This is a genomic window from Sphingobium estronivorans (assembly GCF_008692605.1).
In the GTDB taxonomy this organism is placed as follows: domain Bacteria; phylum Pseudomonadota; class Alphaproteobacteria; order Sphingomonadales; family Sphingomonadaceae; genus Sphingobium; species Sphingobium estronivorans.
The window spans coordinates 57,672-109,162 of sequence record NZ_LFCT01000021.1 but is presented as its reverse complement, the minus strand read 5'-3'; the positions used below and the strand labels follow the sequence as shown (position 1 = coordinate 109,162).

At 63.0% G+C, this 51,491-nt stretch carries 41 protein-coding genes (1 of these 41 only partly in view); 36 read left to right on the top strand and 5 right to left on the bottom strand.

Features of this window, described 5'->3' with window-relative positions; translation table 11 throughout:
• Positions 1-107: 107 nt before the first annotated feature.
• The 17 genes from F7P65_RS15400 (at position 108) to F7P65_RS15320 (ending at position 19,608) form a co-directional block, all read left to right on the top strand.
• Positions 108-890: an enoyl-CoA hydratase/isomerase family protein gene (locus F7P65_RS15400; RefSeq protein WP_162854645.1), complete on the top strand. Its 783-nt coding sequence runs from the start codon at positions 108-110 to the stop codon at positions 888-890.
• Between the two features lie 54 nt (positions 891-944).
• Positions 945-2,738, top strand: a complete 1,794-nt coding sequence (locus F7P65_RS15395) for an acyclic terpene utilization AtuA family protein (RefSeq protein WP_150293259.1) — start codon at positions 945-947, stop codon at positions 2,736-2,738.
• The gene (locus F7P65_RS15390) at positions 2,735-4,357 is read left to right on the top strand and encodes an acyl-CoA carboxylase subunit beta (protein ID WP_240334321.1); all 1,623 of its coding nucleotides are present in this window, start codon (positions 2,735-2,737) and stop codon (positions 4,355-4,357) included. The genes F7P65_RS15395 and F7P65_RS15390 overlap by 4 nt, the downstream gene beginning before the upstream one ends.
• Positions 4,358-4,367: 10 nt before the next feature.
• On the top strand, positions 4,368-5,180 hold the full coding sequence (locus F7P65_RS15385) for an enoyl-CoA hydratase/isomerase family protein (RefSeq protein WP_150293257.1): 813 nt from the start codon (positions 4,368-4,370) through the stop codon (positions 5,178-5,180).
• A 1-nt stretch (position 5,181) separates the two neighbouring features.
• Positions 5,182-7,170: an ATP-binding protein gene (locus F7P65_RS15380; protein WP_150293255.1), complete on the top strand. Its 1,989-nt coding sequence runs from the start codon at positions 5,182-5,184 to the stop codon at positions 7,168-7,170.
• Entirely contained in the window at positions 7,154-8,311 is a 1,158-nt protein-coding gene (locus F7P65_RS15375; RefSeq protein WP_150293253.1) for an acyl-CoA dehydrogenase family protein, read from the top strand. The genes F7P65_RS15380 and F7P65_RS15375 overlap by 17 nt, the downstream gene beginning before the upstream one ends.
• Before the next feature lie 85 nt (positions 8,312-8,396).
• Positions 8,397-9,263 carry an SDR family oxidoreductase gene (locus F7P65_RS15370; protein ID WP_150293251.1) on the top strand — a complete coding sequence of 289 codons (867 nt, stop codon included), beginning with the start codon at positions 8,397-8,399 and terminating at the stop codon, positions 9,261-9,263.
• 163 nt (positions 9,264-9,426) lie between these two features.
• Positions 9,427-10,173, top strand: a complete 747-nt coding sequence (locus F7P65_RS15365) for a class II aldolase/adducin family protein (RefSeq protein ID WP_150293249.1) — start codon at positions 9,427-9,429, stop codon at positions 10,171-10,173.
• A gap of 73 nt (positions 10,174-10,246) precedes the next feature.
• Positions 10,247-11,419 carry an amidohydrolase family protein gene (locus F7P65_RS15360; RefSeq protein ID WP_150293247.1) on the top strand — a complete coding sequence of 391 codons (1,173 nt, stop codon included), beginning with the start codon at positions 10,247-10,249 and terminating at the stop codon, positions 11,417-11,419.
• A 106-nt stretch (positions 11,420-11,525) separates the two neighbouring features.
• Complete coding sequence (locus F7P65_RS15355) at positions 11,526-12,572, top strand: CaiB/BaiF CoA transferase family protein (RefSeq protein WP_150293245.1); 1,047 nt, start codon at positions 11,526-11,528, stop codon at positions 12,570-12,572.
• A gap of 176 nt (positions 12,573-12,748) precedes the next feature.
• Positions 12,749-13,927: a lipid-transfer protein gene (locus F7P65_RS15350; protein ID WP_150293243.1), complete on the top strand. Its 1,179-nt coding sequence runs from the start codon at positions 12,749-12,751 to the stop codon at positions 13,925-13,927.
• 18 nt (positions 13,928-13,945) lie between these two features.
• Complete coding sequence (locus tag F7P65_RS15345) at positions 13,946-14,335, top strand: MaoC family dehydratase N-terminal domain-containing protein (RefSeq protein ID WP_205452100.1); 390 nt, start codon at positions 13,946-13,948, stop codon at positions 14,333-14,335.
• 11 nt (positions 14,336-14,346) lie between these two features.
• Entirely contained in the window at positions 14,347-14,778 is a 432-nt protein-coding gene (locus tag F7P65_RS15340) for a MaoC/PaaZ C-terminal domain-containing protein (RefSeq protein ID WP_150293239.1), read from the top strand.
• A complete protein-coding gene (locus tag F7P65_RS15335) occupies positions 14,765-15,592 on the top strand; it encodes an SDR family NAD(P)-dependent oxidoreductase (protein WP_150293237.1) in 828 nt (275 codons plus the stop codon). The genes F7P65_RS15340 and F7P65_RS15335 overlap by 14 nt, the downstream gene beginning before the upstream one ends.
• 159 nt (positions 15,593-15,751) lie before the next feature.
• On the top strand, positions 15,752-16,234 hold the full coding sequence (locus F7P65_RS15330) for a nuclear transport factor 2 family protein (RefSeq protein WP_162854644.1): 483 nt from the start codon (positions 15,752-15,754) through the stop codon (positions 16,232-16,234).
• 71 nt (positions 16,235-16,305) lie between these two features.
• Positions 16,306-17,817 (top strand): AMP-binding protein, encoded by a 1,512-nt coding sequence (locus tag F7P65_RS15325; protein ID WP_150293233.1) that lies wholly within the window; start codon positions 16,306-16,308, stop codon positions 17,815-17,817.
• Positions 17,818-17,907: 90 nt separating this feature from the next.
• Positions 17,908-19,608, top strand: a complete 1,701-nt coding sequence (locus tag F7P65_RS15320) for a flavin-containing monooxygenase (RefSeq protein ID WP_150293231.1) — start codon at positions 17,908-17,910, stop codon at positions 19,606-19,608.
• A 159-nt stretch (positions 19,609-19,767) separates the two neighbouring features.
• On the opposite strand, the gene F7P65_RS15315 is transcribed toward F7P65_RS15320, so the two are convergent.
• Positions 19,768-21,981: a TonB-dependent receptor gene (locus F7P65_RS15315; RefSeq protein WP_150293229.1), complete on the bottom strand. Its 2,214-nt coding sequence runs from the start codon at positions 21,979-21,981 to the stop codon at positions 19,768-19,770.
• Positions 21,982-22,354: 373 nt separating this feature from the next.
• Between F7P65_RS15315 and F7P65_RS15310 the strand changes: the two genes are divergently transcribed.
• From F7P65_RS15310 to F7P65_RS15270, 9 genes are all read left to right on the top strand, one after another.
• Positions 22,355-23,857 carry an aldehyde dehydrogenase family protein gene (locus F7P65_RS15310; RefSeq protein ID WP_150293227.1) on the top strand — a complete coding sequence of 501 codons (1,503 nt, stop codon included), beginning with the start codon at positions 22,355-22,357 and terminating at the stop codon, positions 23,855-23,857.
• Between the two features lie 3 nt (positions 23,858-23,860).
• Complete coding sequence (locus tag F7P65_RS15305; RefSeq protein WP_150293225.1) at positions 23,861-25,957, top strand: PQQ-dependent dehydrogenase, methanol/ethanol family; 2,097 nt, start codon at positions 23,861-23,863, stop codon at positions 25,955-25,957.
• Positions 25,947-26,882: an alpha/beta hydrolase gene (locus F7P65_RS15300; protein ID WP_162854643.1), complete on the top strand. Its 936-nt coding sequence runs from the start codon at positions 25,947-25,949 to the stop codon at positions 26,880-26,882. Before F7P65_RS15305 ends, F7P65_RS15300 begins: the two co-directional genes overlap by 11 nt.
• A gap of 94 nt (positions 26,883-26,976) precedes the next feature.
• Positions 26,977-29,376 carry a TonB-dependent receptor gene (locus F7P65_RS15295; RefSeq protein ID WP_205452098.1) on the top strand — a complete coding sequence of 800 codons (2,400 nt, stop codon included), beginning with the start codon at positions 26,977-26,979 and terminating at the stop codon, positions 29,374-29,376.
• A 77-nt stretch (positions 29,377-29,453) separates the two neighbouring features.
• Positions 29,454-30,956 (top strand): acetyl-CoA acetyltransferase, encoded by a 1,503-nt coding sequence (locus F7P65_RS15290; RefSeq protein WP_150293219.1) that lies wholly within the window; start codon positions 29,454-29,456, stop codon positions 30,954-30,956.
• On the top strand, positions 30,953-33,115 hold the full coding sequence (locus F7P65_RS15285; protein WP_162854641.1) for an acyl-CoA dehydrogenase family protein: 2,163 nt from the start codon (positions 30,953-30,955) through the stop codon (positions 33,113-33,115). The genes F7P65_RS15290 and F7P65_RS15285 overlap by 4 nt, the downstream gene beginning before the upstream one ends.
• A gap of 31 nt (positions 33,116-33,146) precedes the next feature.
• Entirely contained in the window at positions 33,147-34,271 is a 1,125-nt protein-coding gene (locus F7P65_RS15280; RefSeq protein ID WP_150293215.1) for an NAD(P)H-dependent flavin oxidoreductase, read from the top strand.
• Positions 34,272-34,279: 8 nt separating this feature from the next.
• On the top strand, positions 34,280-36,403 hold the full coding sequence (locus F7P65_RS15275; protein ID WP_162854640.1) for an acetate--CoA ligase family protein: 2,124 nt from the start codon (positions 34,280-34,282) through the stop codon (positions 36,401-36,403).
• 3 nt (positions 36,404-36,406) lie between these two features.
• Positions 36,407-37,201, top strand: a complete 795-nt coding sequence (locus F7P65_RS15270; RefSeq protein ID WP_150293211.1) for an enoyl-CoA hydratase-related protein — start codon at positions 36,407-36,409, stop codon at positions 37,199-37,201.
• 24 nt (positions 37,202-37,225) lie between these two features.
• On the opposite strand, the gene F7P65_RS15265 is transcribed toward F7P65_RS15270, so the two are convergent.
• The 4 genes from F7P65_RS15265 to F7P65_RS15250 form a co-directional block, all read right to left on the bottom strand.
• Complete coding sequence (locus tag F7P65_RS15265) at positions 37,226-38,086, bottom strand: SDR family NAD(P)-dependent oxidoreductase (RefSeq protein WP_338053908.1); 861 nt, start codon at positions 38,084-38,086, stop codon at positions 37,226-37,228.
• 13 nt (positions 38,087-38,099) lie between these two features.
• Positions 38,100-39,737, bottom strand: a complete 1,638-nt coding sequence (locus F7P65_RS15260) for a flavin-containing monooxygenase (protein ID WP_150293209.1) — start codon at positions 39,735-39,737, stop codon at positions 38,100-38,102.
• A gap of 351 nt (positions 39,738-40,088) precedes the next feature.
• Entirely contained in the window at positions 40,089-41,090 is a 1,002-nt protein-coding gene (locus F7P65_RS15255; RefSeq protein WP_150293207.1) for a zinc-dependent alcohol dehydrogenase family protein, read from the bottom strand.
• Positions 41,091-41,187: 97 nt separating this feature from the next.
• Positions 41,188-42,057, bottom strand: coding sequence for an SDR family oxidoreductase (locus tag F7P65_RS15250; RefSeq protein WP_150293205.1), 870 nt, complete (start codon positions 42,055-42,057; stop codon positions 41,188-41,190).
• A 158-nt stretch (positions 42,058-42,215) separates the two neighbouring features.
• Between F7P65_RS15250 and F7P65_RS15245 the strand changes: the two genes are divergently transcribed.
• The 10 genes from F7P65_RS15245 to chrA form a co-directional block, all read left to right on the top strand.
• On the top strand, positions 42,216-42,920 hold the full coding sequence (locus F7P65_RS15245) for a TetR/AcrR family transcriptional regulator (RefSeq protein ID WP_150293203.1): 705 nt from the start codon (positions 42,216-42,218) through the stop codon (positions 42,918-42,920).
• 243 nt (positions 42,921-43,163) lie between these two features.
• Entirely contained in the window at positions 43,164-44,429 is a 1,266-nt protein-coding gene (locus F7P65_RS15240) for a sulfotransferase family protein (RefSeq protein ID WP_150293201.1), read from the top strand.
• A complete protein-coding gene (locus F7P65_RS15235) occupies positions 44,426-45,703 on the top strand; it encodes a DUF1214 domain-containing protein (protein WP_150293199.1) in 1,278 nt (425 codons plus the stop codon). The genes F7P65_RS15240 and F7P65_RS15235 overlap by 4 nt, the downstream gene beginning before the upstream one ends.
• Before the next feature lie 15 nt (positions 45,704-45,718).
• Positions 45,719-46,120, top strand: a complete 402-nt coding sequence (locus tag F7P65_RS15230) for a pyridoxamine 5'-phosphate oxidase family protein (protein WP_150293197.1) — start codon at positions 45,719-45,721, stop codon at positions 46,118-46,120.
• A 55-nt stretch (positions 46,121-46,175) separates the two neighbouring features.
• The gene (locus F7P65_RS15225) at positions 46,176-47,012 is read left to right on the top strand and encodes an SDR family NAD(P)-dependent oxidoreductase (protein ID WP_150293195.1); all 837 of its coding nucleotides are present in this window, start codon (positions 46,176-46,178) and stop codon (positions 47,010-47,012) included.
• A 345-nt stretch (positions 47,013-47,357) separates the two neighbouring features.
• Positions 47,358-47,837 (top strand): pyridoxamine 5'-phosphate oxidase family protein, encoded by a 480-nt coding sequence (locus tag F7P65_RS15220; protein ID WP_150293193.1) that lies wholly within the window; start codon positions 47,358-47,360, stop codon positions 47,835-47,837.
• Positions 47,838-48,023: 186 nt separating this feature from the next.
• Positions 48,024-48,173 carry a lmo0937 family membrane protein gene (locus tag F7P65_RS15215; RefSeq protein ID WP_150293191.1) on the top strand — a complete coding sequence of 50 codons (150 nt, stop codon included), beginning with the start codon at positions 48,024-48,026 and terminating at the stop codon, positions 48,171-48,173.
• A 352-nt stretch (positions 48,174-48,525) separates the two neighbouring features.
• Positions 48,526-49,299, top strand: a complete 774-nt coding sequence (locus tag F7P65_RS15210; protein ID WP_150293189.1) for an SDR family NAD(P)-dependent oxidoreductase — start codon at positions 48,526-48,528, stop codon at positions 49,297-49,299.
• Positions 49,300-49,367: 68 nt separating this feature from the next.
• The gene (locus F7P65_RS15205; protein ID WP_205452096.1) at positions 49,368-50,987 is read left to right on the top strand and encodes a flavin-containing monooxygenase; all 1,620 of its coding nucleotides are present in this window, start codon (positions 49,368-49,370) and stop codon (positions 50,985-50,987) included.
• Between the two features lie 140 nt (positions 50,988-51,127).
• A protein-coding gene (gene chrA / locus F7P65_RS15195) for a chromate efflux transporter (RefSeq protein WP_150293187.1) crosses the window boundary here: on the top strand, positions 51,128-51,491 show its start. Its footprint extends 1,037 nt past the window's final position; the window shows 364 of its 1,401 coding nt (coding positions 1-364); its start codon is at positions 51,128-51,130; its stop codon lies off the right edge, out of view.

The window sequence follows — 51,491 nt, the reverse complement described above, 5'->3', positions numbered from 1 at the left end:
TATGGACGGCGGGGTGTTCCAACGCCTCTGCACTGCCGCTTGACAGGGGCATCTCTTCTATATTACCCACGAGTAACATTCGCGATAAAGAGCGTGGGAGAGATGCGGTGACACAGGGCGAACCAGACCAAAGCGTAGCCTTGCTCGCGGTCGAGGGGGAAGTGGCGACCATCACGCTGAACCGGCCCGAGGCGTTCAACGCCATCAACTATGACATGGCCGTTCGGCTCAAGACCCTCGCGGCGGAGGTCGATGCGCAGCCGTCGGTCAAGGTGGTGGTGATCCGCGGCGCGGGCAAGGCCTTTTGCGGCGGCGGCGACATCCGCCATTTCATCGACCATCTCGACGACATCGGCACCTGCATCCGCGATCTGCTGGTCCCCTATCATGAATTTCTGGTTCGCATTCATGCCATGCCCAAGCTGGTTCTCGCCAGCGTGCACGGATCGGCGGCTGGGGCTGGCCTTTCGCTGGTGTCGATGTGCGATTTCTGTATCGTGGCGGACGATGCGAAATTCGTGCCGGCCTATGCGAAAATCGGCGTCTCGCCCGATGGCGGCGGAACCTATGGATTGGCGCGGGCAATCGGGCAACGGCGGGCGTTGCAGGTTCAGCTGGACGGCAGCGCATTTTCCGCAGGGCAGGCGGAAGCCTGGGGGCTTGCCTCGAAACGGGTGCCTCCTGCGGAGTTGGCCCGGGCAACGGCGGACTATGCCGCGCAGCTTGCCCGCACGAGCGCGGAGGCCATCGCGAACACGAAGCGCTTGCTGCGCGCCGGGGAACGGGCGACACTCGAAGATCATCTGGTCGATGAGATGGAAAGCCTGATCCGTTGCATGGGAAAGCCTGACTTTGCGTCCGCCATCGGCCGCTTTGTCGACAAGGGTTAGGGGAATGTCATGCCACGGTTCGCGTGGCGGTCTTCATATTGAAGAATGGATGCTATGAGCGACAAGATAATCCGTATCGGGGGCGCAAGCGGTTACTGGGGCGAAGCGGCCTTTCCTACCGAACAACTGCTGAATGCGGGACCGATCGACTATCTCATCTACGATTATCTGGCCGAGATCACCATGGCGATCATGGCGCGCGCGCGCGCGGCCGACCCCGGGAAGGGATATGCCGAGGATTTCCTGACGCGCGCGATGTTCCCCAATCTCGCCCGGATCGCGGAAAAGCAGGTCAAGATCCTCTCCAACGCCGGGGGCATCAATCCGCGAGTCTGCGCGGAGCGCCTGCGCGCGGAAATCGCGCGCCAGGGTCTGTCGCTGCGCGTGGCGGTTGTGGAGGGCGACGATCTGATCGGCGCTCCGGCGACGGCGCATGCGCAGCAGGGCTTGCGGGACATGTTCTCGGGCGCGGCCTTTCCCCCGGTCGAGCAGATGCTCAGCGCCAACGCCTATCTGGGCGCCTGGCCCATTGCGAACGCGCTGCGGGCGGGCGCGGACATCGTCGTGACCGGCCGCTGCGTCGACAGCGCGCTGGCACTGGCCGCCGCCATCGCCAGTTTCGGCTGGACCGACCAGGACTTCGACAGGATGGCGCAGGCCAGCCTGGCGGGCCACCTGATCGAATGCGGCCCGCAGGCGACCGGCGGGAATTTCACCGACTGGCGCGACGCTGGCGACATTGCCGGGATCGGCTATCCGATCGTTGAAATGACCGAGGATGGACATTTCACGATCGGCAAGCCCGCCGGCACGGGCGGCGTCGTCAATCGCGGCACGGTCGCGGAGCAGCTGATCTACGAGATCGGCGATCCGCAATCCTATCTGCTGCCGGACGTCGCCTGCGACTTCAGCCAGGTCGTCATCGACGACCATGGCGACGGCCGCGTGTCGGTCAGCGGCGCGCGCGGGCGGGCGCCGGGCGAAAGCTACAAGGTCTGCGCCACGTGGAGCGACGGCTTCAAGGCAGGCATGTTGATCAACTTCATCGGCATCGAGGGACGGGCGAAGGCGGCGAGCTTTGCGGAGGCGGTGTTTGCGCGGGCGCGGCGGGCGCTGGCCGAACTCGACCTGCCGGCCTTCACCCAGGAGGAGGTCGAGATTTTCGGGGGGGCGAGCGCCCAATTCGACAATGTCGACGAAATCACGGTCAAGATTGCCGCGAAGCACGGTTCGGGCAGGGGCGCGGGCCTATTGATCCGGGAGCTTCTGGGGGCGGTCCTTGCGACGCCGGCGGGGCTGGTGGTCTATACGGCGGGCCGGGCGAAACCCACCCCGGTGATCCGGCTCTTCTCCTATCTGCTGCCCAAGGCTTCGGTGCCGGTGAGCGTGGACATCGACGATGCGCAGGGCGGCGTCGCCCGGTCCGCCTATGTCCCGGCCCGCTTCGAAGCCGTCGATCCGCCCGTCCCGACCGGCATGCCCGCCGTGCCGCGCAGCGGCGAAGCGATGATCGAGGTCCCGCTCCACCGGCTGGCCTTCGGCCGCAGCGGCGACAAGGGGAACTGGGCCAATATCGGCATCATCGCCCGCGACCCCGCTTTCCTGCCCTGGATCAGCGAAAGCCTGAGCTGCGAACGCGTCCGCACCCTGTTCGGCTCTTTCGGCGTCGGATCGGTCGAGAGATTCTACCTGCCCGGTCCCGGCGCCATCAATTTCCTGCTGCGCGACGTGCTGGGCGGCGGGGGCATTGCCAGCCTGCGGCTCGACGCCCAGGGCAAGGCCTATGCGCAGATCCTGCTGGGTGCGATGATCGCCCTGCCTCAATCGCTGCTGGAGCAAGCATCGTGACGATATTCCGGAGCAAGGTCGATCCTCGGTCGGCGGACTTTTCGCGCAATCGCGCCTTCATGCTCGGCCGCGTCGAAGCGATGCGCGCGCTGGAAGGACGGGCGATCGCGCTGTCGGACAAGCGGCAGGCGCGATTTGCCGAGCGGGGGCAGATTCTCCCGCGCGAACGCCTCGCCCGTCTGGTCGATCCCGGCCTGCCCTTTCTGGAACTGTACAATCTGGCCAATTATCTGGTCGAGGACGCCAATCCCGAAACGAGCATCCCGGGGGCCAGCACGATCATCGGCATCGGCTATGTTTCGGGCGTGCGCACGCTGATCTGGGTCGACGACAGCGGCATCCGCGCCGGGGCGAACACCGACGGCACGCTGCCCAAGGCGCTGGGCGCGCTCGACATCGCGCTGAAGCAGAAGCTGCCGGTCATCCATATGGTCGAAAGCGCCGGGGCGAACCTGCTGGAATATAAGGTGGAGACTTGGGCGCGCTATGGCGGCGTCTTCTACCGTCTCGCCAAATTGAGCGCCGCCGGCATTCCGACGATCACCGTCCTGCACGGTCCCGCGACAGCGGGCGGCGCCTATATGCCGGGAATGAGCGACCATGTCGTCGCGGTACGCGACAATGCCATGGCCGCGCTCGCGGGCGGGGCGCTGGTGCGCGCCGCCACCGGCGAGGTCGTCGACGAGGCCGAACTGGGCGGCGGCGAGATGCATGCCATGGTTTCCGGCCTGGTCGAGCATCTGGCCGAGGATGACGACCATGCCATCGCGATCACCCGCAATCTGGTCGCCAGCTTCGACTGGCATCACCATTGCCCTTCGCCCCCCGCCATGGCCTTTGCCGAGCCGCTGTCCAGCCCCGAAGAACTGGCCGGCGTGGTGCCCGACGATCCCAAGGTCGCCTATGACGTGCGCGAGGTCCTGTGCCGCATTCTCGACGGGTCGGATTTCGATGAGCACAAGGCGCGCTTCGGTTCCGCCACCGTTTGCGCGACGGGGCGCGTCTTCGGCTTTCCCTGCGGCCTGATCGGCAATAACGGCCCCATCGACCCCGATGGCGCGGCCAAGGCCACCCAGTTCCTCCAGATGTGCGACCAGACGCAGCGGCCGGTCGTCTTCCTCCAGAATACGACCGGCTATATGGTCGGCACCATCTACGAGCAGGCGGGGATGATCAAGCATGGCTCGAAGATGATTCAGGCGGTGTCGAACATCCGCGTGCCGCGCATCACATTCTATATCGGCTCCAGCTACGGCGCGGGCAATTACGGCATGTGCGGCATTTCCTACCAGCCGGACTTCCTCTTTGCCTGGCCCAATGCGCGCACGGGCGTCATGGGCGGCGAACAGGCCGCGCGCACCATGTCGCAGGTCATGGCGCTTTCCGCCGGACGGCGCGGGGCGGCGGCCGACACGGACGATCTGCGGCGTCAGGAAGAGCATCTGACCCAGCATTTCGAACGGCAGGCGGACGCCTTCTACACATCCGGCCGCGTGCTCGACAATGGCGTGATCGATCCCCGCGACACGCGGACGATCCTCGGCTTCCTGCTGCAAACCTGCTGGGAATCGGGCCATCGCACACTCAATCCCAACAGCTTCGGCATCGCCCGCATTTAGGAGAAACAGGATGTCGACCTTGTCCCATAGCCCTGTCATCGAACTTGTCCGATCCGACGGCTGGCTGAAAATCCGGCTCAACCGGCCCGAATCCCGCAATGCCCTGAACGGTGACATGATCCGCGAACTGGTCGCGGCATTTCGGGCGGTTCGCGACGACCGCAGCGTTCGCGGCATTTCGCTGCGCGGCAATGGCGGCTTTTTCTGCGCGGGCGGCGACCTCAAGATGCTGCGCGCCATCGGCGGGATGGAGGCGGGGGAAGCGCGCGCCGCCGCGCTGGCCGTCAGCCGGGACGGTGCCGATCTTTTCCGGCTGGTGCGGGAGGCGCCGCAACCCGTCGTCGCGCTGATCGAAGGGCCTGTCATGGCCGGCGGCGTCGGCCTTGCGAGCGCCGCCGACTTTGCGATCTGCACGAAGGATGCGATATTCTCGCTGTCGGAGGCGGCGGTCGGCCTGGTTCCGGCGCAGATCGCCCCCTATGTCGTCCAGCGTCTGGGTTTCATCCGGGGCCGCCAGATGATGATCTCCGCCGCGCGGATCGACGCGGCCGAGGCCGTCGCCGTCGGGCTGGTCGACCGGATGGTCGAAGACGCCGCCGCGCTGGATGCGGCCGAAGCGGAGATGATGACGCGGCTCCGTCGCGCGGCGCCCGGCGCGGTCGCCAGTACCAAGGCGATGATCGATCTGGTCGGCAGGGAGCCGATGGACGGCTTTATCGACCGGGCGGCGGCCGCCTTTGCCGATGCAGTGACCGGCGAGGAGGGGCGCGAAGGCACCGCCGCGTTCGGCGAAGGGCGCAAGCCCGCATGGGCGCAGGCCTGACATGGTCTCCAACCTCCTCATCGCGAACCGGGGCGAGATCGCCTGCCGCATCATCCGCACCGCGCGCGCCCTGGGCGTGCGGACCGTCGCCGTCTATTCGGATGCCGACGCCGGCGCCCCGCATGTCGCCATGGCCGATCAGGCCGTCTGCATCGGCCCCGGCCCGGCCAGCCAGTCCTATCTCGATCCCGCGCGCCTGCTGGAGGCCGCGCGGCTGACGGGCGCCGATGCGGTGCATCCGGGCTATGGCTTTCTGTCCGAAAATGCCGCCTTTGCCCAAAGCTGCATCGACGCCGGGCTGATCTTCGTCGGCCCGCCCCCGTCCGCGGTCGAGGCGATGGGCAACAAGGCGCAGGCCAAACGCCTGATGATCGAGGCGGGCGTGCCGTGCATCCCGGGCTATGAAGGCGCGGAACAGGGTACGGCCGCGCTCGAACGCGAGGGGCTGGCCATCGGTTTTCCGCTGATGGTCAAGGCGGCGGCGGGCGGCGGCGGGCGCGGCATGCGACTGGTCGACGGTCCGGGCGAACTGGCGCTGTCCATCGACCTCGCTCGCAGCGAGGCGGCATCCTCCTTCGGTTCGGGCGAACTGATCCTGGAGCGCGCCATCGTCCGCCCCCGGCACGTCGAGATTCAGGTGTTCGCGGACATGCACGGCACCATCGTTCACCTTGGCGAGCGCGACTGTTCGGTGCAGCGCCGTCACCAGAAGGTGCTGGAGGAAGCGCCCGCTCCCGGAATTGGCGCCGAACTGCGCCGCGCGATGGGGGAGGCGGCGGTCAGCGCCGCGGCGGCGATCGGCTATGTCGGCGCGGGCACGGTGGAATTCCTGCTGGCGGAAGACGGCGCTTTCTACTTTCTCGAAATGAACACGCGGCTTCAGGTCGAACATCCGGTGACCGAGCAGGTGACGGGGCTGGACCTTGTCGCGTTGCAGATCGAGGTCGCGAGGGGGCGGCCGCTCGGCCTGACCCAGGACGCCGTGACGCTGACCGGTCATGCCATCGAGGCGCGGCTGTGCGCCGAGGACCCGAACCAGGATTTCCGACCGGCCTCCGGCCTGATCGAACGCTGGCGGCCTGTCTCGCGAGAGGGCGTGCGCATCGATGCGGGCATCGTCGAAGGGCAAGAACTGTCGAGTTTCTATGACTCGATGGTCGCCAAGGTCATCGGCTATGGCCCGACCCGCGCCATCGCGCTCGACCGGCTACGCTCGGCGCTCCGCGACATCGTCTTTGTCGGACCGCCCAGCAACGCCGAATTCCTGATCGCCTGCTGTGAAAAGGAGAGCTTCCGTCAGGGCCGGGCAACGACCGCCTTCATCGCCGAGGAATTCGGGCCGCAGGGCTTCCGCAGCGCGCCGCCGACCGACAGCGACTGGGCCGTCGCGGCGGCGGCCCTGACCTTTGGGGAGCATCGGTCGCAGCTGGACCGGGCAGGGTCGGTGCCCGCGCCCCTGATCGGCTGGTCGTCGGGCCGGGATCTGTCCCGCTCGATGATCCTGACGGCCGATGGCGAGGAGAAGACGGTGATCGTCCGGCCGATTGGCCCGGCGCATCTCGCCGCGACGGTCGAAGGCCGCACGATCGACATCCGCATCGGCGAGGAAGGCATGGAGATTGACGGCAGCCGCCTGCCCATCGGCCATGCCTGCACCGGTCACAGGGTCGCCATCACCGACCGGGGCCGCGTCCGACGGTTCGAGCGCCGCTTGCCCAGCGACGGGCTCACCCGGGCGGGACCCGGCGCGATCCTTGCCCCGATGAACGGGGTGGTGACGCAACTGGCCGTCAACCCCGGCGATCAGGTGGCGGAAGGCGACAAGCTGATGATCCTTGAAGCCATGAAGATGCAGCATGTCATCTCCGCGCCCTTTTCGGGTCTGGTGGAAGACATATTCGTGAAATTTGGCGATCAGCTTTCAGCCGATAGCCTGATGATCAAGCTCGTGAAGAACGAAGACGAGGTTCAAGATGCGATTTTACAATGAACAACATCGCGAAATCCAGCGAACAGCGCGACGGATAGTCCAGGACCATATCAACCCCCATGTCGATCAATGGGAAGAGGCGGAGATTTTTCCGGCCAAGGCGCTGTTCAAGACGCTGGGCGATGCCGGTCTGCTGGGCATCAGCAAGCCCGAAAGCGTCGGCGGTCTGGGTCTGGACTATAGCTATCAATGCGCCTTCGTCGAGGTGCTGGGCGAGATCCACTGTCTGGGCGTGCCGACCGCCATCGGCGTCCAGACCGACATGGCCACCCCTGCGCTGGCGAAACATGGATCGGACGAACTGCACCGAAACTATCTGACGCCCGCCATCGCCGGCGATCTCGTCGCGTGCATCGGCGTGTCCGAACCGGGCGCCGGGTCGGATGTCGCGGGCATCAAGACCTATGCCCGTCGCGACGGTGACGATCTGATCATCAACGGCAGCAAGACGTGGATCACCAACGGGATTCAGGCGGATTTCATGACCGCGCTCGTCAACACCGGCGACGGCCCTGTCCACAGCAACAAGAGCCTGGTCGTCATTCCGCTCGACAGCAAAGGGGTGGATCGGTCGAGGAAACTCAAGAAGATGGGCGTTCATTCGTCCGACACGGGCCTGTTGTTCTTTGAAGACGTGCGGGTTCCCGCCCGCAATATCATCGGCGAGGAGGGCAGGGGCTTTGTCTATCAGATGCAGCAGTTCCAGGAAGAGCGGCTTTGGATCGCGACATCGGGCGTGCGCGTTCTGGAACAGATGATCGAGGATACGATCCACTATACCCGGGAGCGCAAGGCGTTCGGGAAACCGTTGCTTCACAATCAGTCGATTTATTTCCGGCTGGCGGAATTGCAGACCGATGTCGCGATGTTCCGCGCTTTTCTCGAACAGGCGATTGAGCGGTATGTCGAGGGCCATGACGTGACCACCGACGTTTCGATGCTCAAGCTGAAGCTTGGCCGGTTGCAGCGGATGGTGTCCGACAGCTGCCTGCAATATTGGGGCGGCATGGGCCTGGTCGACGAAACGCTCATTTCGCGCAGATTCCGGGATCAGCGCTACATCTCCATCGTGGGCGGCGCCGACGAGGTGATGCTGGAAATCATCGCGAAAAATATCGGCATCAGTCCGAAATCGAAATGACAGCGTCTCGCCGCTCGGTACCAATTTTACATATTGATATATTTTCATCGGTTGCGCATGTAGAAAGAAACGAGAGGAGGATTGCGTGGCCGGACGAGTCGATCTGACGGGCCGAACCATTTTCATCTCCGGGGCGAGCCGGGGCATCGGCTTGGCTATCGCGCTGCGAGCCGCGCGGGAAGGCGCCAATATCGCCATCGCGGCGAAAACCGCGGAACCCGGCCCGAAATCGCGGGAGACCGTTTATGACGCTGCGCAGGCGATTGAACGGCTGGGGGGAAAAGCGCTGCCGCTTGTCGTCGACATTCGCGATGGAGAGGCCATCGAAGCGGCGGTGGGCAAAGCGGCGGACCATTTTGGCGGGATCGATATTTGCGTGAACAACGCCTCCGCTATCCACGTCGCCGGGACATTGGGCACGGGTGCGAAACAATATGATCTGATGCACCAGATCAACGGGCGCGGCACCTATCTGCTGTCGCGCGCCTGCATTCCCTATCTCAAATCCGCTGAGAACCCGCATGTGCTGGCCCTGTGTCCGCCCGTGCATCTACGGCCCGAATGGTTCAGCCAGTTCCCCGCCTATACGGTGTCCAAGCTGAATATGAGCCTTTTCATGATGGCGATGGCGGAGGAATTTCGGTCTGCGGGAATCGCGTTCAACGGTCTTTGGCCGCGCACGGCGATTGCCACCGCCGCTTTGTCGATGGGGAATGATGGGGAAAACCCTATCGTCGCTCGCCGCCCCGACATCGTGGCGGAGGCAGCCTGCGCCATCTTCCGGCGCGACGCCCGCGCCTGCACCGGCCGCTTTTTCCTCGACGATGAAATACTCTGGGAGGAAGGCTGGACCGACTTTGCGGGCTTTGAACAGAGGAGGGGCGTGCCGCTGACGCTCGACCTCTTCGTCAGCCGGGATGCGTGGGCGCCCCCCGGCGTCGTCGTCGCCTGAGCGCGGAAATGCGATGTTTCGTCTTGGGCGGGATCGCGAAGGTTGTTGACATAAAATTACCAGTGAGTAACTTATTTCCCAGACGGTCGCGGCTGCCCGTTTAAGAGCGGTAAAGAAAAAAAATCTGCTCGAATGGCCAGCGCAAGCGAGAGGATAGAGTCCAATGACAGTGCAGACTTCGGTGAACCGGTCGAACGCGCTTACCGATCCGAGATTCCTCATCGCCGCCGCCCGGCGGATATTGTACCGCAACGGCATCGACAGCCAGGTTGCCGGGCATATCAGCCTGCGCGTGCCGGGCGAAGACGCGTTTCTGGTCTCGCCATCGGAATATTTCGATGAAACATTGCCCGCCCATATCCTGAAGGTGGGCTTCGATCTTGAGGTGCGGGAGGCCGGGCCGTTTCCGCCTCAGCCAGGCATTAATTTCCACGCGGACATCTATCGCGCGCGGCCGGATGTGAATTGCATCATCCACACCCATGGCAAGAATGTTTCCATCGTCAGCACGCTGGGCAAGCCGCCCGAACCCTTTCACGCTTATGGCGCCTTGTTCCAGGACGATGCCGTCCTTTTCCGAGACGATCCCAATATCACGCCCGACAAGGAAGGGCCGGAACTGGCCGCGGCGCTCGCGGACAAACGTGCCTTGCTGATCGCGAACCATGGCGTGATCCACGCTGGCGGCACGATCGAGGAAACCACGGGCGAGGCGTTGATGCTGGACATAGCGGCCGGCATCCAGATCGAGGCGGCGCGCATCGGAGGAACGCCGATGGAAGTGGAAACGGCCCGCACCTACCGTCGGCTTTATCTGGCGATCAGTTTCCGCAAGGATTTGTGGGACGCCAATCTGCGGCGGCTGGAAAAGTCCGATCCCGATTTATTTGCGGCCGCTTTCGGTATCTGACCGCAGTGGTCGGAGATCATTCGCTTAGCGATGACCCGATCTCAACCGAATAGAATAAATATAGGAGAGTGTGATGACTGAGCCACTTTATGCAATCGATTCCGATGGCCATTTGACTGAGCCGGGCGATCTGTGGGAAAATTATATCGACCCCAAATATCGCGATAGCTGCCCCAAGATCACGATCATGGAAGACGGCGGCGCTCTCTTCCGGGTCGATGACCGGATCAGCATTCGCGACCATGCGGTGCCGTTGAAGCCGGGCGTCAACACCGCGGCGACGTTCGGCGCGCGGACCGGCGAAATTCCGTCCGAAACTTCCTATCTCGATGCCGAGAAGGGCGGTTTCGATCCGCACGAGCGCGTCAAGTGGCTCGACAAGGAGGGCTATGCCGCAACGGTCCTTTATCCGACGATGGCGCTTAATGCCGCCCATGGCATTATCGATCCCGAACGGCAGGTGGCGGTCGCCAACGCCTATAACCGCTATGTCGTCGATTTCTGCAAGCCCTATCCCGACCGCCTCTATGGCGTCGCTATGCTGCCGACCTTGTCGATCGAAGGGTCGCTCAACGAAATGCGTTTGGCGAAGAAGGCGGGCATGAACGCCGTCGTTGTTCGTCCCAATCCGGTCAATGGCCGTCCGCTTCACCATCCCAGCTTCTATCCGATCTGGCAGTTGGCCGAAGAGATCGATATGCCGGTCGCGGTTCACGGCCTCGCCGGGTCGGAAAATCTGGGCATGGACCGTTTCGACGCGCAGATCGCGGACTTTACCGGCAACGGGCCCAAGGAACGCACCGTCGACAGTTTTTCGGTCGAGCATTGCTTCGTCCATGTGGCCGAGATGATGGCCGCCGCCACAAGCTTCATCATGGCCGGCATCTGCGACAAATTTCCCAAGATGCGCGTTGCCTTCGTCGAAGGCGGCGCGACCTGGCTGCCCGGCTATGTCGACCGCATGGATCGGCATTTCGATGATGTCGGCATGAACGACACCGGCCTGAAAACGCGGCCGAGCGAGATTTTCCAGCGCCAGTGCTTCGCGTCCTTCGAACCGATCGAGCGGACCATCGCCGTTCTCGCCGAATTCGTCGGCGCCAACAAGTTCATGGTCGCTTCCGACTATCCGCATGGCGACGGCTTCCCCAACGCGATCCAGGCGGTCAAGGATATGAAGCTGAAGCCGGAAGTGGAAAATGCCCTGTTATCGCAGGGCTTCAAGGAATGGTATGGCCTGAACTGAACAGGCGACGGGCGCGGAGTCGTTCTGCGCCCCTTTCCTGACCGCCGCAGGACGGCGGAGGGGCAGCGCGCCTGTGCGGGCGCTGCCGCATGAAAAGGGAGAATGCATGCCAGGACCTTTGTCGGGAATCCGGATCGTCGAAATGGGAGGCATCGGTCCGGGTCCCTTTGCGTGCATGATGCTGGCCGATCATGGCGCGGAGGTCATCCGGGTGGAACGGCCGGGTGCGTATCTGGACGTGAAAGATCCGTTGCTGCGGTCCCGGACGATCGTGACGATCGACATGAAGTCGGCGGAGGGACTGGCTGCGTTGCGCGAACTCGTGCGCGGCGCGGACGGTCTGGTCGAAGGCTATCGGCCCGGCGTGATGGAACGGCTGGGCGCCGGTCCGGACGTGTTGCTCGCCGACAATCCCAAGCTGGTCTACGGCCGCATGACCGGTTGGGGGCAGACCGGTCCTTATGCGCAGGCGGCGGGCCACGACATCAATTATATCGCGCTGTCCGGCGTGTTGCATGCCATCGGCCGCGCAGGCGAAAGGCCGGTGCCCCCGCTGAATTTGATCGGCGACTTCGGCGGCGGCGGTATGTTGCTCGCCTTCGCGATGGTCAGCGCGCTGCTGGCTGTTCGCGGCGGGGGTGACGGGCAGGTGATCGACTGTGCGATGACGGACGGCGCGCCCCTGCTGAACGCCATGACTTACGGCATGATCGCGGGCGGACAATGGCGGGACGAGCGCGGCGTGAACCTGCTCGACGGCGGCGCCCATTTTTATGATTGTTACGCATGCGCGGATGGGCAGCACATCGCTGTCGGCGCGATAGAGCCGCCCTTCTATGCCGAGCTGCGGCGGCGGATCGGGATCGAGGCGGATGACGATTTCGATGACCAGATGAATCCGGCCTGTTGGCCTCTCCTGCGCGAAAAGCTTGCCGCTTTGTTCAGGCTTCATCCACGCGCTTATTGGTGCGCGTTGCTGGACGGGACGGACGCTTGCGTCACGCCTGTGCTGTCGTTGCTGGATGCGCCGCATCATCCGCACAATGCCGCGCGCGGGACGTTCATCGAAGTCGGTGGCGTGCTGCAACCTGCGCCTGCGCCGCGTTATTCCTCGACGGCCTGCGACCGGCCGTCCGTGCCTGCGCGGCGTTAGCGAGTAGCAGCCACTATACGGCAGGAGCGGATGGCGCCCGCTACGTGCGCCGCCGCATCATTTTTCGCCATGGTTTGTGCCGTTCGAAATGCTCCTGCGCCGGGACAAGGCGGTTGACGCGCGGCGACTGTTATATTACCCATGAGTAAATTGTTGAACGAGGAAGAGGATCGATCATGGGGCCAAGGGCCAGGATTGCGGGCGTCGGCATGACACCCTTCGTAAAGCCGGGACAGGGCATGTATCGCGATCTAGGCGCGACCGCGGTGCGTGATGCCCTGGCCGATGCGGGGCTGGACTATGCCGATGTGCAGCAGGCGTTCGTCGGTTATGTCTATGGCGATTCGACCAGCGGCCAGTCGGCTTTATATGAGGTCGGATGCACCGGCATACCGATCGTCAACGTCAACAATAATTGTTCGACCGGTTCCACCGCGCTCTATCTGGCGCATCAGGCGGTGGCCTCGGGCGCGGCCGATTGCGTGCTTGCGCTGGGTTTCGAGCAGATGACGCCGGGCGCCTTGCAGGAAAATTACCTCGACCGGCCTTCGCCGCTCAGCCGGTTCACCGATATTGCCGACCGGGAATATGACACGGGCAACGCGCCCATGGCGCTCAAATTGTTCGGCGGCGCAGGGGCTGAATATCAACAGCGCTACGGCACCAGCGACGAAATCTTCGCGCGCATTTCGGTCAAGGCGCGCCGCCATGCCCGGCATAATGAACGCGCGATCTTCCGCAACGAAGTGACGGTCGAGGAAGTGCTCGCCTCGCCCCGGATGCTGGGGCCGCTCACGCGCCTGCAATGTTGTCCGCCGACTTGTGGCGGGGGCGCCGCCATTATCGTGTCGGAGGCCTTTGCCCGCCGGAAAGGGCTGAAGGCCGACATCGCCATCACGGGTCAGGCGATGCGGACCGACTTCCCTTCGACCTTCAACGAATCCAGCCTTATCAAGGTCGTCGGCGCGGACCTGTCCGCCGCCGCGGCGCGGACCGCCTATGAGGAAGCGGGCATGGGCCCCGGCGACGTGGACGTGGTCGAGCTGCACGATTGCTTCACCGCGAACGAAATCCTGTCCTATGAAGCCCTGGGGTTCGCGCCGGAGGGCGGGGCGGAGCGGTTCATCCTCGACAATGACAACACTTATGGCGGCAAGGTCGTGGTCAATCCGTCGGGCGGCCTGCTGTCCAAGGGGCATCCGCTGGGGGCGACGGGCCTGGCCCAGTGCGCGGAACTGGTCTGGCAGTTGCGGGGGCAGGCGGGCGTCAGGCAGGTGGAAGGCGCGCGCGTCGCGTTGCAGCACAATATCGGCCTGGGCGGCGCCTGCGTCGTCACCATCTACGAACGGGCCTGAGCCATGCTGTCCAGGGATATGATCGGACATCGCTTCGCGCCGGTGCAGGCCCATGTCGAGGCCGGGCGGCTGCGCAACTTCCGCAAGGTGATCGGTTGCGCTCAACCCGGTGAGCAGACCGCACCGCCCACCTATCTCTTCGCGCTGGAAATGATCGAGTCCGAGAATCCGATGGCGTTCATCGAGGATCTGGGGATCGACATGGCGAAGCTGCTGCACAGCGAGCAGTCCTTCACCTATTTCGCGCCGGTCCGGGCGGGCGACCGGATTCTTCTCGAAACCGTGGTGACGGACATTTTCGAGAAGAAGGGCGGCGCTCTCCTTTTCGTCGTTCAGGATACCAAGGCCACCAACCAGCATGGCGCGCATGTCGCCACTGTGCGGCGGACCCTTGTCATCCGTAACTGAGGATGGCTCATATGCAAGACAGTCTGGCCGCCGAACGGCCGGTCGCTCCGGTTCTTTCGCGCAGCTTCCCGCCGATCTCGCGCCACATGCTGGCGCTGTATTGCGGCGCTTCGGGCGATCATAATCCGATCCATGTCGATCTGGACTTTGCCCGGTCGGCGGGCTTTCCGGACGTGTTCGCCCACGGCATGCTGGTCATGGCCTATCTGGGCCTGATGCTGGAGGAGGCGGGACCGGCCGAGGGCATATTGGAGTTTTCGACGCGGTTCGTGGCGATCACCCAGCTGGGGGCGGCGATCACCTGCGAGGCGTATATTCGCGACATGACGCACGATCGCATCCTGCTCGACCTGACCGCCGCCGACGAATGCGGCGACGTCAAATTGCAGGGCCGTGCGGTGCTGAATCGACAAATATGGGAGACGAGATTTGGGCAAGCTTGAGGGGAAGGTCGCGCTGGTCAGCGGATCGGGACGGGGCATCGGCAAGGCGACGGCGCTGAAGCTGGCCAGTGAGGGCGCGAGCGTCGTCGTCAACGACCTCGATCCCGTCGAGGGCGATGCGGTGGCGGCGGAGATCAACGCGGCCGGCGGCCGGGCGCTGGCGGTCAATGGCAGCGTGTCGGCCGACGATTTCGCCACCCGCTTCGTCGAGGCTGCGATGGATGGTCTGGGCGGGCTCGACATCGTGGTGAACAATGCGGGCTATACCTGGGATGCGACGATCCAGAAAACGTCCGACGAACAGTTCCAGGCAATGATCGACGTCCATCTGGTCGCGCCATTCCGGATCCTTCGGGCGGCGGCAGAGCCGATCCGCATCATGGCCAAGAAGGAAGCGGCCGAAGGGCGCGAGATCTTCCGCAAGGTCGTGAATATCTCGTCCATCGCCGGTCTGAACGGCAATTTCGGGCAGAGCGGCTATTCGTCGGCCAAGGCGGGCATCGTCGGGCTGACGCGGACGCTGGCCAAGGAATGGGGGCGTCACAGGGTCAATGTGAATTGCGTCGCCTTCGGCTTCATCGAAACGCGCCTGACCCGCGCCATCGAGGGCGAGCAGGCGGCGATCGATGTACAGGGCCGCGAAATCAAGGTCGGAATCCAGCCGGAACTGATCAACACGTTCAATTCTCTGATACCGTTCGGCCGAGCCGGGACGCCGGAGGAGGCGGCCGACAGCGTCTATCTGTTGTGTTCGCCCGAATCCAACTACATCAGTGGGCAGGTGCTGCTTTGCAGCGGCGGCCTGAATATCTGATACCAAGATGCGATGAGCTTGACTCATCGCATCTTGGTAAAGCCCGCGCGGCGCCTGAGCGAAACCCACTTGTGGTCGGTCAAAGACCGCGCAGGATGGTATGAGATCGTCACCGCCCTGGAGAGTCGGAACACGCTCCGGGGAGAAGAGGGAAACAGCATGACCGAGTCCGAGAAGCTGCAATATCTGCTCGACATGGAAGAGATCCGGCGGCTCATCGCCCGCTACGACTTCGCTTTCGACGGGCGGGACGAGGACGCCTATGTGGAATGCTGGGTGGAGGACGGCTTTGTCGAGCGCCGCAATTCGAAACCGTCCTGTCGCGGATATGACCAGCTTCGCGCGCTCGTGCGGGACTTCCCGGTTAATGGCCGTCGCGTCACGACCAATATCCTCATCGACATTGACGGGGACGAGGCCCGCATCCGCAACTATCTGCTCTATCTCGACATGGGACCGCCCTGCGAGGTGAGCATGTTCGGCGTGTGGAACGACAAGGTCGTCCGCACGGCATCGGGCTGGAAGTTCAAGGAACGCATTTTCGATCCGCTGTCGATCCGCGACTATGAGGTTTCGCCCGCGTTCATGGCGGCGGTGGAGAAGTTCGAGACGGCCGGGAGCGCCGATGCGCCGTCGCCATAGACGTTCGTGCAGGAGGATGGCGATGAGGTAACAATGGCCCGCGCCGTCCAACAAGGAAATTGGGAGGGTGTATGAAAATCGATTGGGCCGCCTATCATGCGAATGCCCGGCCGGATAGCCTCGCCACGGTGGACCTTTCCACCGGGCGAAGGGCCAATTTCCGGCAATTTTCGGCCAATATCGACGGCTATTGCCAGCTTCTGGCCGACCGCGGCGTCAAGGCCGGAGACCGCGTCGGCATATTGATAATGAATTCGTCGGAATATCTGGCCATCGTTCTGGCGTGCTGGCGGTCGAACTGCGTCGCGTTGACGCTGAATTTCCGCCTGTCGCAAAATGAACTGAGTTATATCGTCGGCGATGCGGACCCGAAGCTGCTGTTCGTCGACAGTGAGCTGATCGAACTATGGGATGCGATCGGCCAGTCGCTGGACAGCGATTTGCAAATATTGGTGCTGGATGTGGCCAGCGCGCAATTCTCTCCGCCCTCGTCCGACAAGAGTTTCGTGGTGGAGGACGATTATTCACCCGACCGCCTTGCGATGCTCATGTACTCTTCCGGCACGACCGGACGGCCGAAGGGGGTTCGGCTGACGCACGGTAACATATTCGCCGGAATGCAGAATTTGCTGATCACTTACGGCATGCCGCGCCATGTCGTCAGCTATGCCATCATGCCGCTGTTCCACATCGGGTCGATGCTGGGCTTTTCGCTGCCGGCCCTGTTCATCGGCGGGACCGCTGTCGTCGATCGCAGCTTCGATCCGGGACGCACTTTGGCGACGATCCACGACCCTGACCTGGCGGTGACGCATTTTCTGGGATTGCCCGCGATCTATAATGCGCTGGGCGCGCATCCCGATGTCGACAGGACTGATTTCTCGCGCATCCAGGTCGCGCTGGCGTCGGCCGAGCCGATCCCCGAAGCGATGCTGATCCGGTGGAAGGAGCGTGGGCTGCTGGTGCATGAGGCCTATGGCCTGACCGAAACGACCGGGATCGTCTGCGCAATGGCCAGCGAGGATGTGAAGCGCACCGTCGGCTATGCGGGGCGCGAGTCGATGTTCTGCACCGTCAGGATCATGGCGGACGCGGGTCGGGAGGCCGATCCGGGCGAGGCTGGCGAAATCTGGGCGAAGGGCAGGAATGTCATGCCCGGCTATTGGAACAGCCCTGAAAATGACGCGGATGCCTTTGTCGACGGTTGGTTCCGGACGGGTGACATCGGATACAAGACGCCCGAAGGCTATATCAAGATCGAAGGGCGCCTGAAGGACATGTATATTTCAGGCGGCGAAAATGTGTATCCCGCCGAGGTCGAGCGGGTATTGTACATGATGCCCGAAATCGCGGAGGTCGCCGTGGTCGGCGTGCCGAGCGAACGATGGGGGGAAAGCGGCTGCGCGGTCATCGTCGCCGCGCCCGGCACGCAAGTGACCATTGAAGCGGTGCGGTCGCATTGCGCGGCCTATCTGGCGAAGTTCAAGCATCCGCAGGAACTGGTGATGGCGCAGGCGCTGCCGCGCAACGCGACGGGCAAGATCCTGAAGTTCAAGGTTCGGGAGATGCTTCAGCTGCGGTGAACCGCTGGGCCGCGGGCCGGATTATCGTTGAACATAAATTACCAGATGGTAATATAAGATCGAAGCAATCCATTGCGAAAAGGAATTGGGATGCTGTTGCGGAAAGACAAGGGTTGGAACGCCGATGATGGACGTTTCGACTATGATGCAATCGTCATCGGAACCGGCGTCGGCGGCATATACCAGCTCTATCGGTTGAAACAGGCGGGCCTGCGCGTCCTGGCGCTGGAAGCGGCCAAGGGCGTGGGCGGGGTCTGGTGGTGGAACCGGTATCCGGGCGCCAGGCTGGATTCGGAAGCGCCTTCCTATGGCTATTCCTTTTCGCCCGAACTGCTGGAGGAATGGGACTGGTCCGAACGGTTCGCCGCGCAGCCGGAATTGCAGCGCTATTTCGACTATGTCGTCGACCGTTTCGACCTGCGTCCGCACATCCAGTTCGACACCCTGGTCACGGCCGCCCATTATCAGTCGGATGAACAGGGCTGGGCGCTGACGACGGAGCGCGGCGATCACTATCGCTGCCGCTATCTGATCGCTGCGGTGGGTCCGCTGACCCTGCCTTCCTATCCGCCCATTCCGGGACGGGAGAGCTTTGCCGGAGAGACCTGTCACACGTCCCGCTGGCCCGACCGTGAGGTGTCGTTCGCGGGCAAGCGGGTCGCCGTCGTGGGCACCGGCGCCACGGGCGTGCAGGTGATCCAGGAAGCGGCCAAGTCAGCCGCCCAACTCTATGTCTTCCAGCGGACACCCAACTATTGCGCGCCACTCAACAATGCGCCGGTCGCGCAAGAGGAGCAGCCGGCGGTCAAGGCCCGCTATCCCGAGATGATCGCGGCCTGCCGTTCGACCAATAGCTGGTTCATCCACGATCCCGACCCGCGCAGCGTCTTCGACCTGTCGGACGAGGAGCGCGAAGCCTTTCTGGAAAAGCTCTATGCCGAGCCGGGCATTGGAATCTGGAAAGCCAATTTCAGCGACATCGCGGTCGACCCGGCGGCGAACGAGGTGGTATCCGACTTCATGCGCCGGAAGATCCGTGAACGGGTCAAGGATACCGAGACCGCCGAGCGGCTGACGCCCCGGAGCTATGGTTTCGGGACTCGGCGCGTGCCGTTGGAAACGCGCTATTACGAGGTGTACAACCAGCCCAATGTCCAACTGATCGACGTCAATGAAACGCCGATCGAGCGCATCACGCCTTCATCCATCGTCACGAGCGAAGCCGAACTGGATGTCGACATCATCGTCTACGCGACGGGGTTCGATGCGGTCACCGGCAGTTTCGACCGGATCGACATTCGCGGCGTCGACGGCGCGAGGCTGAAGGACAAGTGGGAACATGGTCCCCAGACCTTCCTGGGGGTGCATGCCGCAGGTTTCCCGAACTTCTTCATGGTTGGGGGGCCGCTCGCATCGCTCGGCAACTTCACGCCGGCGCTGGAATTCAGCGTGAACTGGATCATGGACCTTCTCGACTTCATGTCGGCGAAGGGCCTGCCATGCGTTGACGCGAAACCCGAAGCCGAGCGCGAATGGACCGATTTCGTGCGGGAAGGGCAGGCGAAACTGCTCATCAGCAGCGTCAAGTCCTGGATCACCGGTTTCAATACCAACAAGGAAGGGAAGGATGAGTTTCGCGTCCTCCTCTATGTCGGCAGCGCCAAGGATTATCGCAAATGGTGCGCCGATGTGAAGGAAGGGGACTATCGGCAATTCTCGTTCGATTGCGGGGGAGCGGCCGGTGAAGGACAGGAACGCGCGTCGGTGGCGATGGACAGCGCGCGCTCCTAGACTGGACGCTCGGGTCGCACTGGGGGCTGGCGGTGATAACCCACCGCCAGCCCCTTTTTCGTGCCCGGTCCGGTTGTGCGACATGCAAGAAAAAGCCCGCCTGCCCGAAGATGATCCGGGCAGGCGGGCTTCCCCCTGTTCAATGGGGCGCTCGATGGTTTAGAACGCTGCGCTCAACCGTACGCCATAGGTTCTCGGGTCACCCGGGAAGATATTCTGTCCCAGGGCGCCAAGAGTCGATCCCCAATAGGCATATTTCTTGTTCAAGAGGTTGCGCGAATAGACAGTGATCGACAGCTTGTCGCTGGTGGTGAACGTCACGCTTGCGTCTGCAAGCGCATAACCCTTCTGGTCGATAGTGGGTGTGTTCGCATCGTTGAAGAAATAATGGCCCGTATAGGCGACGCCGGCGTGAAGATTGATTCGGCCGCCATTAGCGAACTCACTGTCATAATCCATCGAAACCTGTCCGGTATGCTTGGGAACGCGCACGAATTGCAGGTTTGCGAAGTTGGGAAATGTGTCGAACCGATCATATTTCGCGTCGGTATATCCATAGGAACCCGACAAGGTCAGTCCGCGGACCGGGATCGCCGTGACTTCGAGTTCGACCCCCTTGATCTTCGCGTCCGCTGCGTTGAACACGGACTGCACGACGCCCAAAACCGGGTCGGTGCCCAAAACGGTCCGCTGGAGATTGCTGAATGTGTTGATGAAGCCGGTGACATTGATCCGCAGATGGCGGTCGAGGAGGTCCGATTTGAGACCCGCTTCCCAGGCCTTGACGGTTTCCGCCTGATAGGGAGCGCCCAGCGGCGTCCCGCGCAATGAGAAGCCGCCCGAGCGGAAGCCCTTGGTGAAGGATCCGAACAGCATGACATTGTCGGTCGGCTGCACGGAGATGCCGATCTTCGGGGAGAAGTTGTTCCCTTTATACGGCTTCGGCGGCACGGTGTAGTTGCAGGTGGAAAAGTCGAAGGCGCACGCGCCGAAGGCAGCCGACTGCGCATCCTTCTTTTCATGGCTGTACCGGCCGCCTACGGTCACCGTGACGAAGTCGGTCGGCTTGATGTCGAATTCGCTAAAAAAGGCATAGCTGCTGTTGTCGAGCAGCGCCGCCGCCGCGACGCGCGTAGCGCCGCCGCTCAGGACGCGGGCTTCGGTATAATCGACGCTCTGGTCGAAATAATAGAAGCCGGTGGTTCCAGAAAGCCAGGGCGCGTAATCGGCGGCATAGCGCAATTCGGTGCTCCATTGATGCTGGCGGTTTGCCGCAAGTTGCCGGAAGCTGACCGGCGGGAAGCCGTCGGAATCGAAGTCGTTATTGGTTCGTACCCTGCGATAGCCGGAGATCGACGTCAGTGTTCCCGGCCCGATATGAAGATTGGCTTCGAGCATGCCGAAATAGACATCGACATGGTTGAAACCGCGTTCGCCCGGATTGGTCGCCCAGAAATCGGAGGGCGAGACATATCCGGCCTGCTGGGCGGCGGTGGGCGGCGCGCCTGGAATGGTCGTCGGCGAAATGCCTCTGGTTACTGTGGGATCGCCGCGCAGGCCGAAATATTCGCCCAGAAGCGTCACGTCGAAATTCTCCGACGGGGTCAGCTTGATGCTCGGCCGGACGATGAAGGATGTGCTCTTGCCATAGGAGCTGCCGTCGGTGACATTGGTGAACAGGCCGTCATTGCGGCGGACCATGGCCGCGATGCGCCCCGCGACTCCATCGGCCAGCGGACCGTTCGCGACCGCCGAACCCTCGAACATCATGCCGTTGCCGACACCGACGCTCATGCGGGCCGACCGGTCCTCTGTCGGACGCGCGGAGCGAATGGTCACCGCGCCGCCCGTGACGTTGCGGCCGAACAGCGTGCCTTGCGGACCGCGCAGAATTTCGACCCCTTCCAGATCGAAAGTGTCGCCGATCGCACCATAATTTGAACCCCAATAGACACCGTCCTGGAAAATGCCGACGGCCGGTTCGTCCGATACCGTGGTGCCCGATACGCCCATGCCGCGAATCGCGAAATTCTGGACGCCTCTTTGCACCGAGGGCTGGAGCGATGCGTTCGGCGCCAGCGTGCCGATCTCGACCAGCGACTTGAGCGCGGGCGATTGCAGTTGCGCGGCACTCACGGCGGTAATGGCGGTGGGGACTTTCTGGATTTCCTCGGCCCGGGCGCGTTTGCGACCGATCACCACAATGTCCGCCAGGCCCGAATCCCGATTATTTTCCACAGACGCGCCGGGCGCTATGGCGTTCTGAGCGATTACTGGAAAGGGTAAGGCGATCAGGCCGCAAACCCCCAATTGCGCGTACAACTTCATGGTACCGAACTTGCCCTGCATGTCATCCTCCCATGGGTGAATCATGTTGTTATCCTACCCATGGGTAAGATATGCTGAATGCAGCCGCTTAGCAATAACTGTTTGAAAGACGGTATGAGCGCCCATTTTTTGATGTTTAGGCACCGATTGAGAGGAGGGGGTCGCCGACCAGGATGTGAATATAAGATACTGATTTATAATAATTAAATATCAAATCGAGTGAGGACTATGGCCAAATTTTTATCGATCAAATATTGCGCGATGATATACAGTGTTGACTTGATGTCGGATCCGGATTAGTTTTCGTTTCAATAACAAAATGGTGAGAGAGGCCAGAGCCGAACAAGGCGTCAGGCCGGAGCCGCCATGCGGTCAACGTCGGAATCTCCCGATTTCGGCGTGGGACAGGAGTGCGCCGATGGTCGTCGATTCAACTTCAGGTCCTGGTCCGTCGGTATCGCGTTTTCTGGTTCGCGATCCTGCCCTCTGGATAGGCGGCAAATGCGTGGCCGCCGAAAGCGGCGAAGATTTCGAGGTGATCGATCCTGCGAGCGGCCGTCCCATCGCCGTGGCGGCGCGGGGTGGTGCCGCCGACATCGACAAGGCTGTTCGCGCGGCCCGGACGGCGTTTGAAGCGGCCGCCTGGCGCGATCTGTCGGCGGGCAGTCGTGCGCAATTGCTGTGGCGTTATGCCGATGTCATCGAAGCCCATGCGCAAGAGTTGGCCGAACTCGAAGTCTTGAACAACGGGATGCCGATTGGTTTCGCACAATGGAGCATCGCGGCGTCGGCCAATTGGCTGCGCCACTATGCCGGTCTTGCGGGGCGGCTGGCGGGACGGCACAATTCGGCCGCGGTTTCCGGCGATGGCCAGCGGTTCCATGCCTATACGGCGCCCGAGCCGGTCGGCGTGGTCGGCCTTATCACCCCCTGGAACGGGCCGATTGCGGGTTTCATGATCAAGGTTGCGCCGGCACTGGCGGCGGGCTGCACCTGCATCGTCAAGCCGGCGGAGAACACGCCGCTGACTGCCTTGCGCCTCGCCGAGCTGGCGTCGCAGGCGGGTATTCCGGACGGGGTGCTGAATGTCGTGACCGGGTTCGGCGACGCGGGGGCCGCCTTGGTCGATCATCCCGGCGTCGACAAGATTTCCTTCACCGGCTCGACCGAGACCGGAAAATCCGTTCTGCGCGCGGCGGCCAATCACATAAAGCGCACCACGCTGGAGCTTGGCGGCAAGTCCCCGTGCATCGTGTTCGACGATGCCGACATGGACCGGGCCATTCCGGGCGCGGCGCAGGCCATTTTCGCCAATAGCGGCCAGGTCTGTTTCGCCGGATCGCGGCTCTATGTCCAGCGCGCGTCTTTCGACCGCGTGGTGGAGGGCGTGGCGGCCATTGCCGCATCGCTCCGCATCGGCAGCGGCCTCGACACCGGGAACGCGGTCGGCCCGATGATTTCAGACCGGCAGCGCCAGCGCGTCGTCGACTATATTGCGATGGGCAAGGCGGAAGGGGGCGAAGTTGTCGCGGGCGGTCGACCGTTGGATCGCGACGGTTTTTTCATAGAGCCGACCGTCTTCACCAATCTGGCGTCGAGCGCGCGCATCGTTCGGGAGGAGATTTTCGGTCCGGTGGTGGTGGCGACGCCTTTCGACGATCTGGAAGAAGTGGCGGCCTTGGGCAATGACACCAATTATGGGCTGGGCGCAGGCATTTTCACCAGCCATCTCGCAAAGGCGCATAGCCTGGCCGCGCGCCTGCGCGCCGGCAATGTCTGGGTGAATTGCTATGGCGTTACCCATCCGGCGATGCCGTTCGGCGGCTTCAAGGAATCCGGGCTGGGGCGGGAATTCGGCGAAGAGGGTTTCGCGGCCTTCCTCGAAACCAAATCGGTCTTCGTCGATCTGGGGGGGCTATAGGCCATGCGGAAAGCCGGCCTCCTTCTTTCGGCGGCATTGGGTCTGGCGCTCGCGGGCTGCGGAAATGGCCTGTCGGGCGGGAAGGGCGAAGCGCCCGTCGACGATCCCGCCGGCTGGTCTTCCCCCGGGGCTTCGCCGCTGGAACAGCATTATGCGAAGGCCGATCAGATCAACCGCGCGACCGTCGACAAGCTGGGCCTTGCCTGGTCCGTCGACCTCGACACCGACCGGGGACAGGAAGCGACGCCTTTCGTCATCGACGGCATCCTCTATACCACGACTGCCTGGAGCAAGGTCATCGCCGTCGATGCCGCGACGGGCGAGCGCAAATGGCAATATGATCCCCAGGTGCCGGGCGAGGCCGCCGTCAAGGCCTGCTGCGACGTCATCAACCGGGGCGCGGCCTATTATGACGGAAAAATCTATTCGGCGACGCTCGACGGCCGGTTGATCGCGCTCGATGCGAAGACCGGCAAGCTGGCCTGGAGCGTGAAGACGGTCGACGGAAGCTGGTCTTACACCATATCCGGCGCGCCGCGTGCCGCGAAAGGGAAGATCTTCATCGGCAATGGCGGCGCCGAATTCGGCGCGCGCGGCTATGTCTCTGCCTATGATGCCCAAACGGGGAAACTGGTCTGGCGCTTCTATACCGTTCCCGGCGATCCCGCCAAGGGACCGGATGGCGCCGCATCCGATCAGGTCTTGCGGGAAAAGGCGGCGCCGACCTGGTTCGGTTCCTATTGGAAATATGGCGGCGGCGGCACGGTCTGGGATGCGATCGTCTATGATCCGCAACTCGATCAGCTCTATATCGGCGTTGGCAACGGAGCGCCGTGGAACCACCGGATCCGGTCCAACGGCAAAGGCGACAATCTCTTCCTCGCTTCCATCGTCGCGCTCAATCCCGATACGGGCAAATATCTTTGGCATTATCAGCAAAACCCCGGTGAAACCTGGGACTTTACCGCCACCCAGCCGATGATCCTCGCGGATCTGAAGATCGGCGGAAAGACACGACAGGCGTTGATGCAGGCGCCGAAAAACGGTTTTTTCTATGTCATCGACCGCAAGACGGGTCAGTTGATTTCGGCGAAAAACTTCGTGCCGGTCAACTGGGCCACCGGCATCGATATGAAGACCGGGCGGCCGATCGAGACCGCCAACGCCCGCTATTTGAAGCGTGAACTGGGCATTCCAGGCAGCGTCGGGGCACATAGCTGGCATCCGATGGCCTATAGTCCCAACACTGGCCTGGTCTATATTCCCGCCCAGTCGGTTCCGTTTCTCTATGAGGAGGATAAGAATTTCCGGTTCCGCCAGAATCATTTCAATCTGGGCGTCAATCTGGAAGCCGCGCCGCCGCCTGGCACGCCCGCCGAACTGGCTGCGGCACGGAAAGGACTCCACGGCGCGCTGATTGCCTGGAACCCGGTGACCCAGAAACCGGCGTGGCAGGTCGTCCATCCGCGTCCCATCAACGGCGGTGTTCTCGCGACGGGAGGCGGCCTGGTCTTTCAGGGGGATGGAGCCGGCGCGTTCGTGGCCTATGACGACAGGAACGGGCAAGAACTTTGGCGCTTTGACAGTCAATCCGGAATCGTCGCGGCGCCGATGACCTATCGCATCGGGGACACGCAATATGTGGCGGTGATGGCGGGCTATGGCGGGGGGATGCCGCTGGCCTTACCGTATCTGTACGGTCCCCGGCCACGGATGAACGGGCGGCTGTTGGTGTTCAAGCTCGGCGGCGTCGCCAAACTGCCGCCCCGGCCCGATGTCCTTCCTTTCGCCATCACGCAGGAAGCGCTACCGGCGGCGGCGGTGGAGCGCGGCGGGTCGCTCTATGCGCAAAATTGCTCGCGCTGCCATTCGTCGGGCGTCCTGTCCGCGAATGTGACGCCCGACCTGCGCCGCAGCGGGGTCCTGACGGACAAGGCGACGTGGCAGTCGGTTGTCATCGACGGCATCCTTTCCGAGCGGGGGATGGTGAGTTTCAGGAATAGCCTGACCCCTGCGGATGCGGAAAGCATCCGCCTCTATGTCCAGACAGAGGCGCGCGCAGCGGCCGTCCGCGCGAAGGAGGGTGAGGATGGAAACTGATCTCGCGCCGGAAACCGCCGCTTTCCTCGCCGCTCTCGCGCAGGGGCCCGGCCTTTCGTTTCGGGAAATGACCGTCGAACAGGTGCGGCAGGCAGTCAGGGGGATGGGAGGGATCTTCGACGCGCCGCCCGACCTTGGCGTGCTGGCCGAAGACGTCGAGGTGGCGTTGGACCGCCGGGAAATTCCTGTGCGGATGTACAGTCCGCCGGTCTGTCGCGACGAGGGGCCGGTCATCCTGTTCATGCATGGCGGCGGATGGGTTGCTTGCGACATCGAAAGTCATGACAGCTTTTGCCGCTTTCTGGCCCGATATTCGCAATTGCGCGTCGTCAGCGTCGGGTATCGCCTGGCTCCCGAAACGCCTTTTCCCGGAGCGATCGACGATGTGATGGGGGTCGCCCGCTGGCTTTCGGACGGCCGAAGCCCGTTCGGCGCCGTCAACGGCATGATCCTGTCGGGCGACAGCGCCGGAGGCGGGCTGGCGGCCGGGTTGGCCTATCAGGACGATGCCGCCCGGCTGGACATCAAGGCGTTGCTCCTATTCTATCCGGCGCTCGACCTCACGCATCGCGCGCCCTCTCATCGGGAATTCGCGAAAGGCTTCATGCTCGAGGCGGCGGACGTGTCCTATTTCGTCGATCATTATGTGCCTGATATCGAGCGGCGCAGCGACAAGGGATGTTCCCCCCTGGCGGCTTTCGATCCGGCGCGAACGCCGCCCGTGGCGATCCTGACATGCAGCCATGACGTTTTGCGTGACGAGGGGCGGGCGTTCGTCGCCGCCTGTCGGGCGGGCGGCGTGCCTTCGAAGCATGTCGAGGCATCCGGCTATATCCACGGCATCATTACTTTCAGGAAAGCCATGCCATCCGGAGTCGATTACATTAAAAATACTATTGATGGAGTTTTGAGTTTGATTGACTGAAATTATATAAAATATAGGAGAGGAGGGTGTTATGTTTGTTATTAACAGGGTTCCTAAGAATCATCTAAGGCCGCGTCTTCTTTTTTCGGCTTCTTTGGTATCGATTGCGTTGGCGGCGCCCGCCTATGCCCAGAATGCTGATGCTTCTCCATCCAGCTCTGCCGGATACGCGTCGAACGAGATTGTCGTCACCGCGCGTCAACGCAATGAAACGCTCATCGCGGCTCCGGTCGCCGTCACTGCGATCGCGGGCGATGAACTGTTCAAGAAGGCGGTAACCGATACGCGCGACCTGATCAAAATCGCGCCTTCGCTTTCCATCGACAATGGATCGAACGGCGGGGGGGCCGCCGTCACGCTGCGCGGCATCGGCACTTCGCCGTCGAATGCGGGCTTTGACCAGGCGGTTTCCATCTATGTCGACGGCGTGCAGGCAGGGCGTGCGCGCATCATCAAGTTCGGCATGCTCGACCTTGCGCAAGTTCAGGTCATGAAGGGTCCGCAAGCCCTGTTCTTCGGCAAGAACAGCCCGGCTGGCGTCATCAGCATGACCTCGGCCAATCCAACCCGCAAGTTCGAGGGCTATGCCCGCGTCGGCTACGAATTCGTCGCGGACGAAGCCATTGTCGAGGGTGCGGTGTCTGGACCGCTTTCGGACTCGTTTGGCGCGCGTTTGGCGGTGCGCTATCGCAACATGGACGGCTGGCTGCGGAACACCGCGGGCCAGGTGACGTTGGCGCAGTGGCCGTTCGCGGGCGGGAACCCGGCCAATCTGCCGCAGGCCCCCAAGACGACGCGGCCCGGCGAAGAGGAACTGGCGGGCCGCCTGACGCTGTCCTATGAACCTGTTGACAGTCCGTTCAACGCGGTGCTGAAAATCGCCGCCGACAGTTATAGCGACGATGGGCCGTCGGCGGGTCAGCAGCTCTACAATTGCGGGGCTTTCAGTACGCCGGTCAACAGCTATGCGGCGGCTCCCGGGGTTGTGGTTGCAGACCCCTTCGGCAACTGCAAGTTCGACAGAAATTATTCGAACGGTGCCCTTCCGGCAGGGCGGGCGGATAATTGGCCGAACGCCCGGCAAAATCCCTATAGCAAGATCAAGATGTATCTGGGAAGTCTGCAACTAAATTATGAGACGGACGATTTGACGCTAACGTCGATTACCGGATATTATAAAAGCAACGCACGATATTTCGACAACTATGATGCCACCGTATTCATGGGATATGATGCGTCGGAACAGGAAAAATATCGGTCGATCAGCCAGGAGCTTCGTCTCCTTTCGAAATTCGATTCACCGGTCAATTTCCTGATCGGCGCCTTTTATCAGAACACCAAGCTCGACTTTTTCAATACGGCTTATATCGCCCCTTTGCCGGCCGATCCGGCGACCGGAAAATTCCACGACTGGGAGAAGCTGGGCCAGACCAAGGGCGACACCTATTCGGTGTTCGGCCAGTTGATCTGGAATGTCACGCCGCATATCGAGCTCGCGGGCGGCGTGCGGTATACGCATGAAACCAAGGACTCGTTCCTGGTGCACAGCTACGCTCATCCGCTGCTGGTAGCGGCGGGCGTTCTCGCGCCGGTCGGGAAGGTGTTTCCGAACAATTTCTCGGACAATAATTATTCGCCCGAAGTGACATTGACCTATCGGCCGACGACCAATCTCACCGCCTATGTCGCTTATAAGACAGGGTATAAATCCGGCGGCTATTCCGTCAGCACCAACCTGATTCCGGCGACGATCACGCCCGCATCGATTGCCTTCGAATCCGAATCCATCAAAGGGTTCGAAGGCGGCCTGAAGGCGCGCGTGCTGGACGGGCGCGTCACCATCACCTCGGCCATCTACTCCTATAAATATTCGAACCTGCAAGTGAACTCGTACAACGCAGCCACGAACAGCTTCAGCATCACCAATGCCGCCGCCGCGCGGGTCAAGGGGGCCGAAGTCGAAATGAGCGCCCGCGCCAGCGAATGGCTGACGCTGAACGGGGCCGTCGCCTACAACCACGCCCGCTACCTCGATTATATCGCGGGCTGCTGGGGAGGGCAGACCTTTGCGCTGGGCTGCAATGTTCCGAACGCCAACGGCAGCTTTTCCCAGAGCCTGGCCGGCAGGCCGCTTGCCCGCGCACCGGACTGGACCGCAAATGGCGGCTTCGACCTGACGGTGCCGACCGGCCGCGATCTGCAATTCGGCCTGTCCGGAAATGCCCGTTACAGCTCGAAATATTCCGCGATGGATAATGGCAACCCGTTCGGCGTGCAGCCGTCCTTCTGGTTGTTCGATGCCAGCGCGCGGGTCGGAACGGCCAATGGCGCATGGGAACTGGCCCTGATCGGCCGTAATCTCGGCAACAAGATCTATACGGGCTATGTTGCCGAAAAGCCGGGTGGGCCGATTACGCCGGGAACCACCGTACAGTTGATGGGCCTTCCCAACCGGGGACGGCAGGTCATGCTCCAGCTCACGTCCAAATTCTAGGGCAGGCATGGACCGGGGCGGGGGGCGCTTTGCCCTCCGCTCTTCCTTTTCACTCACGCGATTGCCGAGTTTTTTCCATGAATCAGGTCACGCAAATCCCCGTCATCGTTGGCGTTGGCCAGATCAACGATCATGAATCGAAGGCGAGCGTCCTGGATCTCATGGTGGCCGCGCTGGGGCAGGCGGATCGGGATGCGCGGGGTGCGTGGCTGGACCGGCTGGACTTTCTGGGGATCGAAAATCAGATCAGCAGCGATGTGGCGCCATGGCCGGGCAAGGAGCCGATCACGCCTCATCTGCTCGGGCGGCTGGATAATCCGCCGGCAAGGACCCTGTTAACCCCCGAACCGAGCGGCGATGGTCCGCTCTATCTGTTGAACCATGCCGCCAATCTGATCGCCACGGGCGAAGTGAAGGTCGCCGCTATCGTCGGCGCGGAAGCGTTGCGGACCGCCGCGCAGCGGACGGCGCAGGTCGGCGCCGATCCCGCGGCGAAGCGCGGCGCTCTGGATGACGCGCTCGATGGGGCGCGTCCGCTCTTGCGTCAATATGGCCTGCTGACGCCGACTGACGTCTATCCGCTTTATGAATCCGCGACGCGCGCGGCCTGGGGGCTGAGCTTGGCCGAGGCGCAGCGGGAAAGCGCGCTGCTCTGGTCCGCCTATTCCGCTGCCGCGGCGGCCAATCCCCATGCCTGGAGCCGGGAGGCGCTGGACCCCGATGCCATAACCACCGTCACGCCGCAAAACCGGATGATTAGCCATCCCTATAGCAAGCTGATGGTGGCGAACAGCGCGGTCAATCAGGGCGCGGCGCTGATCCTCACCAGCCTTGCCGAGGCGCGGGATCGGGGAGTGCCGGAAGAGCATATCGTCTTCGTCGGCGCGGGAGCCGCCGCCCATGAGGACGATGATGTCCTCGCCCGCGACAGCTATGCGCGCTCCCCCGCGATGATCGCGTCCATCGCCGGGGCAATGGAGCGCAACGGTCTGGAGCGCGACGATCTCGATTGCGTCGAACTCTACAGCTGCTTTCCCTGCATTCCCAAAATGGCGCGCCGCGTGTTGGACTGGCCGCTGGATCGGTCGCCCAGCGTCTATGGCGGGCTGACCTTCGGCGGGGGGCCGATCGGCAATTGCATGATGCATGCGGCGGCGGCGATGACCGACCGGCTGCGCGCGGGCGGCAGGCACGGCCTGATCTTCGCCAATGGCGGTTTCGCGACGCACAACCATTCCATCATCTTGTCCCGCACAGCCCCGCGCGATCCCATCTTTCCCCAGGATTCCGATGTCCAGGCGGAGGCTGACCGGTTGCGGGGCGCCGTCCCGTCGCTGGACGAGCATTATGAGGGACCGGGGCGGATCGAAGCCTTTTCGGTGCCCTATAACCGCGACGGCGCGCCGCGCTTTGGCACCATCGTCGCGCTGTCGCCGGACGGACGGCGGTTCCTCGCCCGCATTGCCGGGGAGGATGTGGGCGGCGTCGCCTTTCTGACCTCGGGCGAAGTCGAACCGGTGGGATGTCGTGGCAGCGTGGTTCGCGCGGCCGATGGCTATGGCTATTGGCGGGCCGCATGACGGTCGCGGACCTGGATGCCGCCCTGCTGGCCGAGTCCGTAAGGCGGGCGCTGGCGGCCCGGCCGGCGGATGAGGAAACAGCATGGCAGGTCGCCGTCGAGCTGGGCCTGCCGCTGCTCTGTTCGGGGCCGGAGGCGGGCAGTTTCGAGGATGCCCTGACGGTGCTGATGGAATTGGGCCGCCGTGCTTCGAGCGCGCCGGTGCTGGAATCGGTCATCGTCAATCGCGCCGCGCCGGGGCTGGTTCCGGCGGGAAGCCGGATCGCGCTGGGGGTCGGCGCTCTGGGGGGCGACGCCTTGGCCGGGACGGTGGCCTTCGCGGAGGGGACAGCATCGGGCGCGCTGCGGCTGGTCGAAGGCGCAGCGCGGGCCGATTATCTGGTGATCGTCGATCCATCGGGAAGGATCGGAGCGGTCGAACGCACCGATCCGGGCCTGAGCGTCGAGGAAACGCCCGCCCTGAGCGCCGGCCTGTGCGACGTGCGTTTCCAGTCGGCCAGGCTGCAATCGACCCGGCCGCTGGCGAACGGGGCCAAGGACCTTCTGACGCTGCTGCGGCTTGGCCTGTGCGCGCGGGCGCTGGGCGCGGCGGTGCAGGGATTCGAACTGATCGTCGACTATGCGAAGGTGCGGCGGCAGTTCGGGCAGGCAATCGGCGCATTTCAGGCGGTGCAGCACAAGCTGGCCGACAGCCAGATCCGGTTGGACGCCTGCCGGTTGCAGTTGCTGGGCGCGGCGCGGGCCTGCGACCGCGCTTCGCCTTCGCGGCTGGCGCGCGCCGCGTCAGCAATCGCCTATTCCAGCGCCGCGCTTCGTCAGGTGGCGCTCGAAACGCAGCATGGCTTCGGCGCCATCGGCTATGCGGAGGAACATGCGGCGCCAGCCCTGTTCCGGCGGGTCCACGCCGATGTCGCGCGTCTGGGCGGCGCGGCATGGGCGCGGCATGCGCTGGGGGAGCATCTGATCGCCGCCGGTGACGGCGCGATGCAGGCGTTGTGCGCGGACGAGGACGATCCGGCGGCTGGTTTCCGCGCACGGCTGCGCGACTGGTTGGATGAGAATTGGACCGCCGCCCATCGCGCCGCGTTGCGCAGCCGGCCGTTCGAGGAGCGCGACTGGGACCTCGACCTTCTGGCCCGGCTGGGCCGGGACGGATGGACGACGCTCAACTGGCCGGCAACGGCGGGGGGCATGGCCGCATCGCCCCTGGAGCAGCTGGCGTTTATCGAGGAGATGTATCGGGCTGACGCGCCTGCACACGCCTTGGTCTGTCCGTGCCGGATCATCGCGCCGGAGATCATCGCCCATGGCAGCCCTGTGCTGAAGGAACAGCTTCTGCCGCGCATCCGGGCGGGCAGCGTGACCGGCTGTCTGGGCTATAGCGAGCCGGAGGCCGGTTCGGACCTCGCCAGCCTGCGCACGAGCGCGCGGCGCGAAGGCGACCATTATGTCATCAGCGGCCAGAAAATCTGGACCACCGACGGGCATCGCGCCAGCCATATGATCCTCGCCGCGCGCACGGGAAGCGAGTCCCGGGCGCGTCAGGCCGGCATCAGCCTGTTTATCCTGCCGATGGATTCGCCGGGCATTTCGGTGCGGACCATGACCGGATTGCATGGGCATGTCTTTTGCAGCATTTTCTTTGACGACGTCCGATTGCCGGCCGACTGGCGGCTGGGCGAGGAGGGGCAGGGCTGGTCGATCCTCGCCAATGCCCTCGCCAATGAGCGGATCGGCATGGGCGGTTTCGTGTCGCGTCTGGCGGTTTTGTTCGACCGCCTGCTGGGCGTTTTGCGCGACCGGCCGGGTCTGGCGGGAGATTCGGCCACGACAGCGCGCATTGGCGAACTCGCCGCCCAGCTGGTGACGGGCCGCGAACTGGCGCTGGCGTCCGTTGCGCCCATGGAAGGTGGCGCGCCTCCGCTCGTCGCGGCCGCCGCCGCCAAAATCTATGCCAGCGAACTTGCCCAGACGCTGTGCGAGGCTGCGTTGGATATGGTCGGCGGAACGGCGCTTCTGGGCCAGGATGCGCCGGACGCCCCGGCCGACGGGCTGATCGAGGAAATCCTTCGCCTGTCGATCATGTATGTCGTGGGCGGCGGCAGCAACGAAATCCAGCGATCGCTGATCGCCATTCGCGGCCTGGGACTGGGCCGGTGAACTGCTTTCGAACCAAAATTGCGGAGAGACGATGATGGAGACCATTCGTAATCTGGTGGGGGCGGATTTCCCGCTGTTCGCCTTCAGCCATTGCCGGGACGTGGTGGCGGCTGTCAGCCGCGCGGGCGGCTTCGGTGTGCTGGGGGGCAGTTCCTTCACCCCGGAATCGCTGGAGGAGGAGCTGAAATGGATCGATGACCATGTCGACGGGAAACCTTATGGCGTCGACATCCTCCTCCCGGAAAACCAGCCCATCGACAATGATACCGATGTCGATGAGCTGGTTGCCCAATTGCCCACCCGGCATGTGGATTTCGCCGTCGACCTGCTCCGCAAGCACGATATGACCGCCAATCGGGAGGATGTCGTCGACCGGCTCTTCCTGCCGACCGTGCCCGAAGCGGGCGAGGCGTTGATGGACGTCGCGTTTCGCCATCCGATCCGCCTGATCGCCAATGCGCTGGGCATCGCGCCGCCCTCGATGATCGAAAGGGGGCGCAAACATGGCGTGCCGGTGGCGGCGCTGGTCGGCGCCAAGGAACATGCCGTGCGACAGGTGCATGCGGGCGTCGACCTGCTGGTCGCGCAGGGCGGCGAAGCCGGCGGCCATTGCGGCGAAGTGTCGACATTGGTGCTGGTTCCGGAAGTCATCAAGGCGATCAAGCCCATCCGGGAGGTGCCCGTCCTTGCCGCTGGCGGCATCATGACCGGCGCGCAGATGGCGGGATGCATGGCGATGGGGGCTGCCGGCGCGTGGACGGGTTCGATCTGGCTGGCGACGACGGAGTCGGAAACGAGCGAGACCTTCAAGCAAAAGATGGTCAAGGCGACGTCGCGCGACACGATCCGGTCGAAGACGCGAACCGGCAAGCCCAGCCGCCAGTTGCGCTCCGCCTGGCATGACGCATGGGACGGTCCTGACAGTCCGGGCGCGCTGCCGATGCCGATGATGGCGTTGATCAGCGTCCCCACTTTCGCCCGCATCGAACGGGCGGCGGATGCGGGGCATGAAGGGGCCAAGGCGCTGTCCAGCTATTGGGTCGGACAGGGCGTGGGCCTGGTGGACGGCATCCGGTCGGCGACCGCCGTGGTGCAGGAGTTCAAGACGGACTTTGCGGACGCCATCGAACATCTGATGGCGGCGGTGCAGGAATGATGCGCGGCATGGCAGAGCAAAGGACCCCCGCCGCCAACGATAGCGGGCATCCGTTGGAAACGCTGTTCGCGCCGCGCAGCATCGCTGTCGTCGGCGCGACGGAGAAATCGCCCTGGACCGGCTTCATCGCGAAGAATTTCCGTGATTTCGCTTATCCGGGCAGGGTCTTCGCGATCAATCGCGGCGGCACCGACGTTCTGGGCATGAAGGGCTTTGCGTCCTGCGGCGACGTGGGGGAGCCGGTCGACGTCGCCTTCATCACCGTGCCGCAAGCCGCCGTCCTGGACGCGCTGGCCGATGCGGCGGCGGCGGGAGTGCGCAACGCCGTCATCCTGACGGCGGGCTATGGCGAGGCGGGCGCCGAAGGCGTCGCCCTGCAAGAGCAATTGCTGGCGCGGACGAGTGAGTGGGGCATGAACATCTGGGGACCCAATTCGCTGGGCTTCAACAATGTCAGCGCGCGCACGCCGATCTCCTCGATACCCGCGCTGCTGCCGATATTGGCCCCGCGCATCGCCATCGTGTCGCAGAGCGGCGCGACCGCGAGCGAACTCAACGAATTCGCCCATAGCCAGAATATCGGCACCAGTTTCGTGGCGGCGACGGGCAATGAGGCGCAGCTCACGCTCGCCGATATCGTCGACTATCTGGTCGATCATGACGAAACCCGCGCCATCGCGATCTTCGCGGAATCGATCCGCGATCCGGCACGCTTCGAACAGGCCGCGACCCGCGCGCGGGCGCGCCGCAAGCCAATCGTCATCCTGAAGATCGGGCGCAGCGACCTCGCGACCGAAGTGGCCAAGGCGCATACGGGGTCGCTCGCGGGGAATGACAAGGTCTTCGACGCGGTTTGCGAGCGGCTGGGCATCATCCGCGTCTTTTCGACCGAGGATCTGATCGTCACGGCAGGGCTGCTCGCGGCGACCGGGCCGCTTCCGGCACAGGGTCTTGAATTCATCTCGATCTCGGGCGGGGCCTGCACACTCGTCGCTGACGGGGCAGAGGCGGCCGGGATCATGGTGCCGCCCCATCCGCCCGAAACGGCGGCGGCATTGGCGGCGGCGATGCCCGGCTTCGGATCGACGCTGAACCCGCTTGACGTCACCGGCGCGGTGGTCCGCGACACCGGCCTGCTGGAAAGGGTGATCCCCATTGCCGCGGCATCGCCGGACGTGGGCCTTGTGGCGATCAACATCAGCGTGCCCGTGGCGGAGGGACAGGCTGTCCTGCCATCGGCGCTGAGTGCTATCGGCCGGGCGGTGAAGGCCATCGACAAGCCCGCCATCATGGTCCTGACCACGGCGCGGTCGCTGACCGACATGACGCGTCAGGCCATGGAGGACCATGGGCTGCCCCATATCCTGTGCGGTATCGACGCCATGTTGCGCGCTGCCGGAAAGGCGGCATGGTGGTCGGGGCAGCTTTCGCAATCGCCGCCGCCTTTTCTGTTCGGGCAGGCGCCGCCGTCGGGCACGGCGCGGCCCGCGCTCGATACCGAACGGGCGGTCCTCGACTATCTGGCGTCGCGGTCGATACCCGTCATTCCCGCGCGCGTGGCGACGAGCCGGGCGGAAGCCGAGGCGGCCGGGATCGAAGGACCGCTGGTCTTGAAGATATTGTCGCCCGACATCGCGCACAAGACGGAGGTCGGCGGGGTGCGCCTCCATGTCGCGCCCGATGCGGCGGGGGAGGCATTTGACGAAATCTGCGCGGCGGTGGCCGCGGCGCGGCCCGATGCGCGAATTGAGGGGGTGATCCTGTCGCCGATGCGGAGCGGCGGCGTCGAACTGCTGGTCGGTATCACGCGCGATCCGATATGGGGTCTGACCATCACGGTGGGCTTTGGCGGCATATTGGTCGAACTGGTCGCCGATGTCGCGATTGCGCCTTTGCCGGTTTCGCCGGGGCAGGTGCGGGACATGCTGGGCCGGTTGCGTGGAGTCCGGCTGCTCCAGGGCTTCCGCAACATTCCGCCTGCCGATCTCGACCGGCTGGCGGCCGTGATCGCGCGCATCGGGGACGAAGCTATCCAGCTCGGGCCCGATCTGGAATCGCTGGAGATCAATCCCATTCTCGTTCGCGGCGCGGACATCGAGGCGCTCGATGGCCTCGTTCACTGGAAGGTATGACACATGACGGAACGATTGGACATCGACACGGGCGAGGAAGTGCTTTTCGAGCGCGTGGGCGATCATATCGCGCTGGTGACGCTGAACCGGCCGGATACGCATAATGCGGTGAACGGCAGCATCACGCGACTGCTCGGCGATTTCGTCCGGCAGATTGAAAGCGATCCGTCCATCCGCGTCGCGATCCTCGCCGGGCGCGGCAAGACCTTCTGCGCAGGCCTCGATCTCAGGGTGCTGGCGGACGGCGCCGTCGATAGCGTAACGCCCCCCGGCGCGGGGTTTGCGGGCTTCGTCTATGCGCCCAAGTCCAAGCCCTGGATTGCCGCCGTGCATGGCGGCGCGTTCGGCGGCGGCATGGAACTCGCGCTCGCCTGCGACATGATCGTCGCGGGCGAGAATGCTGCCTTCGCGCTGCCGGAGGTGAAGCGGGGACTGATCGCGGGCGCGGGCGGATGCCACCGGATCACAAGGGTTCTGCCGCGCGCGCTGGCGATTGAGATGGTGCTTACGGGCGAGCGGATGTCCGCCAGCCGGGCCTATGAGCTTGGCCTGGCGAACCGGCTCGTCCCTGCGGGGCAGGAGGTGGCGGCGGCGCTCGACCTTGCCCGGGCCATTGCGGCGAACGCGCCGACCTCGGTACGCGAGACGCTGCGGCTGACCCGCTATGCCGCCGACCGCGACGAAACCGAGGTTCTGGCCGTGCAGGAACAGGCCATCGCGACCGTGGTGGCTTCCCCCAATATCGCGGAAGGCGCGCGGGCCTTTATCGAAAAACGGGCGCCCCGCTGGGTCGATTGATGCAATGGAATTGGCTGGATGGCGCTATTGCGCCGTCCATCCGCCGTCGATGACGAGTTCGGTTCCGGTCATATAGGCGCTGTCGTCGCTGGCGAGAAAGGCGGCGGCTGCCGCCACATCCTCGGGCCGGCCCAATCGGCCCATCGGCGTTTTGGCGGCCATGGCCTCGACCAGATCGTCCACGCTGGCCGCATATCCCCTTTCCACCCAGTTCTGGAAGCCTGACTCCAGCAGGGCGGTGAATATGCAGCCGGGATGAATGGAATTGGCCCGGATCGCCATCCCGGCCTGCGCCCATTCCATGGCGATGCCCTTGGTGAAGAGGCGCAAGGCGCCCTTGCTGGCATTATAGGCGGATGCCTCCGCATGACCGACGATTCCCATGATGGAACTGATGTTGATCACCGACGCGCCGCCACGGACATCCGCTCCGCCCCGCGCCAGTTGGGGGAGGAGTGTCCGGGCGGCCAGAAAAGGGCCGGTCGCATTGATGTCCATGACATGATGCCAAAGGTCGAGGGAAATGGAATCGATGGCCCCGGTCTGGTCGATGCCCGCATTGTTGACGAGGATGTGGAGCTTGCCGCTGCCTTCGTCCAGCGCGGCCCGTATCGAAAGCCAGTCCTGTTCCGACGTCACGTCGGCCCGGATATAGTCGGCCGCGCCGTCCAACTCGGCCAGCGCCGCGCGCACTGCCGGGGCATCCAGCGGGTCGAGGTCGGACAGAAGCAGGGTCGCGCCCTCGGCGGCGAACCGCTTGGCGCAGGCCAGGCCGATGCCGCGCAGCCCGCCCGTGATAAGGGCCATCCGCCCGGCGAGCCGCCCATGAACGCCGTTGCCCGTCAGGGTCGCCATCGTATCCGCTTCCTGTTCCTGCATCGCCATCGTGACGGCCCGGTCAGGAAAAACGGAAGCCCGGATAGCCCGCGTCGCAGATCGCGTCGCATTCGGCCTTATAGGCCGCATAGCCGCCGACATAGGCCAGGATGACGCGCGGTTTGCCCGGCACATTGGCGCCGACATACCAGCTTTCGGCGGACTCCCACAAATTCCCCTTGACCAGTCCGTTCACCTTTTCGGTCCAGCCCGCCTGCGCATCGGCATCCGCTTCGCAGCGGGCATGACCATGTGCCTCGCAATATCCGATCAGGTCCGAGATCCATTCGACCTGCATCTCGTTGGTCATGACCACATTGGTGAAGACCGACGGGCTGCCGGGTCCCCCGATCATATACATGTTGGGAAATCCCCGGACGCTGATGCCCAGATAGGTTTGCGGTCCGTCGGCCCAAATCTCCTTCAATGACTGGCCGGCATCGCCGCGCACATCGATGGCGGTCAGGGCGCCCGTCAGCGCATCGAAGCCGGACGCCGCGATGAGGAAATCGAGCGGGATCTCGCGCCCGCCGACCATGGCGCCCCTTTCCGTGAAGGATTGGATGGGGTCCGATTTGACGTCGATCAGTTCGACATTCGGGCGATTGAAGGTTTCGGGGAAGGCCGTCCCCACCGTTACCCGCTTGGTGCCATAGGCAAAACCGCGCGGCGTCAGCTTGTCCTTGGCGGCGGGATCGTCGACAACGGCTCGGACCTTTTCACGGAGGAAATTACCCGCCTCTTCATTCACCTCCTTGTCGATCATGGCATCGGCAAAAGCCCATCCCACGACCCCGCCGCCATTGGCGTGACGCGCCTCGTAGATCTGGCGGCGCTGTTCGGCGGAGAATTCCGATGCCTTTTTGTACATGGCATCGTTGATCTCATCGTCCAGCATCAGGTCGCCGCCGCCCCAGCGCTGGCCCTTTTGCAGGCGATCGCGCGTTTTTTCGCGATTTTCCTCCCACCATGCATGATCCGCCGCCGTCAGCGGGCGGTTATGCGCCGGTGAATAGAAATTGGGCGTCCGCATGAAAACCGTCAGTTTTTCGCATTGCTGCGCGACAATGGGGATGACCTGCGTGCCCGACGATCCCGTGCCGATGATGCCGACGCGCTTGCCGGCGAAATCGGGATAGGTTTCGGGCCATCGCGCCGTGTGAATGACCTCGCCCCTGAAATTGTCGAGTCCCGGAATGTCGGGCATGATGGGGGCGGAGAGGGGGCCTGCGGCAGCTAGGAAATGGCGCGCGCGATATGTTTCGCCGCCTTCGGTTTCGAAATGCCAGAGCGCGGCATTCGTGTCGAAATGCGCCTTGGTCAGCCGCGAATTGAACCGGATATCCTTGCGCAGGTCGAGACGATCCGCCACCCATTTCAGATAGGAAACGATTTCGTTCCGCGCCGCATAGCGTTCGCTCCAACGCCATTCCGCATCGATGACCGGCGAAAATGTGTAGCAATAGGCCAGGCTTTCGACGTCGCAGCGCGCCCCGGGGTAGCGGTTCCAATACCATGTGCCGCCGACTTCGGGAGCGGCCTCCAGCGCGATGACGCGGTGCCCGTCCTCGCGAAGCCGATAAAGGCCGTGCAGACCACCGAATCCGCAACCCAACACCAGAACGTCAAGAATTTCGCTGTCTCGGCTGTTTTCGGGCATCCCATCCTCCTTCGCGCGCCACCGGTTATCGCTGTCTGGGGGCGTAAACAAGTATATCATGATATAATTTCTTGGAACGGTCAATGGCGACGAGAACGCCCCATAACGCGCCGGTTGGCCGCGATGGCGTTGGGGGGGCAGGCGCATGATCGCCCGTTCACATGGGATGGGAATCGCCGGTCCCGCGTCCGGCGCTGGTCGGGCTGTGCCGCCTTCTTTGGCAGAGTTGCCGAGGGGCCAGGTACAAGGCGGACGACATCCCGTTGAAGACGGAGGCAAGCCTCCTTCTTCAACGGGATTTTACAATATTCTTCCAGGCAGATGGCATCATCTGCCCGCTCGCAAGACGCCCTAGAATTCGATGCCGATCTTGCCGAAATGACCGCCCGCAGCCTGCATTGCAAACGCCTCCTGCAAGGCTTCGAGCGGGAAGCGATTGCCGATGATCGGCCGTATTCCCGTGGTCTCCAGCGCGCGCACCAGATCGCGCTGATGCTGACGGCTGCCCACCGAAATGCCCGCGATGTTCACCTGCTTGGTGAAGATGCGCGCTGTCGGAACCGGCCCCTGCACGCCTGCCAGAACCCCGATCAGGGAGATGGTTCCGCCATTTCGCGTCGCCTCGATCGACTGCGCCATCGTCGCGGCGCCGCCGACCTCGACTACAATGTCGACGCCACCGCCGGACAGCGCCTTGGCCCGCGATCCCCATTTCGGTTCTTCGCGATAATTGATGATCTCATCGGCGCCGAGTTCCACCATGCGCGCCAGCTTCTCATCGGAAGAGGAGGTCGCGATCACCCGCGCGCCCATGGCCTTGGCGATCTGCAACGCATAGATGGATACGCCGCCGCTGCCCATCACCAGCACGGTGTCGCCAGCCTTGATCTGCCCCGCCGGAACCAGACAGCGCCATGCGGTGACGCCCGCGCAGGTGATGGTCGCGGCTTCAACGTCGCTATAGCCCTGCGGCGCCAGCGTGAAGCCATGCGCCGGAGCGGAGACGAGGTCGCGCGCGAAACCGTCACCATTGTCGCCCGGAATGGTCTTGGGCATCGTCCGGGGGACAGGGCCGTCGGACCAGCCGGGAAAGAATGTCGATACCACGCGATCGCCGGCCTTGAATTCGCTGACGCCTTCGCCGACCGCCACTATGGTTCCCGCCCCGTCCGAAAGCGGCACGATATTGGCGGCGACCGGAATGTGTCCCGCGACCACGGCGAGATCGTGGAAGTTCAGCGAACTTGCGCCGATGCGGACCAGAATTTCGCCCGGTGCGGGCTGCGTCAAATCCGGTTCCTGGGTCAGGCTCAGCTTTTCAATGCCCGGCTCGGGGAGGCGAACTACTCTCATCTTGGCAAGAATCCTTCCTCATCTGCATCGGGCGGCATTCTTGTCACCCGTCCTTTAACATTGCAACGCGATTCATTATTGTTGAACGTCCAACCTATCAGCAGGCTGCGCCGAGGCGGACGGGGATCATGCCGCCGTCGACCCGAATGTCGGTCCCGGTTATGAAGGAGGCATCCTCCGACGCCAGAAAGGCCGCCGTGCGGGCGATGTCCATCGGCGTCCCCCAACGGCGCAGTGGCGTCTGCGCCAGCACGGCTGCCGCCGCCTTGCCATCCTTCATGTCGCGGCGCGCCATTGGCGTATAAATGATGCCGGGCGAGATCGAAAGGATGCGCGCGCCGCGTTCCGCCCAAGCCGCCGACCGCAAGGCCGCGGCGCGGATGGTCGCGCGCTTCGACAGGCCATAGGCGGGCCCCGAAAGATCGGAATAGCCGACCCAATGCCCCGCCTTGTCATTCGCCATCTCGGTCAGTATCGGTTCGATCCGATCCATCAGATCCGGGGCCCAGGGGGCATCGAGCAGAGCATCACCCTCCCGGTTCGCGGGTGCGAGATGTCCCGCCACCGATGCGATCAACAGGCCCACGGTGCCATGGACCAGAAAGGGTTCGACGGTTTCCAGCAAGCGCATCGTGCCAAGCGCATTGGTGCGAATCACCGTCTGCCAGTCGGACACGCCATGGGCGATGCCCGCGGCATGGACGACGACGCCGAGCGGTCCATGGTCCGCAAGAAGCCCGGCGATCGCCGCCTGGGTTTCGGACGCGGCGAGGTCGCCCGCCAGCGTGCCGGCGATCCCATAGCCTTCCTCGCCCAATTGCGCGGAAACCGTCGCTAGCCGCTCTCGCGAAATATCGACCAACAGCAGATCGTGCGACTGCCCGAACTGACGCGCGCACGCAATGCCGATGCCGCCGCATCCGCCCGTGACCAGCGCAAGCCGTCTCTCGATCGCTGGTTTCACCATGATCCCCCCTCCCGTTTTCAATGGATGATTATGTGCAATATGTAGATCATGGTATATTATTGTTCAAAGGCAGGCAATGTTGCTATAGACCGTGCATGGTGCTGTACGAGCCATGACCAGCCGTGCTGCCAGTATAATGATGGATCCATGAGAGGCGCATGCCAAGAACGAAAAACAACCCCGCCCCCGTCGATCCGGCGGCCTCGCTCGGCAAACGCCGCACCTATAATAGCCGCTCGATGACCGAACGCCGGTCTCGCATTATCGCGGCTGCATTGGCGATCATTGAGGAGGGCGGTCCTAACAGCGCCACGATCAGGAGCGTCAGCAAGAGGGCCGGCGTCGCTCTGCGTACATTATATCTCTATTTCGATAATCGCGAGGCGATGATCAGTGTCGCGATCAAGGAATTCTTCCACCAATCCCTCGAACTGGATTCGAGCAAGAACGATCCTGCGACGGTCGCCGATGTCGTTGAGCGGCTTGATCGCCTGTGCGACGTCATCGAAAAATCGCGGAGCTATTCGAAGGCGTTGTCGCCCATATTCTTTTCGCCCAATGTCGATCAGGCGATTTATGACGTTCTGAAGCAGATGGCGCTGTCGCACGTCTTCCCCTTTCTGGACAATGCGCTGGCCGCAACGCGGATGCGGCCGAGCCAGCAGTTGAAAGAACTGATCTGCACCCAGATCTCCAACACGCAATATGCGGTCATCAATGATGTTTTTTCCGGCCGGCTGTCCGAAGAGAATTTCGCTCTCTTTCTGAAAATTTCCGTGCTGTCCTGTATTGCTGGATACCTGCCGAAAATTCCCAAGGATATGAAGGAGACCTTGCGGGAACTACAGGCAGAACTCGGCTAAGCCGATTGCCCACACGACATGGACAACGGCCGTACCCCTTCTTCTTGGAGGCTTGGCGATTAATAGCAAGGTCCGATGAGTTTGACTCATCGGACCTTGGTAAAGCCCGCGCGGCGCCTCGACCTTCGCCCGGATCCGCCGACAGAGCGTTGACAAATGAGGATCGCGACTTCATTCATCCCTATGAATACCATCGGTACCCTATTGAGGATGTGGGCATGGTGGTGGGAGCAGGAGGGGTGATTGGCGGATACAACCGGTTGGCGCGCGCCGAGGCGGCCTGAGTGGGTCGCCCGTGTCAATGCGGAGGCGGATTGCCTGGACCTTCCGGCGCTGGTGCCGCTCGATGCGGACTCCTTGCTTGACTGGGCGCGGCGCAACACCGGCCTCGATGATTTTGGCGGCGACGCCTGGCGGGAACCGTTCAGCGTCCTGCTGCACGGCCTGGAAACGGAGGCGGACCTTCACCTGATGGGCCGGATGGCGGCGCGGACGGAAATTCTCAACTGGCTCCAGAACAGGCTGAAGATCACCGACCTGCTGAAGCGTAATCCCGACATCCACGATGTCGTCATCGACCGGCCGCTGTTCATCATCGGCACCGCGCGTTCGGGAACGACCATCCTGTATGAATTGCTGGCGCAGGATGAACGGTTCCGCGTGCTGCTGGGCTGGGAGGCGGTATTTCCCGTCCCGCCCTCGCAAGCCGCGACCTGTGCCCGCGATCCGCGCATCGAGCAGGCGGATCGCCTGCTCACCCAGATCAATCGCATCGTTCCAGAGCATGAGGCGATGCATGACATTGGCGGTAATATTCCCATCGAATGCGGCCAGATCATGGGCCACAGCTTCATCGCCGATCAGATCGACGCCTTTTACCAGTCGCCCAGTTACAGCCAGTGGATCATGAGCCACGACTGGACACCGGCCTATGAATATCACCGCACGATATTGAAGATCCTGCAATATCGGAATCCGAAGGCGCATTGGCTGCTCAAGGCGCCGAACCACATGACGCACATCCCGGAGCTTCTCAAAATCTATCCGGATGCTCGGTTTATCCAGACGCATCGCGATCCGTTGAAAACCATGGCTTCGGTAACAAGCCTGCTGGGCACGCTCTATTGGGCAAAAAGCGACCAGCAGTTCAATTCGTCCGCCTTCGAGGACCTCATGCTCGCGCCCGGCATGGCAGCACAGTTGGAGGGCGTCATGGCGTTGCGCGACGAGGGCGTGATCCGCGAAGACGCGATAACCGACATAGTGTTCGCGCAACTGGTCGACGATCCACTGGCTGCGCTGGAATTGGTCTATGAACGGCTGGGACTGAGCTTCGATGCGGCGCAGCGCCGCAAGGTCATGGATTATCTGGCGTCCAAGCAGGGCGCATCGCATGGAAGCCATCGCTACGACGATCCCTCGCCCGAACGCGTGGCCCGCGACCGGCCCTATTTCACCCGCTATCAGGCGCGTTACGGCGTGCCCGACGAGATCAAGGGACAGTCATGACGACGGACAAGGACACGCCACAACGGATCGGCGGCGCGAGTGCGGGGGGATCGTCACGCAAACGCTTTGTCAGGGCGGAACCGCGCGACGACGGCGCCAACGCGGCCCGGCTGAAGAACGGGCAGGCCTGGGCGGATTTCTGCGACGCCATCAAGCGGTCGGGCGAGCATATGCTGGCGATGGATATCGACTGGAGCGAACTCGATTATGTCGACGCATTCCACTATCTCGCGGGCGTCGTCAATGGCGGCATCCGCACCGCGATCGATCATGCCGATCCGGCAGTGCCGATGTGGGTGCATAATGGGAACGGCGTGAAACATTCCGGCGACAATGCCGACAATCGTTACCTCGTCGCCCGGCTGGACCCTTCGAAAACCTATCGCCTCTTCGGGGAACGCCGGAACTGTTTCGACATGATGGTCGAAATATCGCAGGGCTATATGCAGCAGGGCGACGCCCGGACCTATGCCACGGTGCGTTTCGACGAAGCATTTTCGGTCGATCCCGATGGACGTTTCGAAATTATTCTGGGCGGCGAACCGCGCGACGGCAACTGGCTGCCGCTCGACCCGGAGGGACGGCAACTCGTCATCCGCTGCTATTTCCTCGACTGGGAAAGCGAAGCGCCGCCCTCCATCGCGATCGAGCAGATCGGGCATGAAGGCCTGCCTCCCACCCCGGTCACCGCCGCCCGCATGGCCGGCCTGCTGGACGACGCGGCGGCGTGGATCGAGAGCAATGCCCTGTTCTGGACGCCGTGGATGGAGGAATATCATCGGCAGCGCAAAGCCGGTCATTTCAATCAGGCGCAATCCTATGTCGGCGGCGCCAAGGATATTCTCTACGGCAACAATGGCTATGAACTGTCCGCAGACGAGATGCTGCTGCTGGAATTCACACCGCCGGACGCGCAATATTGGTCGTTCCAGTTACAGAATAACGCCATGGTCAGCATGGACTATGCCAATCACCAGACCAGCCTGAACTGCCGCCAGATCAGGATAGACGATGACGGCGTGGCACGTATCGTGGTCGCGCATCGGGACCCCGGTATCGCCAATTGGCTGGACACTTGCGGCCGGACGACAGGACTCTTGATCTGGCGCTGGATATGGACGCAGGACAATCCGCACGTGACCATGCGCCGGATCAAGGCGGACGCGCTGGATGCGCTGCTGCCCGCCGAAACCGTCCGCCTGACGCCGCAGGAGCGTCGAGCCGCGATCGCCATCCGCCAGCGCCATGTGGCGTTGCGCGAAAGAAGCTGCTGAACGAAGGAACAGTCCATGGGTCTGGAGAAGGAAATCCCGGCGTCGCATCTCGATCTGTTCGAGAACAGGACGCCCTGCTTTTGCGCCACGACGAAGGCGAACGGGCTGCTTTCCGTGCATCCCGTTTCGGCGCTTCTGGAAGAGGGGCAGGTCCGTTTCAGCACCCTGAAAACGCGCGGCAAATATAAGAATCTGGTGAAGGACGATCGCGTCTCGCTCTGCCTGATCGATCCGCAAAACCCCATGCGCTATCTGGAAATCCGGGGGCGGGCGGTGCTGGCCGACGACCCGGATCGGGTCTTCATCGACAGCATCGCCCGCCATCATATGGGGATGGACCAATATCCCTATGACGCGCCGGACGCGCAGCGGGCGACGGTGACGATCGATGTGGCCGAGGTCTGGGTCCAGCCCTGAGGCGATCCGCCGCCCTGTAATTTTGTCGACAATTTCCGAACGAAGGCTTTCTCCCATGGATCTGCAACTGGCGGGCAAGACCGCGATCATCACCGGCGGCAACAGCGGCATCGGCATCGGCCTCAGCCTGCATTTCGCGGCGGAAGGGTGCAATGTCGTCATCGTCGGCCGCGACATGGACAAGGCGCGCGAAGTCGCCGCGCGCGCCGAAAAGCTCGGCGGCCGCGCCATCGCCCTGCAAGCCGACGTGACGGATCGCGCGGCGGTGGAAGCGATGACCCGCCAGGCCATGGAGCATTTCGGCCCGATTTCCGTCCTCATCAACAATGCGGGCGGGCCGGGGACCATTTCCCCCTTTGAGGAAAAGGACGACGACGCGCTGAACTGGGAGATCGACCTCAACATCCGGGGCGTCATCCATTGCATCCAGGCCGTCGGGAAAACCATGCTGGCGTCGGGCGGCGGCAGCATCATCAACATTTCCTCCGCCTCTTCGGTCGTGCCGAAATCGGGCATGGGGATGGTCAACTATGCCGGGACCAAGGGCTATGTGGACTCCCTGACCCGCGCCCTGGCCTTCGAATGGGCGAGCAAGGGCGTACGCGTCAATGCCATCTCGCCGGGATGGATCATCCCCTATTCGCGCGAGGACGTGTCCAGCGGCAGCAACTGGCGGCGCTTCGCCTTTGATGTCTTCGGCGACCCGGACGATGCGCGGGCACGGATCGCCGCCGGCACCGACAGCTATATTTCGGGCGACGACCTGCCGCTGAGGCGCGCGGGAAGTCCCGACGACATCGCCCGCGCCGCGCTCTTCCTGGCCTCTGATGCGTCGTCCTATTTCACCGGGCAGATGTTGAGCGTCAGCGGCGGCAGTTACATGGCGTCCTGATAAGCCCCGTTCAACGCACGCAAAAGGAGCCCCCGGCCGGGGTGAGCTGTGAATCGCAGTGATCCCGGCCGCGCCCCCCTTTCGACCTGGGCTCTGATCCCAGCATCATCGGAGTATCTTTGGCCTATTGGGCAGGGACATCGGGATCAAGGATGCGGGGCGCAATCTCACAAATAAATCCTATATAACCAATGATTTATCCATCGGCCCGGTGCCGTTCGACTGAAGGGACTCTCGCCCGTTCACCGGGGAAGCTGGTCACGACGGTAGATTCTGCCATGACCGATGCGCGGACCTTTCATGCCCATTGATCGTATATTGGTCTCCAGCAACTGGGAGATGGCCATGACTGACACGCAAAAGCTGAAAGAACATTTTTGGGATCGTATGACGGCCAGTCCATTCATGATGCTGGGCCTCACAGGTGGCAGAAACCATAGCGAGCCTCTTACGGCACAGCTTGACAAGGGTCAGGTCGATACACTTTGGTTTTTCATTGGCAAAGATAACCGCCTCGCCACAGGCGGACCAGCGATGGGCCAGTTCGTCTCAAAGGGCCATGATTTCTTCGCCTGCCTGTCAGGGAAGGTGGGAATCGACAATGATCCGGCGATGATTGACAGGCTTTGGTCCAAGCAGGTGGAGGCCTGGTTTCCCGGCGGTAAGTCTGACCCTAATCTGGCGTTGTTGCGTTTCGACATCGATGAGGCGGAAATGTGGGAGGCGGATGTCTCGCTTTCCGGAAAGCTCAAGATGCTGTTCGGCGGGAAAATCAATCCGAGCGAGGAAGGCAGTCACGCAAAGCTCGACACCACCGCCAAATGATCGGGCGGACAACGACCAATCTTCTGTCGCGGCCAAGCGGACGCGGGGTGTTCGCGCGAATTGCAGGAAGAGCCCGAGAAATGGCAGGCTGTGGAGGCAGAGGTCACCGCTATCGGCTCATCGCGGGGAACTATCGCCGTGCGTAACAATTAAAGATGCACCTTCTCTCTCTTTTGGAGATCGATCATGCTTTGGACTCTCATATTGATTTTGCTTGTGTTGTGGGCCTTGGGTGCCTTTGTGGTCCCGGTCGGCGGCGCGTTGATCCATCTTCTTCTCGTGCTGGCTCTGATTGTCCTGGTGTATAATCTCGTGACGGGACGCCGCGTCGGTTGAATGGAAAGGCGCCGGTGTGATCCGCCCGGCGCCTTTCCAAGGAGTGATCATACGCTTCCTGGCCCAGTAATTATCGGCGTCCGCCCGCGCAGAGGCGGGTCAGCGCTCCGGCCAACCCGACCATATGGGCGTGGGCAGGCTGCATGGGGACCCGTCGCCAATATCTGTGGCGACGGGTCCAATTGCGCCGCTCTGGGCCAATGTAAAATCAAAAGGCTCCGGGCGCGGCTATCCGGTTGCATCGGATCGTCTTCCATGCCAGTGGCAGGCTAGATATGGATACGAACGTTCTCGTTTCCCGCCGGTCGCGGGACGAAAGAATGGCCGGGCTTGTCGAAATAGGAGTGGAAGAATGCGGTTGGACAAGCGGATCGCCATCGTCACGGGGGCGGGATCGGGCATCGGCGCTGCTATTGCCCGTCGATTCGCGGCGGAAGGGGCGAGCGTCATCGCCGCCGACATTAACGCCGATGCCGTCGCCCGGACCGCCGAAGGCCAGGAACGGATCGTCGGGCAGACCTGCGACGTCACCGGGGCGGGAGCAGTCGATTCGCTGGTCGATGATGTCGTCGCGCGGTTCGGCCGGATCGACCTGATGGTCAACAATGTCGGCCAGTCGGTGGCGGGACTGCTCACCGATGCGACGGATGAGGAATGGAACCGCGTTCTCGCCCTCACATTGTCGTCGACCTTCTATGGAACGCGGGCCGCGTTGCGCGCGATGCTGCCCAACCGGTCGGGCAGCATCATCAACATTTCCTCGGGCGCCGGATTTGCCGGGGCGCCGGGTCTCGCCACCTATGGCGCCGCCAAGGCGGGCGTCAACCATCTCACCCAATCGGCGGCGGTGGAGAATGCACGCAGCGGCGTGCGCATCAACGCCATCGCGCCCGGCTCGATCGAGACGCCGGCCATTCTCGCCTGGGCGAACAACCTGCCGGGCGGCGTTCCGGCCTATGAGGCGACCTTGCTGCCCGGAAGGTTCGGCAGGCCGGAGGAAATTGCGGCGGCGGCGCTTTTTCTCGCCACTGACGAGGCGAGTTTCGTGAACGGCGTGATCCTGTCGGTCGATGGCGCGGCATCGGCCCGGATGCCGGCGATCGCGCCTCCCGATTTTGACAAGTGACCGGTGTTGGCGCATCCCGCGTCCGCCGGATTTTGAGACTGAATATTGAGCTTCGCTGGGGTTAAGACGTGCAGGAAAATGCTTTGGTCAAGAATGTCGATATCGTCATCATCGGCGCGGGATTTTCGGGGATGTACGCCGTCCACCGCCTGCGGAAGGATTATGACGTCCTGTGTTTCGAAGCCGGCGACGGCGTAGGAGGCACATGGTACTGGAACCGCTATCCCGGCGCCCGGGTGGATATTCAAAGCGTTGAATATTCCTACAGCTTTGACGAGGATTTGCAGCAGGAGTGGCGCTGGCCGGAATATTTTTCCGCCCAGCCCGATCTGGAGCGCTACGCCAACCATGTCGCGGATCGTTTCCAGCTTCGCGAGCATATCCGGCTCTCCACGATGGTGCAGAAGATGCGGTTCGACGCGGCGACGAACCGCTGGCATGTCCATACCGACAAGGGTGAAGAGGTCATTTGCCGCTATGTGATCGCGGCGACCGGCAGCCTGACCGTGCCCAATGCCCCCAACTGGCCGGGGCGCGAGACGTTCACCGGGGACATCTATCACACCACGCAATGGCCGCGCGAAGGGCTGGACCTGTCGGGCAAGCGCGTCGGCCTGATCGGGACGGGCTCGACCGGCATCCAGGCCGCTCCCCTCATCGCGGAACAGGCCGACCATCTGTTCGTCTTCCAGCGCACGCCGGTGTTCAGCATGCCATCGGGCAACCGGCCGCTGGACGCGGAATATGAAAATGAATGGAAGAGCGACTATGCCGGGCGGCGGAAGGAGATGCTCAAAAATTACGGCGCATCGCTGGTAGAATATACCGATATTTCCGCGCACGACTGCACGCCCGAGCAGCAGGAGGCGATGCTGGAACAGGCGTGGAACTCGAAGAAGGCGATGCAGATGCTCGTGGTCTTCAGGGACGTCATGACCGATATGGCGGTGAACGACATTGTGTGCGAATTCGTGCGCAAGAAGATTCGCGAGACCGTGAAGTCGCCGCAGACGGCTGAGCTGCTCTGCCCCACGACCTATCCGATCGGCGGCAAGCGGCTGTGCGTCGATAACGGCTATTATGAGATCTACAACCGCGACAACGTCACGCTTGTGGACGTGAAATCGGATCCGATCGTCGCCTACACGCCGTCGGGCCTGCGCACGGCCAAGGCGGATTATGATCTCGACGTGATCGTCACGGCCACCGGCTTCGACGCGATCACCGGCGCGATGATGCGGATCGACATCGAGGGCGTCGACGGCGTGAAGCTCGCGGACAAATGGTCCGACGGGCCGACCACCTATCTTGGTTCGATGATTGCGGGCTTCCCCAATCTTTTCATGATCCACGGCCCGACTACTCCGGCGGCCCAGGCCCAGATGATCACCACGGGCGAGTGGCAGGTCAACTGGACCGCGGACGTCATCGACGACATGGAGCGGGAGGGCTATGCGAGGATCGATACCACCCCCGAAGCCGAAAATCAGTGGCACGACCATGTCGACATGATTTCCGAGGGCACCGTGCACAAGCTCGCCGACTCCTGGTATAACGGCAAGAATATCGAAGGAAAGAAGGGCGGGTTCATGATCTACGTCGGTGGCTTCCCGCAATATTCGGCCGCCTGCACCCATGCGGTCCACAATGATTATGAAGGGTTTGTGAGGTCGAGGAGCGATGCCTGAGGGACCGCGCGCCCGTTGCATGCCGTTGATCGCGAGGAGGGCGTTTGCGCGCCCATGCACGACGATCTCCAGCGCATCGCCGTGGCGAGCGATGCGCTCAACCCGTTTCATGCCTATTTCAGCTGTCGGAAATCAGATCGATGATGGCCGGTGCCTCTTCCACCGCCCCGGATGAAACTTCCGGCGGTCACCACGGCATTGCCCTGAGTGAAGCGACCCGCGTCTGGGCGCGTATTGCCGCGCTCAGCTTTGGCGGTCCGGCGGGGCAGATAGCGATGATGCACCGCATCCTGGTCGAAGAGAAAAGGTGGATCGGGGAGGAACGCTTCCTCCATGCCCTCAACTATTGCATGCTGTTACCCGGGCCGGAAGCACAACAGCTCGCCATCTATATCGGTTGGCTGCTCCACAAGACAAAGGGCGGGTTGATTGCCGGCGTTCTGTTCGTGCTGCCGGGTTTCCTCGCCATATTGGGCCTCAGCTATATTTATGTGCTGTTCGGTC

Bases quoted from the DNA above. Each gene is read 5' to 3' on its own strand.
- F7P65_RS15290 (WP_150293219.1), top strand. From the start codon at position 29,454: ATGAATCAGGTCACGCAAATCCCCGTCATCGTTGGCGTTGGCCAGATC.
- F7P65_RS15360 (WP_150293247.1), top strand. From the start codon at position 10,247: ATGACTGAGCCACTTTATGCAATCGATTCCGATGGCCATTTGACTGAG.
- F7P65_RS15210 (WP_150293189.1), top strand. From the start codon at position 48,526: ATGCGGTTGGACAAGCGGATCGCCATCGTCACGGGGGCGGGATCGGGC.
- F7P65_RS15340 (WP_150293239.1), top strand. From the start codon at position 14,347: ATGCAAGACAGTCTGGCCGCCGAACGGCCGGTCGCTCCGGTTCTTTCG.
- F7P65_RS15280 (WP_150293215.1), top strand. From the start codon at position 33,147: ATGATGGAGACCATTCGTAATCTGGTGGGGGCGGATTTCCCGCTGTTC.
- F7P65_RS15310 (WP_150293227.1), top strand. From the start codon at position 22,355: ATGGTCGTCGATTCAACTTCAGGTCCTGGTCCGTCGGTATCGCGTTTT.
- F7P65_RS15355 (WP_150293245.1), top strand. From the start codon at position 11,526: ATGCCAGGACCTTTGTCGGGAATCCGGATCGTCGAAATGGGAGGCATC.
- F7P65_RS15265 (WP_338053908.1), bottom strand. From the start codon at position 38,086: ATGGCGATGCAGGAACAGGAAGCGGATACGATGGCGACCCTGACGGGC.
- F7P65_RS15235 (WP_150293199.1), top strand. From the start codon at position 44,426: ATGACGACGGACAAGGACACGCCACAACGGATCGGCGGCGCGAGTGCG.
- F7P65_RS15380 (WP_150293255.1), top strand. From the start codon at position 5,182: ATGGTCTCCAACCTCCTCATCGCGAACCGGGGCGAGATCGCCTGCCGC.
- F7P65_RS15350 (WP_150293243.1), top strand. From the start codon at position 12,749: ATGGGGCCAAGGGCCAGGATTGCGGGCGTCGGCATGACACCCTTCGTA.
- F7P65_RS15220 (WP_150293193.1), top strand. From the start codon at position 47,358: ATGACTGACACGCAAAAGCTGAAAGAACATTTTTGGGATCGTATGACG.
- F7P65_RS15315 (WP_150293229.1), bottom strand. From the start codon at position 21,981: ATGATTCACCCATGGGAGGATGACATGCAGGGCAAGTTCGGTACCATG.
- F7P65_RS15285 (WP_162854641.1), top strand. From the start codon at position 30,953: ATGACGGTCGCGGACCTGGATGCCGCCCTGCTGGCCGAGTCCGTAAGG.
- F7P65_RS15300 (WP_162854643.1), top strand. From the start codon at position 25,947: ATGGAAACTGATCTCGCGCCGGAAACCGCCGCTTTCCTCGCCGCTCTC.
- F7P65_RS15275 (WP_162854640.1), top strand. From the start codon at position 34,280: ATGGCAGAGCAAAGGACCCCCGCCGCCAACGATAGCGGGCATCCGTTG.
- F7P65_RS15330 (WP_162854644.1), top strand. From the start codon at position 15,752: ATGACCGAGTCCGAGAAGCTGCAATATCTGCTCGACATGGAAGAGATC.
- F7P65_RS15215 (WP_150293191.1), top strand. From the start codon at position 48,024: ATGCTTTGGACTCTCATATTGATTTTGCTTGTGTTGTGGGCCTTGGGT.
- F7P65_RS15225 (WP_150293195.1), top strand. From the start codon at position 46,176: ATGGATCTGCAACTGGCGGGCAAGACCGCGATCATCACCGGCGGCAAC.
- F7P65_RS15385 (WP_150293257.1), top strand. From the start codon at position 4,368: ATGTCGACCTTGTCCCATAGCCCTGTCATCGAACTTGTCCGATCCGAC.
- F7P65_RS15320 (WP_150293231.1), top strand. From the start codon at position 17,908: ATGCTGTTGCGGAAAGACAAGGGTTGGAACGCCGATGATGGACGTTTC.
- F7P65_RS15230 (WP_150293197.1), top strand. From the start codon at position 45,719: ATGGGTCTGGAGAAGGAAATCCCGGCGTCGCATCTCGATCTGTTCGAG.
- F7P65_RS15395 (WP_150293259.1), top strand. From the start codon at position 945: ATGAGCGACAAGATAATCCGTATCGGGGGCGCAAGCGGTTACTGGGGC.
- F7P65_RS15245 (WP_150293203.1), top strand. From the start codon at position 42,216: ATGCCAAGAACGAAAAACAACCCCGCCCCCGTCGATCCGGCGGCCTCG.
- F7P65_RS15345 (WP_205452100.1), top strand. From the start codon at position 13,946: ATGATCGGACATCGCTTCGCGCCGGTGCAGGCCCATGTCGAGGCCGGG.
- F7P65_RS15255 (WP_150293207.1), bottom strand. From the start codon at position 41,090: ATGAGAGTAGTTCGCCTCCCCGAGCCGGGCATTGAAAAGCTGAGCCTG.
- F7P65_RS15250 (WP_150293205.1), bottom strand. From the start codon at position 42,057: ATGGTGAAACCAGCGATCGAGAGACGGCTTGCGCTGGTCACGGGCGGA.
- F7P65_RS15325 (WP_150293233.1), top strand. From the start codon at position 16,306: ATGAAAATCGATTGGGCCGCCTATCATGCGAATGCCCGGCCGGATAGC.
- F7P65_RS15260 (WP_150293209.1), bottom strand. From the start codon at position 39,737: ATGCCCGAAAACAGCCGAGACAGCGAAATTCTTGACGTTCTGGTGTTG.
- F7P65_RS15375 (WP_150293253.1), top strand. From the start codon at position 7,154: ATGCGATTTTACAATGAACAACATCGCGAAATCCAGCGAACAGCGCGA.
- F7P65_RS15270 (WP_150293211.1), top strand. From the start codon at position 36,407: ATGACGGAACGATTGGACATCGACACGGGCGAGGAAGTGCTTTTCGAG.
- F7P65_RS15305 (WP_150293225.1), top strand. From the start codon at position 23,861: ATGCGGAAAGCCGGCCTCCTTCTTTCGGCGGCATTGGGTCTGGCGCTC.
- F7P65_RS15365 (WP_150293249.1), top strand. From the start codon at position 9,427: ATGACAGTGCAGACTTCGGTGAACCGGTCGAACGCGCTTACCGATCCG.